The following is a 57,671-nucleotide window of genomic DNA, read 5'->3' as shown; positions in this document are numbered from 1 at the left end:
CGCTCATTGCATCAACAATAGGTGTAGCTTGTTCTACCATCATTTTACGAGCGTCTTCGTAAGTTCCTAATTTTGGATAACCTTCTTCATCATAAGGAACATTGAAAACTTTTTTAACAGTTAAAGCTTCAGCATAAGCTGTATCTAAATCTGAATTCTTTTTAAATAAATGTGGATATTCAGGCATAATTGAACTAGGCACTACAGAAACAGGTTTTTTCATATGATTTTCGTGCCAATCAGTAGTTCTATAATTACCAACTCTCATTAAATCAGGACCTGTTCTTTTTGAACCCCATAAAAATGGTCTATCATAAGCATATTCACCTGCTTTTGAATAAGCACCATATCTATCTGTTTCTGCTTTAAATGGACGAATTAATTGCGAATGGCAAGCATTACAACTTTCTTTAATATAAACATGACGACCTGCAAGTTCTAAAGCTGTATAAGGCTTTTTGCTCTCAATTGGTCTAGCGTTAGGACTAAATGCAGGTAGAATTTCTACAACACCAGCATAAGCAATAACAACAAATACAAATACCGCAAAAAAGAAAGGATTTTTTTCTAACCAACTAAACATTTTTTACCTCCTTACGCTTGCATTGGACTTGCTGATTTTGGTTCAACTTCAACGCTTCTGCTTGAAGTAACTGACTTATAAATATTATAAGCAAACATAAAAAATCCTATTAAATATAATAAACCACCAATAGCTCTTATTATAAAATAAGGATGTAGTGCTATAACAGTATCAATAAATGAATAAGTTAGAGTTCCATAATCATCATAAGCTCTCCACATCATACCTTGAGTAATTCCAGCAATCCACATTGAGCTAAAGAATAATACAATTCCTAAAGTTTGGATAGTAAATTGGTATTCCATAATTTTTTTACTATAAATCTCTTTTTTAAATACCCTTGGAGTCATATGATAAATTGCAGCCATAGTCATAAATCCTACCCAACCAAGTGTTCCATCATGCACGTGTCCTGGAATCCAGTCTGTAAAGTGTGCTAGAGCATTGATTGATTTAACTGATTGAATTGAGCCCTCAAGTGTGCTGAACATATAAAATGTTGAAGCAAAAATCATAAACTTAATTAATGGGCTTTCTTTTACTTGGTGCCATTCACCTTTCATTGTAAGTAAGATATTGATTGCACTACCCCAACTTGGTAATATTAATACAACAGAGAAAATTGAACCCATTGTTTGCATCCAATCAGGAACGGTTGAATAAATCAAATGGTGTCCGCCTGCCCATAAATATATAAACATTAAAGACCAGAATGAAAATAGTGATAATTTATAAGAAAATACTGGCTGACCACTTTCTTTTGGTAAGAAATAATATATTTCAGCAATAATTGCAACCGTGAAAACAAAAGCAACCGCATTATGTCCCCACCACCATTGAATTAAAGCATCATTACTTCCTGCATACATAGATACTGAATGAAGCCAAGAACCCATTCCTGTAACTAATTTTGTAGGAACTTCCATATTATTAAATAAATAAAGCATTGCTACACCTAAAAATGTCGCAATGTAATACCAAATAGAAATATAAAGACTTTTTTCACGGCGAATTCCAATAAGTCCAAAAATTCCCATACCCCATAAAACCCAAATAACAACAACTGCTATATCAAAAGGCCATTCAAGTTCTGCGTATTCTTTTGAAGTTGTAACACCAGCAAAAAGACTTACAACAGCTAATAATATAGTAATCATAAAGATTATAAAATGAGCTTTACCTATGAACATTAAGAATTTTGATTCTCTTAATGAAACTTTTAAAACTCTTTGACCTACATAATACCAAGTAGCCCAAATACCTGAAAGCATAAAGCCATAAACAACTCCGTTTGTATGAAGTGGTCTTAGGCGGCCAAATGTAGAATATTCACCTGCAATATTATTTAGCTCAGGAAATGCTAATTGAAACGCGATTAAAGTTCCAATTCCCATACCGATTATGCCAAACAAAATACATGCGAACATAAACCACTTAGCTACGGTATAATCATAGCCAAGATTTTGCGATGGATTTGCCATAACTGCTCCTTAAATAGAAATTAAAATAATCTGCTAATTATAATCTTAAAAAAAATAAACTAAGCTTAATTTGTAATAATTTTGAAATCTTTTTTATAAAATTCTAAAAAAATTCTATTATTTCTCTCGTGTAATTTATATTCATTTAAGCAATCTAGCTCATCTTTTACGAATGAGCCTTTGTATAAAATAAATTTCGTATTATCATTGGTTATATCATTACATAAAGTAACAATTAGTTCTGTTTTTGCAAAAGCTCTTGAAGTTATCAAATCGCATTTTAAGTCTTTTTCACATTCAACTTTTATAGGTTTAATAAACACATTATCTAAATTAAACTTAGCTTTAATTAGCGATAAAAATGCTGATTTTTTATAACTTGGCTCATACAAATAAAAATTACAATCTCTTTTTAAAAAAGCTAAAAATATAGCAGGAAAACCAGCACCTGAGCCAATATCTGCTATATTAATTCCTGATTTAAATTCTACGAAATTAAGTATTTCAATACTATCAAGTGCTGCTGCTTTTATATCTTTTAATCTTGTAATATTATGAACTTTATTGTATTTTTTTAATTCATCTTCATATGAATTTATAAAAGCTAAAAATTCATTATTCATTTAGCATATGCCCCATTTTGCAAGATTTAACTTTTAGATATTGTTTATTGTATTCATTGCTTTGCATTATTAATGGTATGCGTTTTACATCTTTACTAATAGCTTTTAATTTTAAAGGATTATTTGTAAGCAATCTTACGCTTTTAATTTTGTAATATTCAAGTATAAAATCAACTATTTTATAATCTCTTTCATCATCTTTAAAGCCTAGTTTTAAATTCGCTTCAAGTGTATCAAATCCATTATCTTGTAAATTATAAGCATTTACTTTATTAAATAGACCTATTCCACGACCTTCTTGACGAAGATAAATAACCATTCCGCCATTTGCTTCAATATATCTTAAAGATGCTTTTAATTGGTCTCTACAATCGCATTTAAGCGAACCTAAAGCATCACCTGTAAGGCATTCAGAATGTATGCGAACATTAATCTCATCACTAATTTCGCCTTTCATAATTACTAAATGCTCTTTTTCGTTTTCTTTAAAAGATTGGATAATAAAATTTCCAAATCTTGTAGGTAAATTTGCTTGTTTTGAAATTTCAACTAACATTGTTTAACTCTTTTTTGATTTAATTAGCCTTAATTATACAAAAAAAGGAGTTTAGTGTGCGTAAATTTAGACGACTTAGAAAAAGCCCTATAATTAGGGACTTAGTAAAGGAAAACCAACTTAGCTTAAACGATTTGATTTACCCTTTATTTGTAGTAGATAAAAAAAATGCAAAAATTGAGATTAAATCAATGCCAGGAGTTTATCAATTAGGATTTGATGAATTACTAGCAGAATGTGAAAATTGTTTAAAGCTTGGAATTAAGAGTATTTTATTATTTGGCGTATTAGATGAAAGTGCAAAAGATAGTTGTGGAAGTGATGCAATGAGTGATAATGGGCTTATAGCTCGTGCTATTAGAGCTATTAAAGAGCGTTTTGGCGATAGCTTATATTTAATTGCAGATTTGTGCTTTTGTGAATACACAGACCACGGACATTGCGGAGTATTAGATGAAGATGGATATTTAAATAACGAAATTACGCTTTTAAATTCTAGCAAACAAGCTTTAGTAATGGCTAGAGCTGGTGTGGATATGATTGCACCTAGTGGAATGATGGATGGAATAATAAAAACTTTAAGAACTACTTTAGATGAAAATGGCTTTGATACTTTACCTATTATGGCTTATTCAACCAAATTCGCAAGTGCATACTATGGACCTTTCCGTGATGTGGCTAATTCAGCTCCTAAAAAAGGCGATAGAAAAGCTTATCAAATGGATTATGCAAACGGAAAAGAAGCTTTGAATGAAAGCTTAGAAGATGAAAAACAAGGTGCTGATATATTGATGGTAAAACCTGCTTTAGCATATTTAGATGTAGTTAAAGAAATTAGCCAAAACTCACTACTTCCACTATGCGTTTATAATGTAAGCGGAGAGTATTCAATGCTTAAAAACGCTGGAATAGCTGGGCTTGTAGATTATCCAAAAATCTTAATGGAAACTATGATTAGTTTTAAAAGAGCGGGTGCAAAACTAATAATCACTTATCACGCTAAAGAATTAGCCGAAATGTTAAGGGGATAAAAATGGATTTTAGTGTATTAGCAAAATATCAAACAAGTGGCCCAAGATATACTTCATATCCAACAGCTATTGAATTTAGCGAAGATTATAAATATGATGATTTTATAAAAGATTTAGAAAGTAACGAAAATAAGCCTTTATCGCTTTATTTTCACTTGCCGTTTTGTCGTTCGGCTTGTTATTTTTGTGGCTGTAATGTAATTTATACAGCTAATGAAGATAAAAAAGAAAGGTATTTAGATTATATTTTAAGAGAGCTTGATATTTTAAAAACTCATCTTAAGACAAAAAAAGCTATTCAAATGCACTTTGGCGGTGGAACGCCTACATTTTTTAGTGCAGCTCAACTTGAAATCTTGCTTAAAAAAATTAATGAAATATTTGAGTTTTTACCTGATAGTGAGCTTTCTTGTGAGATTGACCCTAGATTTTTAAATGTTGAACAAATGAGCGTATTTGCAAAATACGGCATAAATAGAATTAGCTTTGGTGTGCAAGATTTTGACCCTAAAGTGCAAAAAGAAATTCATAGAATTCAACCTTACGAAATTACAGAAAATGCAGTAAAACTTGCAAGAGCAAATGGGGTAAAAAGTATAAATACTGATTTAATTTACGGACTTCCTTATCAGGATTTAAACTCATTTAGCAAAACACTTGAGACAATTTTAAAAATAAATCCTGATAGACTTGCTGTGTTTAATTACGCTCATGTGCCTTGGATTAAAAAGAATATGAGAAAATTTGATGAAAGCACTATTCCTGAAGCTAAAACTAAGTTAGAAATTCTAAAACATACTGCGAAATTTTTAGGCGAAAATGGTTATAAAATGATAGGAATGGATCATTTTGCAAAACCTAATGATGAATTATTTAAGGCTTTAGAAAATGGCACACTTCATAGGAATTTTCAAGGATATACTACAAAAGGTGGAGCTATTTTGGTTGGCGTTGGGCTTACTAGTATTGGAGAAGGGCTTAATTATTACGCACAAAACTATAAATATTTAAACCTTTATGAAGCAGCTATTGATAATGGCAAATTACCATTTCATAGGGGAATTAAACTTAATAATGATGATTTAATTAGAAAAGCTGTAATAATGAGTTTAATGGCTAATTTTAGTCTTAATATTAAAGAAATTGAAAAAGAATTTAAAATAGTATTTTGGGATTATTTTAACGACGCAAAAGAGTATTTAAAAACTTATGCTGAATTTTTACAAATTAGCGATGATGAAATAAAAGTAAATGAAACAGGCACATTATTAATCCGTAATATTTGTATGGGATTTGATGCTTATATGAAAAATAAAGGTGAAAAGACCTTTTCAAAAACATTATAAAGGTAAGTAAATGTATGAATTAGCAAAAAAAGTTATATTTAAGTTTGACCCTGAAGATATGCACCATTTAGTAATCAAAGCTCTTAAAACTCAAAGATTTTTAAAAGTAGTTGATTATAAAAAAACTTATAAGAATTTAGAAAATGAATTAATCAATATGAAATTTTCTAATCCTATTGGACTTGCAGCAGGATTTGATAAAAATGCTGAAGTGGTAGCTCCTTTAGCAAATCTTGGCTTTGGTTTCATTGAAGTCGGAGCAATCACTCCTAAGGCTCAGCCAGGTAATCCTCGCCCAAGAATTGAAAGATTAGTAGATGAGCTTAGCATTCGCAATGCAATGGGGTTTAATAATGATGGTGTAGAAGTTGCAAAAGCAAATTTAATGCGTGAGAATTTCTCAAAACTACCTCCGATTTTTATAAATATAGGTAAAAATAAAATTACACCTAATGAAGAAGCGATAAATGATTATGAGATTTTAGTTCGTGAGCTAAAGCCTTATGCAGACGCTTTTGTAATTAATATAAGTTCGCCTAATACTCCAAATCTAAGAGATTTACAAAATGCTAAATTTATTGAAGAAATTTTTACTAGGCTAAATGCTATTAATGATGTGCCAAAATTTATAAAATTTGCTCCTGATATGGATTTTGGCTTGGCTACTGAATTAAGTCTAACAGCTTTAAATGCTAATGCTTGTGGAGTGATTTTAAGCAATACTACGCAAGATTATTCGCTTAGCAAAAAGCCTGATTTAACCAAGGTTGGCGGCTTAAGTGGTAAAGTATTAGCCGAAAAGTCTTTAAATATGCTAAAAGCAATCGCACCAAGCGTGCATAAAAAAGGCATAATTATTAGTAGTGGCGGGATATTTGACGCAGCTCAAACTTATGAGCGTATAAAATGGGGTGCTAGTTTAGTTCAAGTGCTTTCATCTATGATTTTCGTTGGACCTAGAATTGCTAGAAATATAAATGATGAGCTTACAAAATTAATAGAAAACGACGGCTTAAGCTCGATTAATCAAGCCATCGGCGTAGAATTATAAGAATTTGAAATTCCTATTTCAAATTCTTATAATATTTTAATACTAATTAAGGAATTTTAACTACAAAAAATGATAAACAGAAAACTAAAAATGGATGGGATAAAATTAATAAATAAACTTTCTAATAATTCAATAAAAATTGTATTTTTTGACCCACAATATAGAGGTATTCTTGATAAAATGAATTATGGAAATGAAGGTAAAAAGCGTGGAAAAGAACGCTCGTTATTACCTCAAATGGATGAAAAAACTATAAATGATTTTATCAAAGAAATAGAAAGAGTTTTGGTTGATAGTGGTTATTTGTTTTTATGGGTTGATAAATTTCATTTAGCTGAAGGGTTACAAAGTTGGTTGAGTGATAGAATGTATATTGTTGATTTTATTACTTGGAATAAACAAAAGATAGGTATGGGATATAGAACAAGACGAAAAAGTGAATATTTAATAATTATTCAAAAACATCCAAAAAAAGCTAAAAGCACTTGGAGTTTGCATAATATTCCTGATGTTTGGGATGAAAAGCTAGTAGATAAAACGCACACACATCAAAAACCATTAGAATTACAAAAACAATTAATTCTAGCTACAACCAATGAAAATGATATAGTTTTAGACCCAGCAGCAGGAAGTTTTTCGGTGATGAAAGCTTGTTTAGAGTGTAATAGAAATTTTTTAGGTTGTGATTTAATTTATGGAGAAGAAAATGAGTAAGATTATTAACGCTAAAGGTAGAGTTGATGGTAATTCAGGTTATGCTAGAGTAATAGGAAATGAGGAATTAGGTAAATTATTATCAAGAGTGCAAAGCACTGTTATTTCTAATGGCAGTGAACTTGAAAGATTATTAATTTCTAGGAGTCAGTGTATTCAAAATATTGATGAATTTATAAAAAATGCTACAGAAAATAAAATTAGCAACGGAACTTATTTATGTTTGAAAAAAACTTTTAAAAAATCTACAAAATACAGCAAAGGTGTAGAAAAAATAGAGCCTGATATGATGATTTTTGTAGTACAAGAGCATAGGGTTTGCAAAATTATAGAATTAAAAGACGGAGATGTTTTTGATACTAAAAAATCCGCTAAAGAAAAAGAAAATCTAGAAAAATTTGCTATGATTTTTGGAGTTAAAATTCCTTTTGTTACAGAATATTATATTTGTAGCTTTAATCAAAACGATAAAGAAAAAATCAAACTAGGTTTTAAAGGTGTTTTTGACTTAGAAAACATAATGACAGGTAAAGAACTTTGCGATATTTTAAATATAAATTACGATGAAATAATAAATATTCGCAAAAAAGATGCTAAAGAAAATTTAGAATATTTTATAGATGAATTAGTCAAAATCAAAAAAATTCAGCAAATGTTAAAAGATAAAATTTAAAAAGTTATTGGTATAAAAGCAATATTAATTTTATACCAAATTCCTATTTCAAATTCTTGATTTTTCGCATTGCTAAAATATAGACTAAAATAAATGAAAATAAAAATAATCTATTCATATATTCATAAAAAATACCGCTTCTATCAAAGCAAATAATTTGAATATAAAAAGCTATAAAAGATATTAGAGTGATTATTTTTGTAATTGCTCTAATGTTTGATTTATAGTGATTTAATAAATAAAATATATCAATATAAATAATAGGCATTATTATTATGCTAAGTTCAGTTAATGCCATTATAAACACTATTCCAACGATAAAAATAGTTAAAACAATAGTAATGCCAAGATAAAAACTAAAAGGTATTATCAAATTAGTCTTACTAGCAATTGAGCTAAAATCTAAAGTTAAAAAATAAGCTAAAGAGCGTTTTGGAGTAATCTCATTAAAATGCCTTTCTTTTATCATTGATAAAATCAGTGCAAGTATGAAAAAAATAATAAAACCAATGGCTTTATAATTAATTGAAAGCATAAAATTATCTTCTAAATAAACCCTAAGCCAATGAAAGCATACTAAATAATAATCAATAAGATAAAACGCTATTATTACAATGATAGTTTTGATTATTTTATTTTTTGTGATTGAATTAAGCCTTTGTAAAGTGCTAAGAATTAGTATAAAATCAATAACAAGATAAAAATTAGCATATAAACCCTGAAAAACAATTTGAGAATAACTCATAAAATCATTTTTAATAAAAGTAAAATCTACATTATTAGCTAAAACTAAACGCACAAATCTTGAAAACTCTATCAAACAATAAAACAAGCCAAAAGCTAAAATCGGAAAAACAAAAATCATAAAGGCATACGAACGCCTACTCATAGTAGCTCTTAAATCAAAATTAGCTACATTAATCAAAGCTTCTTTTATGCAATTCATTTTGTATACCCCCCCCCATTAACAACTCGCAAATATCAACGCCTAAAACCTTGCTAATATTATAAATATGCTCTAGATTAAAATGTTTGCCGTTTTTGTTGTTTTCACAATTTGAATAAAAGGCTATTGATTTTATGCCTATACTTAGGGCTAAATCTAGTTGACTGATGTTTTTTTCGGTTCTAAATTTTTTAACATTACTTGATACTAATTTATAAAATTCTTCTATTTCTTCAGTGTTTTTCATACATTATCCTATAGGTAAAATCTAATAATTTAAACAATATAAAAATTTAAAATCTATATCCTATAGGATAAATTAATTTATTTATGATAAATTTGTTTTTAAATTTATTTAAGGAGAAAAAATGAAAAAATTATTTTTGTTTTCATTAGTTGCATTAGCTTTTAGCTCTTGTGCTGCTATTGATAATTTCACAACCTATACTGAAGGCACTAAGATTACCAAAGATGAGCTTGATAGCATTGTGGTTAATAAATCTAGCAAAAGTGATTTGGAAGCGAAATTCGGAGCACCTAGCAGAATTAGTTCTTCTAATGAATGTGAAATGTGGCATTATGATTTCGTTAAGATTAGTTCTTTTAGCCCAAATATAAATGATTCTAATGTTTTTTGTATCAACAAAAAAGGCATAGTAATTAAAAAACTAAAAGCTAAAACAAAAAGCAATAACCCATTATTAAGATAAGAAATTATGAAAGATTTTTTTAATAAAGCATTTAAAGGACTTAATCCTAGTTATTATTTTAGGTATTTATTTTTGGCATTGTAATATCTGTTTTATTTTTATGTTAATAACTAACTTAGTCGGTAATATAGTTGCTCCTATTGGATTAATATATTTATGTTATTACACAGCAAAAATCAAAACTAAAATTTGGCTTTAAAAGCCAAATTTTATATTTTATAGTATTGATAAATGGTATCCATACAAGTATTTTAATACAGATTTTTTACTAAAACGATTATTAAAAAATAACTTCTTACTACTAGTCCACAAATATATTTTCATTTTTAGAACATAATTAATAAGTAAGCATTAATAAATCTATGTTGTGTTGTAGCTATTGAATATTTATCTTTTATTATTAAAGGTTTTAATCATTTCATTATTATAAAAATCTAGCTAAATTTATTAGAAATATTTTTTATAACAATTATCAAATAGCCTTATTTTATTGACTGCACTTACGATTATTTTTTAACTACAATTTGAGCTTTTTAACGAATTTAAATCAAATTCTAAGATACTTTTCATAAATTACATTAAATCACCATTAAAAGCTCTTGTATGTTTTTAGCCAATCTTTTATACAAATTCTTTTAAACTTCAAAATCTCATCAATTCTTACTATTAATTTTTAAATTAAAAAGATGGCAAAAGAATTTATAAAAATTATCAAAATATAAAACTACAAATTTATATAAGATTTGACTTTTGACTAACGATTCTAAAATTACAAAATACATTTTCTTACTTTTTTGTAAAAAGTATTATTGCATTTACTTCACAAACAATAACCAAATAAAATTCACAATATATTAATCTGCTACAATATAAAAAAATATTTAAAGGTTGAAAATGAGTATAAAAAAATACAAAAACAAAACTATAGAACTATTTAACAATATTTTTCCATGTTTACAAAGAAATCATAAGCAGATACAAGATAAACCTATAACTTCTACAAACAAAGGACAAAATGATGAAGATTTTTTCCAAACTAACAGAATAACAACAAGATGGATATATAAAAATATTAAAAAATATGGACAAATATCTCTTGCTTTAGGGCAAATTTTATTACTAATACTAATTATAGGTTCTGCTTTTAATTATGGTGTAGTATATGTTTTTACATTACAATACCCAATAGAACTTACATTTGAGCAATTCTTAGCTTTTGGATTTTCTAATTTATCTTGGTTTTTATTTTTAATATTTATTTTATACATTTCAACAGAATTAGTGTGGCAAATTAAAAATGTAAAAGAAAAAAATAAAGCATCAAAACTTATTTTATATGTACTTCTTATACTTCCAGTATTATTAGTGTATTTATTAGGGTTTTTTATATTCTATTTTTACTATGAAAAACAATTTATATATTTATATATTTTTTTATTTGCAGTAATGATTTTTTTGCATATTGGCATACTATATAAAGGCAATAACAATAATATAAATTATATAAGAATTATCACATGTATTATGTCAATTTACATTTTTATGTTATCTAACATCAAAACTTTATCTCTTTCTGGCTTAGGAGATTACTACGCTACAATAATGGTTGATAAAAATAGCTTTATAAAAGATATGTTTGATGGTTTTTATGACAAAAATAACAAATATCACTATAAAGGCAATTATATTGAGCTAAAAGATGTAAAAGTATTATCAACTTTAGGAGATATTGCTTATGTAGAGTTATGCAGTGAAAATATGGAGATAGGTAAAACATTAGAAAAAGATTGTGAAAAAAGCATAAGGGTTGATTTTATCAAAAAAGACATTCACATAATAAGAAATGGTAAAAAGCAAAATGTTACTAATACAGAAAATGGTAGCAATAAAACAAACAACGAAAGCAAAGAACAAAATTTAGAAAAGCCACAAGATAGTAAAAAATAAGAAAACACTACAAAAAATAACTAGAATTTAAAATAGGAATTTCGTTTGTTTAGTGTTATTTTAAGCTAGAGTTTCATAACAAAAAACCTAGCTAAAAATACACGAAATCAATTTTTTAAACAAACGAAATTTACTTTTAAATTCCTATTTCAAATTCCCAAAATCTCATTTAGTTTTAAATCAAATCCCTACTCGTTAGCTAATTCAATAGCCAAAATCTCAGCTTGAGCTAAAACTCCATCAATCGCAAGTTGTTGCATATCAGGTGGATAGCCGTATTTATTGAGCACTCTTTTTACAGCTACTCTTAGCCTTGCTCTTACATTTTCTTTTATCATCCAGTCTATACTTGTATTGTTTTTAATGATTTGTAGTATCTCGCTAACAAGAGCTAAAAGCTTTTCATTTCCTAGGATTTTTTCATACTCATCATTACAAGCAAGTGCTGAGTAAAAGGCGTATTCATAGTCTTTTAGCCCTAATTTTTTAGTCTCATCATCCATGCTTGCTATACTTTTACTCATATTTATTAGTTCATCTAGTGCCTCGCTTGATGAAATTAGCTTATTGTTATATTTTTTGATAGTCTCGTTTAACATTTCGGCTAGTTTTTTAGTCTTTGTTAGGCTTAGTTTTTGCCTTGATTTTATCTCATCGTTTAGTATCTTTTTTAGCATTTCAAAGGCTAAGTTTTTACGCTTCATATTCTTTACTTCTAGCAAAAACTCATCAGAAAGTATAGATATATCAGGCTTTTTTATCCCACTAGCATCAAAGATATCCACCACACTAGATGATACGATAGCCTTATCTACCACTTGTTTTATCAAAGTTTGATTAAGAGAGTTCTCACTCTTATTTACCCTAGCAAACTTTAAAAACCTAGCCTTTATCGCATACATAAAAGCGATTTTATCCTTTATACTTAAGGCTTTTTTTATTAAACAAACTAAAATTTTACAGAATATTTTTCTACAATCAAAGAATTTATTTCTCTTGTTATATCTTTTCCATGAGATTGATTGATAATTTCATTAATTTTGCAAAAGTCAGCTTGCCCATCTTCTGATGATAAACATTCTTTCAACAAATAATTTGCTAAAGTTTCAGCTTCAACAAGAGTAATTGCATAATTATTTATATCATCAGCAACCCCACGATTAAATTTAGGAGCCACTATGATCGCATATCTAGATCCATGTTTTTTGATATGCTTATCAATCCTTACTGGATTTATCCCTTCTAAGCTATCTTTGCGCTTTTTCGCATCAACATTTATTTTAAAATTATCTAGTTCAATACTAACATTACATAAGATATCCGTATTGCCAGCACCACTTATTTTACTTACATTTTGAACCTCCCTAAACAGTTCAAAGCAATCGCCTAGAATATTCTCAAAGCTTTTTCCATCATTACTGCCATATTTTGCCTCTTTTGGCATCGTTTCTATTATATTTCTTATCTTTTCAACTCTATTTCTATGAATTTTAATATCATAAAAATACTCTAACATATCAAACTCATATAATTCTCTAACCCAGTCATCTCTATTCATGCAGTCTGATTCTAATTTTGGTTTTAAAAAAGGTGAATGTATAGATATTAAATACCTTGCATAATCAATCAAATCAGAATTTAATACAATATAGGAATTGTAGAATAATTTTCTAACAGTGTCTTTGCCTTGTATAAAATCAAAACTCAAACTTTTTTTATCAATATATGTTTTAAACACTCCAAAACTCGTAAAAATTTTAGAAAAATAATTACGAACCTCATGGGTTGCATTAGAAAACACATTATGGTAATCATATACGCTTTGAAACAACTTTAATTTCTCATCAAACGTTAAAGCCCTATACTTTTGAATATCTTTTATAAGTTGCTCGTATTTAACTTCATCAATTGTTTCTAAAAATACCAAAAACCATACAAACTCATCATAATAAATCTTACCATCCAATCTTTCATCCAACAAAAGCTTTACTATAAGCCTTCCTATGTAAATTTGAAAATTGCTAGAAATAGTACTATTAGGGTGTGGGTACTGCATGCTAAATAAATTAATAAAAGCAACAATTGACTCTTTTGTTCCCATTGACAAAAACTGGGTAGATACTGATGGTATAAATTCCTTATCCTTTTTATATCCAAACATATAAAAACATATTTGAGATGCTCTTACACCAAATGTACTTGGTGAACCTTTTACACTTCTACCCTTATAAACTCCACAAGCTTTTGATTTTTGTAAAATATCATCTGCTGTAGCACAAGGATTAGAGGTTAACAAGCCAACCATTGATAAAATAAGCTCTTTGTTATTAATATTTTTTTGCAATATCCACTTATTGTCTTTTCTTCTATCATACATTGCTAATTCCTTTTAAAATTTCAAACATTAACTTAGGAGGAACACTCTCTCCTATTATTTGCCTGATAAAAGTATCTGAATATTCCTCTGGATAATCCCAATCTGGATTTATAGATGATACTATAAAAAGCTCCCTTAGAGTTAAAACCCTAGCATCAGAGTATGTTCCATCTGCTTGTTTTCTGCCTGGATGAACATTGTTATGCGAGCCAATATTTCCACTATTCATTGTTCTAGCAGGTGCTGGTTCATCCCATTTCATCCTTTTATAAGTATTATGAAAACCTTTTACTTTATCTCCATTTTCTTTCCTTGGATAGTAAAAATCATTCTTAAACGCAGATTGACCAGATGGAGTATGTTTCATACATAATATTTCTCTAGGATTGTGCATCTTTGCACTATGATGTTTTAAGTTAGAAGTCTCACCAGATTCTAAACTTGGCAAATGTCCTATCGCCTCTTTTAGCGTTATTTCTCTTTGCTCTTTAGGTGCATTCCAAATCAAATGCTTTTTACACATTCTTATTACTGCTCTAGGTCTACTTTGCGGAATTCCAAAATCTTTAGCGTTAAAAATATCAACTTTAATATCATATTTATTGCTAAATAACTCATATACCATCTCTTTAGTTGGCTTAACAATATCATTATATTTAATCAAAACATCTAAATAACGTGGAACATTTTCTATCAAAATATAATCAATTTCTTTTTGCTCAATAATCTTAAATACTTCTATAATCAACTGATTTCTCAAATCAGCATTCAAATCCTTGTCTTGCTTATTCACCCCCAAAGTGCTAGCACCTTGACAAGGTGGAGTAGCTATTAAAAGCTTTGCATCATCTGGAATATTACTAATATATTCATCAAAAATTTTTTTATTGGTTATATCCCCAACTATCATTTTAGAATTTGGATGAACTTTTTTATAAAATTCTGCTCTTTTTGGTAATAATTCGTTAGATAATACTACTTGAATACCTAACTTTTCCAAATCTAGTTCACCTATACCTGCACTAGAAAACATTGAGATTGCTTTCAACTTTTTATTCCTTTTACAACTTGATACATTAATTTAGGAGGAACACTCTCTCCTATTATCTGCCTAATAAAAGTATCTGAATACTCTTCTGGATAATCCCAATCTGGATTTATAGATGATACTATAAAAAGCTCCCTTAGAGTTAAAACCCTAGCATCAGAGTATGTTCCATCTGCTTGTTTTCTACCTGGATGAACATTTTCTTGCGAAGATATCGCATCACTTCTAATAGTGATAGTGGGTGCTGGCTGCTCCCATTTCATTCTTTTATATGATGATTTAAACCCTTTAACTCTTTCTCCATTTTCTTTTTTTGGAAAATAAACTATATTTTCAAACGCAGATTTTCCAGTAGGAGTATACCTCATGCACTCTATATGACTTTCTTTATGTACTCTTGCTTTATGATGTTTTAAATTAGAAATCTCACCAGATTCTAAACTTGGCAAATGTCCTATCGCCTCTTTTAGCGTTATTTCTCTTTGCTCTTTAGGCTCATTCCAAGCTAGATGTTTTTTATACATTCTCACAATAGCTCTAGGTCTACTTTGTGGAATCCCAAAATATTTTGCATTAAAAACATTCACTTTAATATCATATTTATCTGAAAACATTGCTGATAAATAATCAGTCAACTCTAATAATTTACCATCATAAAAATATTTCATTTTTAAAAACTGTGGTACATTTTCTATTAATATATAATCAAAATCTTTAATTTTAATCACATCCACAACAGACAGAAATAAAAAATTTCTAGAATCATTTTGTCTTAAAAAATCAGTTTTATTTTTACCTATATTACTCATACCTTGACAAGGTGGAGTAGCTATTAAAAGCTTTGCATCATCTGGAATACTACCAACATATTCATCAAAAATTTTTTTATTGGTTATATCCCCAACTATCATTTTAGAATTTGGATGAACTTTTTTATAAAATTCTGCTCTTTTTGGCAATAATTCATTTGATAATACCACTTTAATGCCTAACTTTTCCAAATCTAGTTCACCTATACCTGCACTAGAAAACATTGAGATTGCTTTCAATTTCTAAAACCTTTTAATATATTTTACATATTATATTATATTGATAACTTAAAATAGTTTATTCTCCAGTCTAAGTTTTTATAACAAGCTGGTTATGATAATATAAGTCATATATAAGCCCTAAAACTATGTGTTTATACTCTGCTGCATCGATGTTTTTGCGTAGTTTATCGGCACTTTTCCACAACGCATCTTCTAGTTTAATTTCTACTTTCTTTGCCATTTTTATCCTTAAGTGGTTTTTCTTAGTGTAGCAAAAAAGCCTTATGTTTGCCTAGCTTCCGCTAGGCTTGAAGTGATTAAGAATTATAAAATATCTGCATATTTTTTGTTAAACCTTAAAGGCTTATGTTTGATTGTTTTATTCTTACTTTCTACTTGTAAAAGCAATTCATCTCCTGCACTATTTAAAACTTTAATATTTTTTACAATTACTTTATTATCTTCAATATAAGTTTTATCAATTTGTGAATCATCCAACTTAGATAATATTATTTTTGTTTTTACATAGTTGCTATCTAGCTCAACATCTGCATAATAATCACCTATACCTAAAATTTGCACTATTTTAACATTGGTACATGCAAAAATAAGTATAGATGTAAATATAAATATATACCTTATAAATACTTTAGAATTTTTCATTATATACGTAAACATATAAGTAGACACACATATCAAAAATAATACAAATGCATCATCTTTATCGAAAAATACAACCACTATCAGCAACATCGGTAATATAATCATTGTGGTTAATAGATAAAATTTAAATATATAGTCAATTTTTTGCTTAATTCTATATTCAAGCACGCTATAAATTGCTTCAAAATATAAATAGAATATTAATACACCAAAAAATACAATTACAAAGGAACATAATAAATAAGATACTATATCAAACCATTCTATTTTTGGAATATAATGTAAATTTATTAAATAATACGTCAAAAAAGGAATTAGCGCTATAAATACAGCAAATACACTCAATACCTTAAAGATATTATTAATAATCACATCACCTATTTTGTTAAAAAAATCCATGAATAATTTATTTAATATTTCCATTTAACCTCCTTAAATTATAAAATATAGAAGTTATTATAATATATTTATAATAAAAAAGCAAATTTTAACATTTTTATGATATAAATAGAAAAATAATTATAAATATTTCTTTTTAGGATAGTAAAATGAAGGTTGATGATAAAGATTTAATGCTAATTGATTTAATTTATGAAAAAATTTCATCTAAAGATGAGCTTGCAAAAGCCTTAAATGTAAGCACAAAAACCATTGAAAATAGAGCAAAAAATCTAAGCCTAATTTTAAGATACAGCAAAAGGCTTGAAGGTTATATTTTCACTGACTTGCTCCCAAAATACATAAGCCCAAAAGTTGTCTTTAAGCACATTTTTGCTGAGCTTGAAAATGCAAACCTTGAAAGCGAGTTTAAAGGGCTTTTTGATGAGTATTTTTACTCACAAGAAAAGCTAATTGATACTTCAAAACTATCAAATCTAAACCAAAAAATTATCATGCTAAATCACGCAATAAATCATAACATTTTGCTAAGTTGCAAGTATAAAAACGAGAGAAAAATCATTCAAGCAAACCAGTTAAAGGTATCTAATTCTAAACGCTATCTTTATATAACCTACGATAAGAAAAACGGCGAAAACGCTGGAGTTCACAGAACCTTTGCTCTTAATTCTATGAAAGATATAATGGCTTTGGAGTATGTAAAAAATGGCGGATTTAAAAACACAAAAAGTGGAAATGCTTTTGGCTATGCTGAAGGTAAAAAAAGCGTGATTTTATACCTTAAAAATGAAGCGGCTAGTTTTTTTAAACGAGAAAAGCCAAAAAGTCATAATTTTAGATTTTTAAGCGAAGATGATAATGGTATAGAAATTGAGTTTTTCTACTCACCAAGCTCGGTTGAACTTGAAAGCTTCATCGCTTCTTGGCTACCACTAATTAGCATAAAAAACAACGATGAACTATCCCAAAGAATCTACGAAAACATACAAAACAACCTGAACGAACTAAGGAATTTGAAATAGGAATTTCGTTTGTTTAGTATAAAACCTATCAAACAAATAAAATTTATTTTTGTACTCATTTTAAAATATTTAAAATAAACTATCTATATATTTAAACCACCAAAAAGTTTCAAATTTAAACAAGCTTCAACCTTATTTTGATAATATCAAATAATTAAACAATAGGAGAAAACATGATAAATAATAAAAAAATAAAAAATATTTTAGAGCACATTAACAGTGATTTACAAGAAAGAGAAGAAATAGCATCTATAATACTTCTTTGCATGATAGCAAACAAATCTGTGTTTTTATATGGACCTCCAGGCACTGGTAAAAGCTACATAGCAAGAAAGGTTGCAAGTGTTTTTGAGAGTGATAAATTTTTTGATTATTTGATGGGAAAATTTAGCACTCCAGAAGAAATCTTTGGCCCATTTAAGCTTAGTGAGTTAAAACAAGATAATCTTGAAAGAGACATTGAAGGATTTTTACCTAGTGTTGATTTTGCTTTTTTAGATGAGATTTGGAAGAGCTCTCCTGCTATCTTAAACTCGCTTTTAACAATACTAAATGAAAAAATCTTTAAAAATGGAAAAGAAACAATAAAAGTTCCACTAAAAGGACTAATATCAGCAAGTAACGAATTCCCGCAGGCAAATCAAGGGCTTGAAGCTTTATATGATAGGTTTATTGCTAGGCTTGAAGTAATGCCGATTGCAAACAAAGATAGCTTTAAAAAATTTATACAAAATGAAAGCAAAGAAGTAAAATTAAAAGAAAAAATTAAAAACACTGAAATAGAAGAGGTATTAGAAAAATCAAAAATCATCACAATAGATGAAAAAGTATTAGACATACTAGAATTATTTAGAGATAATATAAGTATTTATAATAATGAGAATAAAGATAGTGCAATATATATAAGTAGAAAATATAAAATGATTTTGAGCTTATAAGAGTTATGGCTGTATTGTGCGGAAGAGAATAGAAATATTTAATACTACTTGAGTATTGTGCGTGGGATAAACCAGAGCAAAAAGAAATAATAAAAGAAGCTTTAGTGAAAGCTATAAAAGACTTTTCTCCTAAAATTATGTTTGATTTTTCAAAAATAAATAAACTTAAAAAACTATATCTATATATATTAAAAAAGAAAGTTTATATAAAACAGATTTTCAAGAAATATACTACAAAGATCAAGATGGTTATTTAAAAAAATTATATGATTTTAGATATAAATATGATGATAAATCACATAAGATATATCATGGTTATAATGCAAGGTATAATGGCTACGACTATGCAAATAAATATCAATACGATAATGTAAATAATATGCAATATTTAATTTCTGTTATATATACTTACAAAAAAGGAGATTATAAAAAAATATCATCTTTCGTACAACAATCATTTATCAAAGAATTAAAAAACAACATAAACACCATAGAAAATCATATGCAAAAATGCGAAGAAGAAAAAGAAAAATTTATTCAAACAATGAATAATCCATTTTTTGGTAAAAATAAGTTTGATATGTATTTTAAAGCTTTAGAAGATACAAAAAGCAATCTTAAGGCTAAAAAAATAGAATGTGAAAGATATTTAAAAATATTAGAAGAAGATGTAAGGATTACAAACTAAATGCAATATATCGAGCTTACAAACAATGAGATAATAGACAAAGCATTAAAAGAACGCATAAATAATTTTAAACAAAACCTAAAAGAATACCTTGCAAATATACCACAAAATTTGCAAGATGAAAAAAATAAGCTTTTTTATAACGAAATACTGATAAACCAACAAAACTATCCAGAATATAGTGAAGTTTTGAATGATTGTTTGTGTTTTAACGATGATTTTGATGATGATTTTTATCATGAAAAATATAAAGCTAAAGAAATAGAGTTAAAAGATAAGAAAAACTATAAAAAAGCACTTAAAAGCTATCATAATTCTTTAATAAAAAGTATTTATAACGAGTGGAGTGATATATATAATAAAAAACTATCAAATTGGCAAGAACAAGAAAAGCTAAAGAAAGAAAATGATTTTATAAAAAAACTTAAAGATTGGTTGAAATTTATAAAAAGCTTAATCAATATATCATCAAATCTAGGTATGAATGATGATTTTAAAAACAATCTTTACTATTCACTAGCTAGCTCTATAAGAAATGGCGAAGAGCTAGATAAATACATAAGCCATAATTTTGGTAATGGATGTGGTTTGGAAGAAGCTTTAAATACTTTAAATGAATTTTTAGAATTTATAGAAAGTGAAAGCATAAAAAAACTATGTGATAAATTAGGCTCGCTAGAAGAATCTATAACAAAAACCAAAAAACATAAAGAAATGTTTCAAAAGTCATTTTCTCAAAACATACCTATACCAAGCAAAAATAAAGCAGAAATGACAGGCATAACTTTAGATAATAAAATAGAAAATATAGTTCCTAGCGAACTTGCTTTGCTTGGTGGTGAATTTGAGATTGTGTTTGATTTAAAATATGTAGAAAAAAGACTACTTTGCTTTGAGAGTGTGGAGTATGAGAAAATAGAAGGACTTGAAGATATAGAAATAGAGGTTGAAAAGCAAGAAAGCGATAAAGGTCCTATGATTTTATGTGTTGATTTTAGTGGTAGTATGAGTGGAGAATGCGAGCACATAGCAAAAGCAGTAACATTATATATGGCAAAGCAAGCAATGAACGAAAAAAGAGAATGCTATATAATAACTTTTTCAACCAATATAAAAACAATACACCTAAGCAAAAACGCAACAATTTTTGATGTAATTTCTATACTTCAAATGAATTGTAGTAGTGGAACAGACCCATTTATAGCTATCAAACACGCTATAAAAAAGATTAAGGAAGATAGTTTGAAAAAAGCTGATATTTTGATGATTAGTGATTTTGTATTTAATAAAAATGATAAAAATGAATTATTAAAATTACTAGAAAATGAACAATATAATAAAATCTATGCTCTATATTTAGGTTATTTTCAAAATTCAGTGGTTTGGGATAAAATATTTAATGAAGAATTTATCTATAACCTAAATACAAACGATATAGAAGAATTAGGAAGAGATTTGATTAGGCTTAATAATCATTATTGAAGTTGTCTAATATCTCTTCGTTTGTTTTTCGTCTATTTATGTCATTTGTATAGCAAAAACTTATATTTTTATCTTCACAAACAAGTTTATATAAACTAGGATTTAAAATTCTAGTTTTATTATCATTATAAATACTTCTTTGACCATTGTCGCTATTTCTTTTAATTGATAATGGATATATTAATATATAAAACAATCCTACTTGTTCTTGAGACAAATGATGAGCAAGATTTAACTATAGAGTTCTAAAATATTTAACTTATTTTTACCTCTACAAACTCCAATAAAAGCTTTTGAATTTTATACTTTAATAATAATTGAAAGTTTTGTTTATAAAAATAATTCAAAAAACAAAAATTGAAAATATAATTTCAATTTACTTAATAATAAATATAAATAAACATAATTTATTTTCTAGCACTAAGCTTTAACATTACAAAAAAACTCACAAGGTTTAAATAAATAGTTTTACTAAAGTTATTTATCATAAATATAAATTATTTTATATATTCAAAAATATGCAAAAACATTGTAAATTTTGCAAGAAATTAATGCAAAAAGATCTTTAAAACTATATAAAATACATAAAAAATACTAACCAAAAAAGTAAATATAAAGACTATGTAGTAAATATATAAAAACCTTATTATCTCTATACTTTGTTTGTTTACATTTAGTAAAAATATAGCAATTTACAAAATAAAAAGTAGCTCATAGTTACACAAAATTATTAAAATTAAATCAATTAAAAATACAAAAATATCTTTTGCTTTAACAAACTTTGCTTTTCTGTGATTGTTTAAATAATTACAATAAAAACCAATAAAAATGCTAAAATGTGTGATAATTTATCATCTTTAAAATCGTTAAAATTATTTATTGCTTATTTAGAAAAATAGCATGGATTAAACTTTTAAACGTATTTTAAGTGTTTATAAAATAAACAAGGTAAATTGAATTTGATAAAAATCTGCTGATATTTACACTATAAACAATAATTTCAAAAATATTATTTTTGAAGAATGTTAAAATTAATCAAAGTAATTATGAAAAATTTGCTAAATACCAAAAATACTTTAAAATTACAAATCATAATTACTATATTTGAATTAATATATTAAGATGTTTTAATTCAAACATCCAAAAGACTAGTTCTTATAAAATTATTAATATTAAATAAACTGCTATAAACAAAGAAAATATAAAATCTCTCTTACAAGATATTTTATTGATGCTTAGATATTTAATTATTTTTATCATTTTTGGTTTTTTGTATTTCAGTAAAAACAATAAGAGTAAGAATTTATTTTGTGTATTTTTTAAAATTTATCTTCGTATATTTTATGTATTTAAAATTAACTGATATGTAAACCTTAATTTTCAAATAACCTGAAACACTAATAATGCTATAATAAATTAAATCAAATTCAGGTAATATATGATAAATAACATTATTTAATATGCTACTCAAATAGCAATATATAAAGGTTAAATTATATTAATTAGGTGATAATGTTTATATATCTTAAGAACTTATCATAAAATCTTTTTACACTCTAAGCAAAATATATAAAAAATTTGAAGACAATTAATTATCTGGGTTTTCAGTTATCAAGAAAAAATTGGCAACTGCTACAGATGGCAAACAATACAAGATTAAATTTTACTCTCTTGAAATAATACTTACAATTGACTTTATAGTACCTAATAGAAAGATATAAAAATTATAAAATAGACATATATATAAAGGCTTTGTTATTAATAGAGATAAGGTTAAAAAAAAGAACCCATAGTAGTAGGAGTTTTATTATTTTGATGAGTTACTTAAATATATAATAGATATTAAAAGCAAAAAAAGAAAATATTTATAAAACAATAAAAGATTTGTTTGTTTTATACGTAGACTATAATGGCTACTTATATATTTTTTGCTAACATTTAAAACAAATTTTATATGCCATCACATAGAGCAATAGCAAAAATAATTTTTACAAAGCTAATGTAAACAAAAAATATGTAATTTAGATTATTAAGGATATAAGAAGGCGGAGTGACATTATGATAGCTAAGAAAATTATCTAAATAAAAATAAGCTTAATAGTCTTATAAATATAGTTTTAGAACTAACTAAGTTTAGAGCAGGCAAAACCTAAAACTAAAAATAGATTATAAAAAACAATGTTAATAAGCTTTTAGAGTTTCAAAAATGGGTGAGAGGTAAGGTTTTAAATAGCAATAGACAAGTTTCAAATAAATAAAAAACGATAACTTATGAACATTTGAAATATTTTATTAGAAAAAGAAAATAAAAAGAAATGCTAAAAGTTGATAGACAAGCATTAAAAGAACTTAGCAAAAAACTAAAAAAATAAATAAATTTTCGTTTACTTGAGCATATAAAATACATAAAAAATAATTTGATAAACGAAATTTTATAATAATCCATATTTATAGATACAGAGTACTAAAGATTTTCAATATATTCATCTATATCTTCATCACTTAAAAATGCTGATTGGATATAGTATTTTTCTCCACTTAACTTTGCTATCATATGACCATTTCCTAGTAACTTCTCAGCTCCCTTTTCATCTAAAATAATATTAGAATTTTTTTCCGTATCTACTCTAAGAGCAAATTTTGCTCCTAAATTAGCTCTTAATATAGGTGGTACTACGGTATTGTCTGGTCTCTGTGTGCTTATTATTAGATGGATACCAGCAGCTCTTGCTTTACCAGAAAGGCTTTGTATATTAGATGACATACAAGCGCTGAAATCTTTATCTAGCATCCAGTCTGCAAATTCATCAAAAACAACAACTATTCTAGGAAGAATTATATCTGTTTGCTTGTTGTATGAGTTTATATCTTTAGCTACACCTTTAAACATAGCATATCTTTGTTCCATTATTTCAACTAATTGATTTAAAGTATTTATCGCTTCTTCTTTTTGGGTTACTAAGCTATGCAGATGTGGTATATTTTCGTATTTTGCAAATTCTACCTGCTTTGGATCTATCAAAATAAGATTTAAATATTCTGGTTTATTTGTTCTTATTAGGTCTATAATAAGAGAATTTAAAAATACACTTTTTCCACTTTTTGTCATGCCTGCGACCAAAGCATGAGAATCACTACTATTCAAATTAAAATATATATTTTCATTGTTTGTTTCGCTTTTTCCAATTATAAGCTTGGTATTAAAATTTTGGTTTTCTAATTCCCTTTCTTTTACACAATCTTTATAAAACACTATATCTCTTATTTCTCTTTGAAATACCAAATCATATGCCCTAGGAACAACTTCAACCCTTAATAATCTTAAACCACACATAGACAAAAATACACTATCTAATTTTTCAAACATAGTAATATTCCAATCATAATCAGGTTTCAACGAAAACCTAATGCTATTAGGTGTTAATTTAACATCAATAATTCTAGTTGCTATATCATGATGTATTAGAACATTTTTGATATTTTGTTCAATCAAGCTTGTATCAATTTCAACAGCTTTGCTATATTGCACATCTACACACTCTTTAACTGCAAAATCTTTAATATCATCATTTTTAGCAACATTCATATTTTTAATATCTTCAGCCTTATCACATTTTTGCTGCTCACTCAATTGATAATTAATGTCTATCAATTTCGTTTGTTTGTCTATATTATTTAAGATATTTAATATTGCTTTCTTTCCTATGTGATACTGCACCACGCCATCGCAATCACGGCGTTCAATATTTTCATCTAAATCATAAACAAAAATGAAAGAAAATCCCCTAACTATGAAATTTAAATTCTTATAATTTTGTCTAATTTGCGTTCTTAATTGCTCGGAATTTATATCCACATTAGTATCTGTTTTAAACGCTCTTAAATGCTCTTCTATAATCAAATCAGTAAATCTTGCTATACAAAAATCTTTATCGTTATATTCATCTTCGCTAAAGATTTTTTCTACCTGTTTTTTTGTATGCAAAGTTTGTATTATTGATTTATCTTCAAGATCTCTTTTGCTTAAATTTGAGCAATATTTAATCTCATAAACATCAACGTATAAAGTAGACAAATCCCCATCCTTAAACACTGGGGTAATTGCTAACAAATCTGCTAAGCGCCCTTCTTTTCTAAACATTTGAGAGTAGCTATCAACTCCCCCTAAAAACCAATCGGAATAATTATCTAAATATATAATAGCACTGTTTGTGGAATTGTTTTTTATAATATAATTAGATAAGGCTAAGCCTAAGAGCTCGTTTGCAAAGCTTCCTTTGCCGGTAGCTTTTAACACTATATCACCTGCTATCTCATCAGCTAAATTTATTAGTTTTTCTTCTATATTTTCATCGTAAGCTATATTTTGCTCTATTATTTCTTGGATTTTTGCTTTAATTGTCTTTTTTAAAAGTATAAAATTTCCATGCGATGATATTGACAATACCTTGTTTAAATTACGTGCTTTTTTATATTTGATAACTCTAGCCCCACATGCATTTAAAACTCTTTTATCGGTTAGTGAATCCACGCTAATAACCCATTCGGTTTTTTGGTGAATCTTACTAATTGTTTCTTTTATATTTTGATCTTGAGTAAAACTTATTGTAGGTAGTTTATAATCATAATCACCCTTATTGTCAGACACCAAAGATAAAATCAAAGTATCTAAAATCCTTGATACTTGTGTCTTCACAGGGGTTGTTAAATACCTGCTGATGTTTTTTTCATTCTCGGTGATAAATCTTTTGTTGCTCCAAATAGTAGGGTGAAAATCAAATAAAGCTATATTGTTTATATTTGCTTCTGGCAAGTTTTTATACTCTATTTTAGCTCTTGAAGAAAAAAAGTCATACAAAAGCGCAATGTCTAAATTATAATTCAACCTATCTAAACTATCAAAGCTGTCATGAAAAGCCTGCAACCTTACGTTTGATAAAAATGAAATTTCTTTTTTTTGTATATCATCATTGCTAGTATTTTTTAGAATATCGCTATATATTTTTCTTATCTTTGAAGCATTATCCCCATTTAAAAAAAGTTCATAGTTTTGCCCATCTTCTACAACATCTAAAAGCTTTTTAAGTATTTCTAAAGGCAATATAGAGCTGTTTGTTTCATGCAACAATACCTTTAAGTTATCTACCCTATATAAATATAATTCTAAATATTCTTTAATACTCTTTTCTAGAGTAGAAATATATTCTGATGTGATTATATTTTTCTCATTTTCATTAGGGATATTTTCATACAAACTATGTTCGTCAAAATGCTCAGCTGGAACTAAGAGCTTGTTTTTATCTCCACTATCTCCACTTAAACTAAAAAAATCAAAATAATAAGGTGTTTTAGCCAAAATATCTAAATCGTTATAATAAGCATCTTGCATGGCTATGTTTTCTTTATCATATTTAAAACTATCTATTACCGATGCTATTTTTTTAATTTTTACACAATAAGAAAGAAGCCTTAGTGGATGATATGATGGTATAACTAAAAAATTATTATTATTTTGAATTTGCAAAGTAAATATAGATATAAATGATTTTATAACATCATTTTTATAATCATCATTTTTGTAATTAGTATAAATGTAATTTGCACAATTTATATAAGAGTCATTTAAATCTTGACAAATTTTAAGCATATCACCATCTTTGCTAAAAAAAGAATGCTCTAAAAAGCCTATAAATTTTTCTATAAAATCATTATAAATATCATTAAACTCATCGGGGTTGCTAAAATATTTTTTATATTTGTTAGTAAAATTAAAAGCGTATTTTTTATAATTCATCCCAAACGGCATATCACTTAACGTAAAGCGAAGATTATTTTTACCTAAAAAACGATTGGCTATATAAAATGGACTAAATATTTTCTTCTCTTTAAGTATATGCAAAATATTATCTACACTATCACAGTATTTACTAACGATACTTTTTGTTTCAAACTTCCATTTAATATATTTAGTTATCTTTCTATCGTCTTTGTAGGTGATAGTTATCTTAAAATCCAATTCTGTTTTTTTACCTCTTGTTGTTTTGTCTTTTTCTTGCGTGTTTAGATTGCTATCAAAATCATCGCTGTATAAAAACTCTTTAAGCTTTTCATCAAATTTTAATACATTTGAAAATTTTTCAATAATTAAAAATCTATATTTTAAATACCTCAACGCATCTTTGTTGTAATTACTAAAAATTGCCTTTTTTTGCTTTTTGTCTAAACTAATGCTTATTTGCTCTAAGCTACACTCTAACATATTTATAAGCTGAACCAGGCCAACCAAAAAATTATTTACCTTAATGGTTTTTGGGTATAACATTTTTTTCCATTTGTTATCTAGATTGAGATTTTCAGATATATATCCTTTATACTTATCATAAAATTCTTCTACCATCTCTAGATTTTTATTTGTTTTTTTAGTGCTAAGTGTTTTTAGTAAACTAACTTCTGCACTTTGTAGCGTGATGTCTTTTTGTTCTAAATAATCAATAGTTTGTTGATATAAACTAAGATTTGGTTGTATGATTAATTTATCAAACAATAATTCAATTTTATTATCTGCCCAATCAAGTGTTGCAAATTTTATTTTATCTTTATTTAAAGTATTTTTATCTGCATATATAAATTGCTTAATGAGCTCTTTTTTACCGCTATCTAGCATATCAAATTCTTCTTTTATAATACTTCTCTCATCATCTTCAAAGAATTTATTAGCTAAATCTTCATTGTTTAAGTTTTTATACTCTTTATTTATAGCATTAGACAAATCTTTGAGTGTTTTTATGCTTTTTGCTAAATTTTTATTAGTTTTAAAATAATCATGAAAGCATTTTCTATATCTAAACATCCCTAGTTTATCTAGCGACATACCAATAGCTTCCTGATTAGAGCAAGCTTCATTGTTAATTAAATTTATAATAGATAACAAAAAACTATCTATGTCGTAAATATTTATATGATTTATTTTTTTTAATATCTCATTACAAATATTTTTTAGCCTAGCTGCATCATCATCGCTCAACCCAAGCAAATCTACAATCGCACCTATATCATCCTTTAAATCTTCTTTTGTTATTTGCTTAATATCACCAAGTGTATCTATTCTGCTAGCAACTAGAAATAAAATCAAATTATAGTTGTGCAAATCCTCTATTTCTTCATTTCTAGCACTCGCCATATAAAAATCATCAACGCTTTTAATATTTGAAGCATTTGAGTTTAATTCTAATCTTTTATCACATAATACCAATATATCAGGATGATGTTTTTCCACCTGATTTAATATATGAACATATGTTGTTTTATGAAAATCTTCTAGCAAAACTTTTGCTATTTCATCACTTTGGCTTTTTTCATTTTCAATTTTTCTAAAAATTACTTCATTTATATATGACATAGCTGCTTTTCCTATCTTTGTGTATTTACAATATATAGTAATCCATCGGATTTCTCATCTAAATATCCTAGCTTTCTAAGCTTTTTTATAAATCTTTTTTTATTGTTTTTAAAATCACTCTTTAGACTTTCATCATAAATATATCTATCAGATATAAAAATGTTATATTTATCATAAATTACGCTTAAAAACTTATCTAATTCCATTTTAATATCTACATTTAAAAACACCAACAAAGCTATTAATTCTTCACTTAATAAATATCTAAAAGCATTGGTGCCATCTCTACTAACTAATCCAGCGTCTTTAAATAGCTTTCTTAAAACTCCTGAAAAGTTATTTTTATACTCTGTTTTTATTATGTCAATAAGATAGGTTTTTACGTTATTTAAATCATTGTAAAAAACATAGTCTTTATCAACTTCTTTAATAAAGCTTTCTAGCTCATGCAGATCACAACATGTAGAGGTTTGTATTATGTTGATTATGCAACTTAAAACACCTTCTTCGTTAATCTTATAAACATCTTTTGAATATCTCCTAGCTTTGCAGCTTTTTGTATTTAGTACTTCTGTTGGAATCTGTGTTTTGTCATTATTGTTGTTTAAAATTTTTGATTTATATACAATAAACATACCTAAATATAAAGCTATTAAATTTGAAATCATAGAGAAAAGATCTTCGGTAACTATATTGGATTTTAAAAGATGAATTAAATCTTTAGCTAAATTCTCAAATACAATTTCACACCCACTAATATTTATTGAGTTTTTGTTTAAAACTTGACTGCTATCCACATCTCTTAAAGGACCGTTATTCAGTAAGCTAATTAATTTTTCCCACCTTAAATCTGCGTTGTTTTTATATCTATATAATATCAATTCTTTTAGCTCATTTTTATAAGCATTGTTTTCAAGATTGCAAAAGCCTAAGTATAAAAGCTCTCCACCTCTTGCAAAAAAATTACGCCTATCATCTACATATAAACCAAAAACCATATTTAAAGAAAATGGGTGTAAAGACTTCATTTTTTTTGCATTAGGATTTATTAGTATTTGCTCTATACACTCAAGTAATGTATAAAATTCTTTATAGTCCTTAAAGTTTGATTTAAGATATGAAAAATCCTCTTCGCATGACTGAATAAGACTATCAAAGCTATTATGTATTTGATAGACATCTAAAAGTGTGTCTATTTTTTTATGATTTAATTTTTTTATAACTGACTCATTAAACATATTTTCTTGATTTGATCTACATATGTTTAAAAATTCTAAAAATATAAACTCCTTATCTTGAGTATCTAAAAATCTATGTCCAAAAAAATAATTAAAAAAACCAAAACCATCAATATTTCTAGCTTTGCTAAAATCATATATGTCTTTTAAAATACTTAATAAATCCCTATCCATAACTATTACCTGCTTTTTATATTAATATTAGTAACCTTATCTTCACCAGTAGAGTAATCTACTTTAAATACTGAAATTTTATTGTTTTTAAAGTGTGATTCTTGATTGATTTGACTTATTATTTTAGTTTTAAAGCCAATAACCCTTTCATAATACTCTCTAGAAAAACTAATAGGAAGCATTCCATTAGCAACTCTCATCAAAAACTCAAACATATGCAAATCTAGCATTAACTCTGCATTGTAGCTCGAAAATTTTAAAAATATTTTTGGTACATAATCACTTGAAACACTATCTTTTTTAAACTTGCTAATAATCTCTAAATCATCAACTGAGATTTTTATAAAAAGTTCATTTGAATGTTTATGATTTGTTTTTACAAAATTTTTTACTATAAAAATCTCCCCACCGCTAGCTTCTAGTAAAGCACCGGTAAACACCCTGTTAAGTCCCGAGGATAGCTCAGAAATTATATCACTATCTATATCTAGCTTATTTTCATCTTTTATTTTATCTAGTTTAAAAATAATATTGTTTTCATAACTTTCTTTATGATGATAAATACTCAAATCGTTAAAGTCTAAACCATTTTGTTTGATTTTCCTAAAAAAGAGAAATTTTTTAAAAAAATTAAGACTGCTAAATAATTCATTTTGAATTTGCTCTTTGTTATCGTTATTGCTGTTAAAAAAGCTATCTTTTATTTTATAAAAATTTTCAAAAGTGATGTATTTGTTATCCAAAAGCTTGGCATATAAATAATTGTTTTTTATATCTCCATACATTAAAAAATCATCTATTGTATTATTTGTCTCATATCCTATTTTAAATTCTTGCAAATAATTATAATGTTTGTATTTGGAATCTTCTACATTATTAAGATTTTCACCAAAAAGGTTATTGTAAATACAAGCATCTAGTTTGGGTTTATTTTTCATAGCATTAATAGCTTCTTCACAACTTTCAAAATACTGTAATTTTCTTTCATTTTTTTGATATTTCTTAACCCCTAAAATAGCGTTAGCAACAAGGTCAAATAACTTTCTAGTGGTAATAAAGTTATGATTATAATCGCATTGTTTAATCAAACTTACCACTTGTTCTTTTATTTTTTCTAGCTCTTTTATATTTTCATGTATAGGACAAAAAATACTATCATCGCTTAAACTCGGGCAATCAACTTCATATTTTTTAAACCTATTAAGAATAACTTCTATAATTTTTTCTATCTTAAAAGCAGAACCTAAAGAACTTAAGTGCCAAAAATAAAACAAATCATTTTGAGCATAGTTCTCAATCGCATTTAAAATTTCGTTTCTTAAACCTATCTCACCGCATTCTTCAAGACTATCAAGCAAAATCCCATCATTTGCTGCTATAAAATAATATTCATTTTGAGTTTTTGTTTTTAATTTGTTTAAAATCTCTTTTTTGCTTTCTTCTTGTGAAAAATCTTTTATAAATACTATTGTATAGTTTGTGGTTTTAATTTTAGCAGGATTCCCATTGTCGCTCCATCCATCTATACAGCCATTTAAAGTAGTATATATCTTTCTTAAAATATAAGTTTTACCATCACCTGCACTACCTGAAATAATAATATGCTTAGGGTTATTTGTAAAGATTTTTATAATCTCATCTATGTTTATTGTATCTATATTTATTTCATCAATACCATATTTTCGGTATTCTTTTATTATTGTATCATCAAAAGAATTTGCATTTGCTGATTTAGACAATAAATACCCAGATAGAAATTTAATCAAGCCACTCATATCAACTCCTATAAAGTGCAAAACGAACAAAACTTGTCATCTTCAAAATCCTCTAAATCCTTATCGTGTTTACTCAAAAATTCTCTACCTAGCAATAAATCTTTCTTATTTTTTGCTTGTTTTTTTCTTTCTTCATACGCTTTGAAAGTTTTTTTTATCCTATCAATATTTTCTGCTTTGCATAACTCGCTAAGTGGCATACCCTGTATCCAAGTGTATCCTTCTTTTTCAAATTCCATAGCCTTTTGAAATTCATCCGGATGCTTTTCATAAAGCCAAACCCATTCTATCTGTCTCATAAAAAAACAAAAATAACACCCCGATCTAGTTCTATAATACTCTATGTCATATTTTTCGTCTTTAACCGGAGTGTAATATTTAGGCAGTCCTAAGCCAGAATCATTTAATATTCTTTTAACATCCTCGAGAGTTATACCATCATCCTTAAAAGGCATAACGGTAATAATATTATCCTGATTAGGCACTAAGCCTAGTCTGTCTTCATCAGCTCTAATGCCAACGTAGTTAAAAATTTTACAACCTTCATATTGCTTTATTTTTTCTAAAAAAGTCTCAAGCTTCATTCGTTTTGTGCACCACCTTTGTTGAGGTGATGGTAAAAAATTATTATGTTCAAACAAAAGCTCTTTAAAAGATTTTTTAGGTAGCAATTTTTCTATCTTAATTCCCGTAACCGCTTGCAATTTTGATAAATAATCATAGGTATCCTGCAACTCTTCACCTGTATCAAAAAACAAATATTCAAACTTTCTATCTGGATATTTATCTTTTAAATAAATTGCCATAGCAGCACTATCTTTGCCCCCAGAAATTGATATAATATGAAGTTCTTTACTCATCTTGTATTTCCTTTTCTAAAATTTTCAAAAGCAATGTTATTTTGTCTTTTTTTTCTAGCTTATTTAAAAATTTTTCTTCTATATTTTTTATATGCTCTTTTATGTTCTCATCATTATCTTTAAATATTGTTGATACTTCTTTATCCTGGCTTAAAATTGTAATTCTTTTTACATTTTTACCTAAAGCTCTTAAATTTGTCTTATTTAATATATATTTAGCTTGCGAAGTGATATTTTGTTTTAATTCTTTAATATCTAAATCGCTACATTCTTTTATGTTTTTACTTATCAAGATAACACTTATAGAATCTACTAAATCCACTATATTTTCAGCATATATAAAAGCATTTAAAAATGCTCTTACTTTGTTACTACTTTCAATCTCTAAAATTTCGTTTGCTATGTCAACCATTTCGTTTTTATATGGATATGTTGGATGTGTTAAGTAAAAACTACTAAATATATGCTTTTCTATATCTAAAATCATATTTTTAAAAGATAGCGCTATTTCATTAAAAGCCTCTTTAAATGACTTAGCAAACGTATCACTATCAGTCAAAGAAAAAATCCTTGGTATTTCTACAAAATAAGTTTGTACAGGATCTTTCATTGAAAATAAAGCAGATCTTAGTTTTTTTGCGTTATCTGATATATTATTAGTTTTTTTTGCAAAATCTGGAAGCATATTTACTTTTGAAAAAACTATCTGGCTTAAAACTGTTAGTGCATTATTTGAAAATCTACTTTCATAGTAAGATACAGCTAACATATATGCTTTAAAAATTTCTTCTTGAGTTTTTGTTAAAGCAATACGATGTATTTCGTATTGAGCTATATTTTTCCATAAGTCTATTAGCAAATCATCGCTAATTTTAAAAGCGTATTCGTTATTTTTAAAAATACTAATGCTATTTTTATTTACAATAATAAACAAAGATATTATTAGTTTAGATTTTACATCGTTTAAGCCAAAAGGCTCTAATTTAAGATAATTTACTAATTTCTTAACATTTATTTTTTCTCTAACTTTTTGTTCTATAAATTCCCAAATATGTTTAAAATTTAAACCACTTGGTGCCACTAGCTTATAACCTAGATTATCTTTTATATGCATTAACGATGGCTTTATAATAGATAGATATAAAGTCATGTGTGCTGGGTATTTTTCTATTCCTAGGTTCTTTTTATCGGGGTAATTTAACATATGATAGAAAAGAAATTTTATAGGAGTAAGGGCGCCACCATTACTGATAGTGTAATTTATCGTATAGTTATTTATAATAGGTGTTAAGCTATAGTCGTTTTCAATTTTAAGTCTAATACATTCTTGTATGTTTTTAAAGCTATAAATATCACCCTTATAATACACTTGAGATTTGTTCAATAAATCGTAAAAGCTTTGTTTAAGTGAATACTTTAAAGAGTGTAATTTATTATCTATAATAATTCTTGTATCTTTACTTAGCTTTAAAATATTGTTTTGCTTTACAATCTTATATGCATATATTTCCTTGCCTAGTTCTGTTAGTTCTTTTATATTTTTTACATTTATTACCATGTGTGAACTATCATCTATTTTCAAACCGTTAAAAACTATGTATATCACATCATTTTCTATTATTCCATCTGCACTCTGAATAATTTTATATCTAAAAGGTTTGTTTAATCCGTGTGTGATTAAAAACTTTTTACTAATGAGCTTTTCGTTAGAAATAATTTGGTTGATATATTCAATAAAGTTAAAATTGGCACTACTATTCTTTATGTTTGATATCTCATAATTTAAATCTATGTTAGAATCTTCAATCAAAGAGTATGACCTACTTTGATTTTGAAACATAATTACATTTTTAAAAATCAAAGATTTAATAGCACTATCTATAACTTTTTTTTCATACTTACTTGACAAAGAATAAATAATCAAATCTTTTGTAGGCAAAATCAAGCTAGCAAGCTTAAAACCATGTATAAGAGCTATAGTTTTGATAATATCTTGCTCTACTTGATTTATAGAGCTATCTTTTATCCTATCTATAGAAAGCCCCCAAATCTCACTATCAGGTAACGATACATTGTATACACCTAATAAATAATTTACATAATCGTACAAATCACTTACGCAATATAAATAGTATTTATCAATGTCTTTGTTTATAAAATCTTGAAAACCATAAGGCTCTAAAGAAAATAAAAAAGAAAAAATAGTTCTTTGGTTTTGAAAAAATTTAAGAAATAATTCTATTATAAACACCACGGCTATTGGGTGTAATGGAAATAGTTTTTTTAGACTATCTTTGTTTTCTACAATACTTATATGATTAAAGATATTGCTTGCATCAATATCATCTATAAACTTATCAAATTCTTTCATAGCATCAATATTTGTTGTTTTGAGTTTTATTGTATGCTGAAAAATTTTTAAAATCTCTAAAGAATTATCACCAAAAAGGACATTATCAAATCTTCCTTGTATTTTATCCCATTCTGTGTGTGTTACTTTTAAGCCTACATTGTAATAATCTCTAAGACTTTTATGCAAACTAATCAACATCTTACAATCATCTTTAAAATTTACAAACTCAGCTATGGTTTGCAATTCAAACAAATCACTTTTATCTTGATTATACAACGAATTTTCTATGAACTTTCCACACTCATCTATCAAAAATACAATGTTTGTAAAACCTATATTTTTGATATCATTATATAAATTTTCTAACAAAACACTCATTTGCACATTATCACTACTGTTTATATATCGCTTTGAAAGCTTTAACTCTGTGGATTTAAGCACATAATCAATAATCATATTTTTAATACTAGATGTTTCACCTATTATTTTTATAAAATAAAATCTTTTTTTAAAAATATATTTACTCACCAATACTTTAAAGTCTTTATCTAAAATTTTAAGTGCTTCTTCATTACCATTTAAACAATGTTCTATAAAAACCATTAATGATGATTTACCACAACCAAAAGGACCTATTAGTGATATTGAGTTAGCATGTTTATCGTTACACAATAACTTCAAGGTGTTTGCTGTAAAGTTAGTAAATCTAAATTTATTATTAAAGCCGCTATAGTTAATATTTGTTGATTTGCTGTAGTTTTGATCTAATTTTAAAATTGTTTTATATTTAAACATTATAAATCCTATTGAGCATATCTTCTGTATTTAGATTTTTATTTAAGTATATATGCCTTATTCCTCCAGATTCTGAATATAACAACGCACCATTGCTAATATGTTCTATATTGTTTATTTTCATAAATAAGCCATTTTCGTTTAAACAAAGAGATTTTTGTATGCTTAGCTTAGAATACTGAATCTCATCTATAGAAATAGAGTCTTTAATATCTAACATTTGAATATAATCAACCAGTATATATAAAAAAACCTCATCGCTTATATTAGCAGTATTTCCTATGTTTAAATTCCAAGAAAAATCTTTTCTAGATAATATTTGCAAATCTTTAAACAAGCCTAAATCTCCATATCCATCATACATCCTAAGTAAAACATCTATATCAAATTTAATGCTATTTTCACTAATTGACATATCTAGTTTTTTAAGAAAAGCAACTACAAACTGACAAAGACTCTCTTTTGTAAAATTATACTGATAAAAATAATTAAAAAACAAACTATACAAAGTAGCTTTAGACTTATTCTTCACTAAATTCCAGTGAAGAAGCCATATAGTGTCTAGGTTTTCTAAAAAAACATCTTTTTCTAAAATAATCTTTCCTATATTGCTTAATGTGTTTTTTTCAAGCAAACCTAAAGCATTTAACCAAAAATGTAGCGACTTTACCATGTTGCCGCCTAAGCCCAAAACCTCTATAGAATAATCAAGCTTGCTATTTGTAAACAATTTGTCACATTTATTAAATTCTATCAATCCACGACTAATCCAGTCTATTTTACAATCAAATTTCTCGTGCCCAGAAAAAGAAACTTTGTCAAACATTTGCAACCTTTTATTTTAACTTTCATATATTTGCAAGCTTTGCTTATGATTTTTAATATAAGTTATAACAAATATTCTACTTTAACTTTACTTATATAATGGTAATTGACCATCAAACAATAATATAAAATATAACATTATTTATAAATAATTACAAAAATAGTTTTTAATAATACCTTATATTATTTATTTTTAAACCTATTCTATAAACGAGTAAAATTTATATTCAAAAAATCTTTTACCTGTTCTAAAAATATGTGGTGAGTGAAGTTTACTATATAACTTTAGTTAGTCTAGTTTATTTTTACCTTTACAAACCATAACAAAATTTCTATCATTGCAAATTTGATAGTACTTATGAAATTACTCAAACATTGCAAAATATCCATTGATTAACAATTAAACCATTTAAACTGCCTTATTGACAAATTTTAAAGCTTGAATGCATTTTTATATTTAAGAATTTATTTTATGTATTTTTTAAACTTATCCATAAATTTCGTATGTTTTGGCTAAATCCAAACAAACGAAATTCCTATAAAAATCATTATTCTTTTTTATCGACCATTAACTCTTCCTGTTCTCTTAATAGTTCAAGCAATGGATTTGTAAAACTAAAACTTGGTATATAGATTTTACTCAATTTAGACGCTATATCAAATTGATTTTGCACAATCTTATTAGGCAAACTTATCATTTCTGATAGCTTAGTTTGGTAGTCTGCTAATTTGCCTATATTTTTAAAAGCATTTTCATATCGCGAAGTAAGTTCTTTCATATATCTAGCGTAAATATCAATAGAATTTATTTTCAAAGACATATATTTTTCTTTCTCTACTTTTTCAATTTCTTTTTCTAGTCTTTTTATAACTGCTTTTATAGTTTTTTCATATTCTTTATAGTCTTTTAAACAAATTGCGTGATTATGGGCGATTTTATTTCTTATTTTTTGTATAGTTAATAAATCTTCTTTTAGCTTATCTACTTTTAAATTCTCATACCAATGTTCTATGTGTGGTTTTCTTGCAATTTTTTGTAATTTTTCCATTGCTTTTTCTTTATTATTGTTATCTAATTCTTTTTTCGCTTCTTCCATAAGCTCTTCAAGATTATTAGGATATGTAAGTTGAAAAAATCCATTGATATAATCTTGATATGTTAGCAAAGATAAAAAAGCTTCATTTAAATCTTGATTGGTTTTATCTTGACGTTTATCTCTTGCTATATTTTCATCTACAATTTTATACCAATTGTCCCCACAAGCCCCTATCATCAACAAATAAATCAATTTTCTAAACATAATTTCATGTTTTGATATTAATTTATACAGCTTTTCTGAAAAATACAAAGAACTATCGCTATAAACTACGGTGATATGATATTCTTTTCTGTGTTCGCCATCTTTAATATCTTTATAAAATCTATCTAATAAAGTAGCTTTATCAAGACTTTTTCCATTTATTTTAAACTTAAATAAAATGGCATGTTTCATAGCTAATTTATCTTCTATAACAATTCCTTTATAGCATTTCTTACCATTTTCTAATCTATTTAATCTCTCTTCTATTATATTTGTAATATTTCTTGTATCTTTAACTAAAACCGATTTATTGCCTTCTCTTAGCTTTTCTTTTACGCTAAATAATAATTCCAATCTCATGAACACTCCTTTATTTAAAATCATATCTTTTTGATATTAAAAATAACAATTACTAAAAGATTAAAAATAAATTTCGTATGTTTAGGGCTTTAATTTTATGGCAAAAATACACGAAATAAATTCTACAAATCCCCAAATGTCACTTGTTTGGCTTTAGAATTTATTTTCGTATTTGAAATTTGAATTCGGAATTTCGTTTGTTTGGCAAGTTTAAGCAAACAAACGAAATTTGGTTTTAGCTTGGGATTATGGAGTTTTTACGCATTGTTTTTTGCAAGGCAAATATACAAAACGCAAGAACCAAATAATAAGCTATATTAAGCCTTGAAACCCCACCATCTATCGCTACGGCTCGTTTTAACTCTAGGCTTTCATCTAATAACTTTGATGGTTTTAGCTCGTCTTTGTAGTCTTTTAAAATCTTTTTGGCTTTATAAACGCTTTGTTCGTTTTTATCTTGATTTGATTGCTCGTAGATAAAATTAACGCTTAAATCCGTTTTATCAAAAATGCTGATTTGCTCTAGCTTAGTGTTTTTACTCAAAATGGTTTTACTAGGTTCAAATTCTTTTAAATCCTTGTCATTTGGAAGTATTATTCTAGCTAGCTCTAACGCCTTTTTATCATCTAAATCATCTATAGCTTTATATAGATAATGATTTCTCGCATCTTCTGAAAACGCCCCTAAAAATGGGGTTATTATGCTAGGGCTATAATATATCCCAACAATACCTATTAAAGCAAAAAATACCAACAACCCATTTTTTCTATACACCAACACAGCAAAACAAACATAAGCAATAAATAATAAACTTGGACACACAATTATTAAAAAATATTTAAACTTAACTAGCTGTTTATTCGCAACAATATCAGCAACAGATAAAAAGTAACCGTGTTTAAAAAGCAAATAAGATATGCAAAACAAACCAAACACCATTAAAATATATCTTGCTGTTTTATTTATTATAAGGTTAAACATAAATACATAAAACATAACAACATAGATCACATCATCTTCACGAATTATAATATTTATTACAATTAAAATAATTATAAAATACATTATATACTTACAAATTATAGATAATTTAGATTTTCTAGGTTCTAAAAAATAATAAAATATAAAAAACAATGCAAAAATCATAGCAATTAAAACAGAGAAGAAAAAGAAAACTTTTAGGTATTCTGTTTGCTGATTAATAAAATCAATAATTTCTTTTCTTTCAAAAAAAATATAATCAATCAAAACATATCCACCAACCATACTTAAAGTAAAAATAATTATTTGAAATAAATCAGAATGATGGTCGCTTACAATCCTATTTAGTTTCAATAAAATCCAGTCTAGTTGTTCTCTCATGCTAAGTTTTCCAAACTTATTATTTTTATCTTCATCTAATACTTTATCTTGATATTTATATTCCAATTCTTTCAAATATAGTTCAATATTTTTGTATCTAGAAGCATCTATTGTATTGTGCTTATTTATTAAAATATCTTTAAATATCCTATATGTTTCTCTTAAATTTACAATAACTTCTAATTTATCTTTATTATCAATATTTTGTTTTTTTAGCTTTAAATAATTTGCAATACTTTTTTCCATATCTTCTATGCTAGAATGTATAATTTGCATAAATGTTATATCCACAATCGTGTTTTGTTGCATATAAGCTAAGCTCAAAATGGGGGTATTTTGAAAAATAGTGCTATTAAAATTAACCACATTGCCTATTTCTGCTTTATCCAAATCTACAAATTTTTTAAATGTTGAATTAGCAAAATCAAGATTTTGCTTAAATTTAGAAGATGTGAAAAATATATTTTCAAGTATTTCGCAATTATTAATATACAAATTACCATTAAATTCTGCCCCTACGAATGTAATATCTTTATTGATTTTTACATTATCTAATTTAAAATCTTTGTTAAATTTTACATTTTTAAAAGATAACTCTCTATTTATTTCTTTACTATTGCTTCTTACCATAAAACTATCATTGAAGGTAGAATTATTGAAACTAATCTTATCTTGATGAAATAATTCATCATCATATTCAAATTCTTTGTTAAATGTGCATGTATCAAAATTTATACTAGATTTGATTTCTATCCCACAAAAAGCGATATTTTCAAATTTAGACCCTACAAATAATATATCTTGTTCAAAAGTATTTTTACCATATTCAAAATTAAACTCTATATCTTTAAAAATAGCATTTTCAAATTTTACCTGTTTATATTTATTGTCAAAAACATTATTGCTAAAGCTTATTTTCTTGTTAAAAGTTGGTTTTTTGAATAATAATTCATAGTTTTGAGATTTCCTTATTTTTATCTCTGGTATATAATTAAACATACAATTATTAAAAACAACAAATTCATTATTAGAATTTTTAAATTTATCACTAACTCTTGAATTTGATATAAAAAATTGTGTATCAAATACACAAGTATCAAAAGATAATTGATCATTAAATTCACAATTATCAAAACACAATTTTTTAAATTTAATGTCGTGAATTTTCTGAACATCATTTGAATTAAGCGCACAATTTTTAAAGCTGATTTTTAAAAGCTCACTTGATTTAAAAAATAATTTAAACAAATCTTCACAATCAAATTTACTAAGATTAAAAACAATATTTTCAAATACTATTTCATTAAATGAAAAATTCAAGTGCTTGCAACAAATACTATCAATAGTTGTTTTTTCTTCATTTCCTTGAAATGAAATTTTATCTATAACATTTAAATCACTATATGTAATTTTACATAGTAAGCTGTTTTCAACCACAAATAAATTTTTTATATTTTGTTCAATCTTTTTTTCATCGTATATTTTTGCCTTCACAATTCTTTTTGCAGGACTATTTTTTCTTAAGTTAAATGCAACCTTATTAAATTCAACAATTATTTTACCTCTTTCTTTATCCATTGTTTTCCTTTAATCATACATATTTAAAATCTTTACCCGAATATTACCACTTAAAAGTTCGGTTAAAAGGTGAAATTGGGGGAAATTTCAGCTATTATTAGCTCGTTTATACACTCCAAACGCTCATCACACGCAATTACCCCCCCCCCTAACTTATTCTGTTCTTATAAACTTAGGAATTTTACTTTTAAAAAATTAGTTTTAGATAAATTATATCTCATGCTACCTTGTGCTAACTTCATTAATTTTTCCATAAAAATAGAACTCCTAAAATAAAAACTCGCATACTTAGTATTTATCATTTCATTAGGTCTAAAGCCAAAGCTATTTAAATATAAATTTCACATTCTTATAAAATAACAAATAAAGTCCATATTTCGTATATGATTTTAGAAAAATAGTAAAAAATACATCTTCTTTATTTTTTTTCAGCATCGTTTATTTTAACACTATCAAAAATATTTTTATATGTAATGCAGTTTAAGTTATCATCTTCAAATTTTTTTCTTTTTTATCTAAAAGCCTATTGTAAGTTAGACCCAAATCATTAATCATTACTTTTTGCTAAAGGCTGATAAAGTTAGCAAACCTTATTTTGCCACTTAGTAGCTCGTTCATTAGGTGGAATTTTTCTTTTTCTAATTCTGATTTTAAATTCTTTAAATTTTATATACTCATCATAGCAATTTAAAATCTCGGCAGTTTTTCAGTATAATTTATCGGTATTTTATCGGTTAGTAGCTGTAATCATCCAAGAATTTCTTTAGTGTATTTTCAATCAAACATAATTTATAAGCCAAAAACTAACTTTCTTGCCCTGTTCTTAGGTAAGTTAAATTATTAAATATGTTTTTAACTTAAATAAGCTAAATTAAAACATATTTAATTTAAAAATATTAATATACTCATTTAAACATTCCAAAGCAAAGGAGTCACAAATGAATAGTGTTATCACTATTGAAGAGCTAAAAGCACAAAATCCAAAATTTGATTTGGCGCTAGGCGTAAGACTCATAAATAGTGGAGATATTATAGGTGGGGGATATCAGGTAATATTCGCAAGTGAACTAGAAATATCAACAAGTTCAAACATTAGCTATGAAGATGCCGAACAATCCCTTAAGAAAATGGTTAGTCTTATGGGTTTTAATGCTATCATCAATATAGTAAGATCTCAACATACTAAGAGTATGAATGCTACCGAGACAGCACAAACTCATACAAGTTATAATCGCAACATAATAACTAATAATTTATCTTCATCAATATCTACAACAAATACAAGTTCAACAATTACGGTCAATAATGTATTTAAACTAAAAGGTACTGTGGCATTAATAGGTAGAGAAAATCAAGCAAACGGAGTAGAAATTGATTATGAAAGATTAAAGCAAAATTGTATAAATTTCTACGAATGTATAGAATTTTTAAGATATGTTTACAAATCTAATCAAGAGCTAAAAACAATACACCAAGAAAGTAAAAATTATCCAATCAATTTAACAATTATTCTTATTATCTCATTGATATTTGCGTGTAATTCAAGTCTAATTACAGGAACTATAATTTTCGTCGTATATTTCATAATATCATGGCGTTATTATGAAAGCACGATTACTAAAGAAAATAATACATATAAAGATTTAGCATCAATGGAACCTAATCTAAAAACTTTGGTGAATAAATACGGCGAAGTTATTTTTGATATTTATCAATTATCACCATATATTACTTTAAAACATGTAGGAGAATAAAATGGATTTAATAACATCACTAGAAAATACAGAAAAGAATTTAAATAAAGCTGGAAAATATTGTGTAGCTTTTGATTTGATGGCTAATACAAGAAAAAATGTATCAGAAAATGAGTTAAAAAATAATATCAGCAAAAACATGGCATTTATACTATTTAAAGCAACCCCTGCTGCATTTTTTATGTTTATACTATTTAAAATATTTAATTAAGTCTAAAGCCCTAAAATTAGGGCTTTACTTAAAGTTTTTACAATCATTTCTTTAATATTTTTGAAGCTTTACATATTTTTAATTTTATTTTATTAGTTTGTATTATTGTTAGCTTGATTTTTTACTAGGAATTTGTTTCGTGTATTTTTATAGAATTTGAAATAGGATTTTCATTTATTTGTTTCATCTTATGTCCTTTAAATCGTATTTTTTCTAAATGTCTTTTGCATTGAATAAATACACAAAATCATAATTATAAAAAAGATAAAGTATATCGTATCAAGCTGTAAATCTATCCAAATGGCTTTGATTATATTATTAAATACCATGACTATTATCTAAATATTTCAAAGCTATTGATACCAATGAAAAGCACCTTTTATAAAAATACTCGCAATGTAATTTGTTTTTAATCGGAGTTATCATTTTTTCATGATGTCTTATTTGAAAATTATTTCCTATTTTTGACAATATTTCAAATTCATCTGTAAATATTGTTATAAATTCTTCTTCGTTAAAGCTTATTTGATTTATCAACTTATTTGCACTTTTACTTTTTTCCGAGCGTTTATCATCATAATCTGCATAATATGTTTTTAATCTTTCAAAAACAGCCCAAATTTGCTGAGTTGCCAACCAAATTTCACCTTTTTCATATAATTCATTTGATTTATCAACTAAAACCTTTAAGCCATTTTCTTTTATTTCAATTTCACTTAGCTTTAAAGGCGGTTCAATATTTGCCACTATTAAATTATTTTCAAATTTATAAGGTATATCAAATCTCTTAAACTGCATATTAATGTGTTCTGTAAAGCTGTCGTTCTTTTTCAGATTATGAAAAATTTCAATAACATCAAACAACTTAAGCTTTTCGCAATTTAAAATAAAATCTTCTAAATTTTTTGCTATTTTTATAATACCATTAGAGTAATATTCTAATTTATGAAATAATAAAATTTCTTCTTCTAACAACGAAATATAATCGTAATAAGAGTTATAACCAAACTCATCTTGTTTGTAAAAATTGCTATTATAACTATTCAATATTTGAAAAACTTGTTCTCTAAATTTTTTACCTAATGTTTCTTCAATTTTTTTATATCTAAACGAATAAGGTTTGAAAATTTGATCATTTTCTATATATATTTTCCAATCGTAAACATTTCTACCGGACATTACTTCGCTTATATAAAATTCATATCCATCTTTTTTAAGCAAGTCATTAATTTTTCTAAAATTATTTTCCAATCACTTTCTTCTTTTCTTATCTCAGGATGAAAAAACTTACACAGAAAACCAAGATATTCACTATCGTTGCATAAGCCTAAAGTGTCATCTTTTAAATAAAAAAATCTTTCATAATTATTGTTTGTAATATAATTTTTAATAAATTCTTCTTTAAGATTTGGGTAATTAACCTTACTTGGCATATTTTCTAAATCAAAATTTTGTAATAAAAAATCAATTTCATCTTCTTCAAAATCATAATGATATATCCCATAATCACGATAACCATCTTTAAAAAGTTTAAAAATTTCTCTTTTTGTAATTTTTGTAATTTTTTTCATTTTTATCCTTATTTTGAAATATTTTACATATTATCCTATCTTTTATTTGATAAAACCTAATGTAAATAATATTATAGTTAGAATATAATTTTTATTAAACTTAGCCAATTTAAAACACTAAAATACAAAAAAATATTTCGTGTATTTTAAAAGAATTTAAAATAAGAATTTCATTTGAAAATAAATATTTATAATCTAGTAAATTTAGCTTACTTGGATTTTATTTATACTCTAAAACATATTATTCGTATCAAACAATATATTTACATTATTTATTGCTAAGCACAATTTTTTTAATTTATATATTCGCCGATTTTTATTAGTAGTGTATAAATTTCCTTGATAAATACCAAAACAACCATATATAAAATAGCTACTTTTATTGATTTTACTAAAATTACAATTCACAAAATAACACCTAAAACTATTTTGTCATTTTCATACTATTCTTCAATATTTAAATACTCTATTAAATCCTTATAATTATTTAAATAATATTCAGCACTTGCTCTTGGCTCACTTGAACTTATAAAAACTTTTTTAATAGTTTTATTTTTAAGCATTTTTTCATTCTCACTAACAAAAACAGCGCAATCACCTAAAAATTTCCTTAACAAATCTTGACCTATTTGGCTTTTGTGATTTTTGCACTGAATTAATACACATTCATTTTCTTTATAACAAACCAAATCTATCCCGCCATCGTTTTTACCATTTATAAAGCCGTGTGGAAAGACCTTGTAACCTTGCTCTTCGTAATACTTTTTAATTTTTAATTCATATAATCTGCCCTTTTTTTCATTTTCGCTTTCTGCTTTGTAGATTATAGATTTTGTTATTTTGTGATAATTTGGCATTTTACTGCTTAAAATTTCACTAAATTTATACTTATTAACAACTTTCAAAATCGCTTCATCAAGCTCTTTTTCATAAGCTTTTAAAATATCTTCATAATTAGAATTTAATTCTTCTTGTTTTTTAAATTCTATGCTATTTTTGATAGCAAAATATCTTTTTTTAGCATTATTATCACTCATTTTTGCTCCTTAATTTTCACAACTATTAAAAAATATTTGAAATTTAGAATAAATATTATTATAAATTAATATAATCACAAATCTTAAGGGGGAAATTATGAAAAAACTTATATTAATATTATTTTACCTTTCTACAATATTTGCAAATAGCGTCCCGCAAACTCCAGCCAACAAAATACAAGATAAGCATTTAATCATAAAAGCTCACGATAATAAAACTTTTTGTCTAGCTCCAAGACAAGTGCATGATAGGGTCATAATCGGTATGCTAGATTGCAAACAAGCAGTAGATACGAGATATGATTTATACAAAAGACTTGCTTTTAAATATAAAGACAATTGGCTATGTGCAAGTCTTAGCGATAGGTTTAAAAGTGGACAAACCAAACAAGATTTCTTTGAATTAAAACCTTGTGTTTTAAACGATAAATCTCAATGGTTTAGCATAACAGATACCTTTAGCTTGCCAGCTTATATTGATGTAGAAGTAAAAGAAAGCGAATATAATTTACTAGCTACAAAAAACAAAAACGCCAATAAAATAACCATAGATAATAGCGAAATGAAGCAGTGGCTACAAGCAGTTCCACCGCCTATTAATTACGCTCTTAAAACTTCTATATATTTTCGTTCAAAATCAAATAATAAATTAGAACTATTTTATATTACAAAAAATGGGGCTTCAAAAACACCATTTAATTTTTATTACGATATTACAAGTGGTAAAATAGCTCTTTTTAACCCTAGCAGTGGGACTTTTGAGTGCCTTGAAACTAATCTTAGCAATCAAGACGCTAGTTTTTTAAAGTTTTCTAAATGTAATTTTTACGGATTTGAAAATAGATTTTATTGGAATTTAAATTTATTTGAAAATTCTTATATATTAGATATTAATAAAAATATTTTAGATGTTTCAAGGGGCAGTGAATTAGGAAAATTATTTATAAGTGATATAAATTATTATAAAACCCATTTATCTCCTAGCGTTTTATTAGATGGTAAATTATCATTTGACTTTAGCGTTTATGAATTAAGGAATTTTAACGCAAGAAATTTAGGACTTTTCTCTAGCCATTGTGGTGCAGAAAGAAGAACAAAACGAGAAGTTATATCAAATAGCTTAGCTAATTTTGACCCTTTACAAGCAAATTGGAAAGCACGATTATTAAGCATTGCAAGGACTACTGATAGCAGCACTGATGCTAGTGGGATTTGTGGAATTTGTATGCTACATACTTATGAAATAGTTTCTTTACTAACTCAAGTATATCCACATAGTCCTATATTAAATTATAGTTCTACTGGATATTTATTTGATTATATGGACAATGTATCTCCATTTACTACATTTGCTAGAAGAAACCCTGCTATGTATAATTTAATGGGTGAAACACTTGAGTTATGGGGACAACAATTGGCTTTAGGTGAAGGACTATATTCAAGGGGTATTAGGGCGATTTGGGCTTTAACTAGCAGTATTTTGCCAAGACAAGAATGGAGCCTTAGCACTATCACAACTCAAGATAATTTAAGAGCTCAATTAAGGGGTATTTTAAATTCTTCTGCTGGTTCTTTATATATTGCATTAATGAGTTTAGATAACGGCAGAGCACACGCAGTTCCTATCATCATTACAAACAACGGAGCAGTAGTAATCCCAACAAATGCTCAAAATATAAGCGAAGAAGATTTTACAAGCTTTATAGCACCTACACACGATGAGCGTACTTTATTAAGAAACCTATCTGCTAATAATAGATACAACATACAAGCCATTAGCTTAATTGGTTTAGCTGGTAATAGAGATAATATATTTGAAGAATATTTAAATCAATTTGATTGCACTGGTGGTGGTGATTTTAGACGAGGAAATGGACATATACTAAATCCTAATCACGCTGATACTTGTGATAATGATAGATGTGATTTGATGGAGATTGAGCATAATTTTTAAGAATTTAAATCGCTAATTTTTGGCGATTTAAATCAAAATATTTTAGCTCTTTTAATATAAATTAATTGCTAAGAATTTAATCCTTAAATAACAACTCTAAAACCTTTGCAATAATTGCTAAAAAAATTAAGAATATAAAAACTACAAGTAAAAGTCTAAAAACACCTAAGCCAAAAAATAAAAGTAAAGCTAAGATAAATAAAAGTCCTAAAATCCACATATAAACTCCTTTTTAATTTCGTATATCTTAGCAAAAGTAAAGTCCTGATTATGTCTATATAAAAAGATTTTAATAAATTTAAAATACAAATTTTGATTTACAACTTTATAGTTATTCTTTAAAATACAGCGAAATTTTTGGAATTTAAAATAGGAATTTCAAATAAAATTCCTAAATCAATTTCTTGAATTAGGAATTATTATATTTAACATAATATTCACAAATTCTAGCAACAGCTACAAGTATTAAAAAGCTTATCAAAATCAGCAACAAATAATTACAAATAAAAATTAATTTTAACAAAATAATAATAGCTAAAAAATCGATAAGCTTTAATCTACATATTCTTAATATAGGAAGTTTAGAGCAAGTAAAAATTTCGTTTTTAAACCTTACATTATCTAAGTTAAATTTCATTTCTTTTTTTAATCTTTTGCAGCCATAAAACATATAATCCATATCAACTACATTGCTTGTATCAAAATCTAGCGAATGATTAAATCTTAAACATTCATAAAACATATAACTCATATTGGTTACATTGCTTGTATTCCAAGTATTAATCCCCTTGTAATTCTTTCGTTTGCTATAGCAAAACAAATAGCTCATATCATTAATTTCACTTGTATCGATTTGGTTTAGACTAATGCTATCGGTATAAACTAAGGCTTTTAATTCTGCTTTGTTTTTTGGCTTTAGCTTAGCATTTTCTTGCTTTATCCATTTGTTTTTCAATATTAATTTGCTAATGCCTTTTAGATAATAAAAATTTTTTATGATTGTGTCCTTATCAAATGCTACTAAATTACCGACATTCATATTATCACAACCAAAAAGCATATTATTCATATATGTGTTTTTGCCTATTTTAAATCTTAGGAATTTATTAAATTTCTTGCAATTTTCAAACATACTTCCCATATCAGTTACATTGCTAGTATCAAAAACAACAGCTTGATTGAAACTTTTGCAATTTTCAAACATACCATTCATATACACTACATTAGAAGTATTAAATTTTAAAGTTTGATTAAAATTTTTGCATCTACTAAACATTCGACTCATATTTGTTACATTACTAGTATTAAAATCTAAAGCCTTATTAAATTTATAACAATCGCTAAACATAGAAGACATATCAACTACATTAGAAGTATTAAATTTTAGGTTTTGATTGAATTTTTCACAAAAACTAAACATTCGACTCATATTTGTTACATTACTAGTATTAAAATCTAAGGCTTGGTTGAAATCTCTACAACTTAAAAACATACCACTCATATTAGTTACATTACTTGTATCCCACTCATTTATCCCGCTAAAGTCTTTTCTATCGCTACCTGCAAAAAGCTCTCTCATATCAGTAATCAAACTCGTGTCAATATCACCTAGATAAATACTCTCATCTCTTACTAGCTTTTTTAATTCTTCTTTTGTAGTTGGCTTATACTTTATATGTTTAGTATTAAATATTAAATCTTTAATTTTTATCATAACTATAAGTATTGTAAATACTACAAAAAGAAAACATATAAAAATAAATAAAGCTAAAATTAAAATAAATAAAATCAATAACGCCATACCTAAACTCCTTTTTAATTTCGTATATCTTAGCAAAAGTAAAGTCCTGATTATGTCTATATAAAAAGATTTTAATAAATTTAAAATATAAATTTTGATTTATAACTTTATAATTATTCTTTAAAATGCAGCGAAATTTTTGGAATTTAAAAAAGGAATTTCATTTGAAACTCCCATTTGAAATTCTTAGATTTATTCGTTTTCTTCACAAAATTTCTTATAAAACTCCGGCAAGTGTTCTAAACTCTTACAACCTGCAAACATATTGTTCATATTAGCTACCTTACTTGTATCCCAAGTATTTATTCCGCTAAAATCTGTCCTTTTACTATCAAATATAGTAAATAAATAACTCATATCTGTGATTAAACTTGTATCAATCTTATCTAGTTTAATATCATCAGTATAAACTAATGCCCTTAACTCAGCTTTGTTTTTTGGTTTAAATTTGCCATTTTTCATATCTATCCACTTATTTTTAGCAATAAACTTTGGAAGTTTTGCTAAATAATAAAAGTTTTCAATAATCTCATCTTTACTGAAACTTTTTAGATTTTTAGGATGCAAATTGATACAATCTTTAAACATATTATTCATATGCTTTACATTTGTCATATCAAACTCAATTGCTTGATTAAAGTTTATGCAACCTTCAAACATATTATTCATATTAGTTACTTTACTTGTATTCCACTCTAACTTTTTGTTAAAAAACATACAATTATAAAACACACTATCCATATTAACTACATTGCTTGTATCCCACTTTTCTATACCACTAAAATCATCCCTAAAAATACCTAGAAAAAGATAGCTCATATCTGTAATAAGACTTGTATCAATGTCTCCTAAATAAACACTATCATCATATAATATCTTTTCTAGTTGTTTTTTGTTTTTTGGCTTGTATTGCTTTTGATTATTTGAGTTTTTTCTTTTTATATTTTTGAAAAATAAGCGTGTAGAGTTAAAGCGATTATAAATTCCCATTACTATCTTAAAAAATCCTAAAGCTTGTTTTGGATACAAAACTGCAATACATTCTAAATCACCTACACAAAGCCTTTTTATAGCTAGAATAAGCTTTCTAAATGATGAGTGATTTACGCAAAGTAGCTCGTGTATATACTCATCATCAAACATAAAATCAATATAAATAGCACTACTCATATTAAAATTTACTTTTTGTTTGAAGTTTTTACAACCATAAAACATTTGCTCAAAATTAATTACTTTTTTTGTATCAAAATTTAGCGGTTGGTTAAAGTTTTCGCAATATACAAACATACTTTTCATACTAGTTACATTTTTGGTGTTAAATTTTAAATGTTGATTAAAGTTTTTACATCCATAAAACATTTGCTCAAAATTAATTACTTTTTTAGTGTTAAAGCTTACAGATTTATTAAAGCTTTCGCACTTAAAAAACATAGAACTCATATCTTTTACTTTTAAGGTATTAAAATCTAAGCTTTGATTAAAATTTTCGCAACCACTAAACATATTATTCATATTAGTTACATTAGAAGTATCAAATGTTAAAGCTTGATTGAAGTTCCTGCAATCATTAAACATACCACTCATATCAGTTACATTGCTGGTATCCCACTCATTTATACCGCTGAAATCTTTTCTATCACTCCAATAAAAAAGCTCACTCATATCAGTAATCAAGCTCGTATCAATATCGCCTAGATGAATACTCTCATCTCTTACTAGTTCTTGTAATTCTTCTTTTGTAGTTGGTTTGTATTTTTTCATCTCTAATCCTTAAATATTAATTCAATAATCTTGCCAATAATTGCAAGTATAATAAGCCCTATAAAAATCAAAAGCAAAAGCCTAAAAACTCCTAAGCCAAAATAAAAGCAAAGCTAAGATAAACAAAAGTCCTAAAAGCCACATATAAACTCCTTTTTAAGTTTTGCTTATCTTAGCAAAAGTAAAGTCCTGATTGTGTCTATATAAAAAGAATTTAAAATATGAATTAGGATTTTTTAATCCTTAAAATACATCAGATTTTTTTGGAATTTGAAAAAAGGAATTTCAAATGAAATTCCTAATTCAAATTCTTAGAATTACCCTTCGTTTTCTTTACAAATTTCTTATAAAACTCCGGCAAATGCTCTAAGCTATCACAAGATTCAAACATATTGTTCATATTTGCTACCTTGCTAGTGTCAAAATCAAACTTTTGGTTAAAATTACTACAACCAAAAAACATACAGCCCATATTTATTACATTTTTAGTATCAAATTTAAGTGTTTTATCAAAACTACTACATTCATAAAACATACTGCTCATATTTGTTACATTACTAGTATTAAAGCTAAGGTATTGATTGAAATTCTCACATCCATTAAACATCATACTCATATTTGTTACATTTTTAGTATCAAACCATAAAGGTATATTTAATTTTTTACATAATGCAAACATAGAACTCATATCAGTTACATTGCTTGTATCCCAAGTATTTATCCCAGAAAAATCCCTTCTAAGACTACCTACAAATAATCCACTCATATCAGTAATCAAACTAGTATCTATCTCATCAAGCCTAAGCACATCGGAATAAACCAATCGTTTTAGCTCTTCTTTGTTTTTAGGTTTAAAATTAGCATTTATATCTTTGTTTTTAAGGTGATTTAAAACAAGCTTCATAGCAGGTTCACAATCATAAAAATCTTCATATAATTCATTCAAGCTAAAATCTTTAAAAAAACTTGAATTCATTTCATAACAACCTTTAAATATGCTTTCTAATTCATAAACATTACTTATATCAAAATCAAAAACTTGATTTAGTTTTTCGCAACCCTCAAACATAGAATTCATACTCTCAACATTTTCAGTATTAAAGTTCAAAGGTTGATTAAAATTTACACAACCTTCAAACATAGAACTCATATTAGTTACATTTGAAGTATCAAATACTAGGGCTTGGTTGAAATTATTACAACCATAAAACATAAAGCACATATCATCTACATTGCTAGTATCCCACTCATTTATACCACTAAAATCAGCTCTTAAACTATTATAAAAAAGCTCACTCATATCGGTTATAAGGCTCGTATCAATATCGCCTAGATAAATACTCTCATCTCTTACTAGCTCAAGTAATTCTTCTTTTGTAGTTGGTTTGTATTTTTTCATAAAATCTCCTTTAAATTAAAGCCTAAGCGGCTCATCGCTTAACATAAAATCATCAAATTCTTTCTGAGTTTTAAACAAATCATTCACTCCATAAGCATCTGCAAGTTTTATCAAAGCTTCATCAGCTTTTGCGTAATCATTATTAGCCATAGCACTGCTAATCTCAGCAAAACTTAGCTCACTAATATCTTTTAGATTGCTTATGTATTCATTTGTAAAGCTTTCTAAATGAAGTCTATTTTCTATCATTTTTGGCATTATTTCTTGATATAAAGCTTCTATTTCTTCTCTTCTTGCTTTAGCCATTTTTGCACTTGCGCAAATTGCTAAAAAGCCATTAATAGCTAAATCCAAACTTTGAGAAAATACGACAACTCCAACCGAACAAACCAAAATAGAAATCCCAGTAGCTAAAACATTACCTACATAAACGCTAAGTTCCCTTTCAAGTGCAAAACCAAATGCAACCATGATAGCCGAAAACAAGCTCTTTAAAATTGTTCTAATAAGTTGTGAGAAGCTTTTAATCTCACCTTTTATAAATTGCCAAATAGCATTAAATATTGATTTGGCACTATTTCTAAGGCTTGTCCACATAGCCCTTAGATTACCACCAATATTTTTTAAACACTGAGCAGCAAGTCCTACAATAGTATCAATTAATCCAAAACTAGCACCCCTACCAAAACTCTCACTTCCTTTTACAAAAACTTGTTTTAAAAGCCTTTGTAGTCTTATTAAAAAATCTTCGTGGTTATTGTGCAAATACTCATCTCTTAATTCCCATACAACTCCACTTGCAAAAGTGCTTAAAACAACTGTCCCTGCATCGCTTAAACCTGTTTGAGCTATATTTATACCTGCTTGTTTTGCTTGTTCTATATATACATTTTTTAAAGCGATTTTTCCATCAGTGTTGATTTTTTGTCCGTTTTCTTGAATTTCGCCTTTTATGTAGCCTGATTTAGCTCTATCACTACCCTTTTCAAGTTGTTTAAATTTCGTTTCTTTTTCATCTAATTGCTTTTGAATTATTGCTTTTTTATCGTCTGGTGCATTATCTAGATTTTGTCTTATTTGCTTAATTTCATTCTCTGCTCTTTCATAAGTATCGCTATCTACCCTAACTTTAACTCCAGCTTCAAAATACTTATCATAAGTTTTAGAAAAAATACTATCACTAACAGCCTTTAATTGCTCTTCTTTAACTACATTGCCATTTTTATCAACCCCTACTACATCTACTAAAGTATGATTTGTCTTAGCATAAACATCTAGTTTTGGATTAGTTGCTATTCTTTTGATTTCTTCATCGCTAAAATTAGAAGTAACCATTGATTTTTTTAAATCATTATTTGTATTAAAATCTTTATTTTCATATACTTGTTTTATCTCTTTAAGCTCATCTGTTGTATAAGCTCTAGTATCATTTTTATTATAAGCATTTTTAATATTTTGCTTACCTACTTCATAAGCTTCAAACATCTGTCCAAAACCATTTGGATTGCTTCCATGTTGTTTTACTGCTTTTTGCATACTTGTAGTAAGCTTTGAACTTTCCATATAAGCACCATAAGAATCAACATTAAAAATATTTAGTCCAAATCTAGCAAGACTTTGAGTGCCTAACTCTTCTATTAGCTCATCAAAAAATAAATTTTGCGTCATTTTAACTCCTTTAAAAAAGGTGGCAAAAGCCACCTAAAAATTTATTTATTCATAATGCTTGCTGCGAACTCTTGAGAACTTAAAATAGCAGCTTTAAACTCACTTGCAATCTTGCCATCTTTACTCAACACATTCACTTTACAAATTCCACTCATTACTTTTACAATATTTACAATGTATTTCATAAACGATTTTTCGCCATTTGAATATGTAGAATAATCATGATTGCCTTCAACCATTGCTCTAAACTTAGCTAAGTCTTTTACAAGTAAAACATCAAGTTTTTCTATTTCTCTAATAGCTTCATTAACGATAGTTGATATTGAATTAGTTGCTATTCTTGCTGTATCCATTTCTTCTTTTGCTACATTTGCTTTTGTAAGATTGCTTCTAGCATCATCTAGTGCTTTTTCACCTGCTTTTGAGTATAAAAATCCACCTAGTGCTAAAACAGGAGCTGCAACGATGCCGCCAAGCACAGCCATTCCACCTGCCATACCAAATCCACCTGCAGCTAAACTTCCACCACCAAGCCAAGCTAGAGTTGCATTAGTTGCTGCTGCACCACCTAGGGTTGAAATTGCTGTTCCAGTTGATGCACTTGCAAGAAGTCCAACACTTCCATAAGCTCCGATACCAGCTAATGCACCAGCTCCAAGTGATGCTATACCACCACCTGCAAGCTCTGCAAAACTAATAACACTTTCTTTAGTAAATGCAATAAATTCTTTAATGTCAAAACTCAAATCATCTTGTGAGAAATCACTCTCTTCAATGTTTTTAATCTGTGAATATATATCAATAAATTCACTAAAAGAATGCTCGTGAATATGTATTTTTGCTAAACCTAAATTTTCTAAAGCTTTATTTGCTTGGTCTCTTGATTTTTCTAATTTACTTTTAGCATCATCAAAAATACCTTGCGCTTTAGAATTTATATTCTCAGCTTCTTTTTTATCGCAATGTCCATCATAAGCTTTTTTTGCTCCAAAAGCACCTGCTGCTACTGCTATACCACCTAAAATAAAAGGAATTGGCATTTTAAATCTCCTTAATTAAATTAATTTTATATTTTTTATCTACTTTAAATTTATCTTGTAAAGCATTGCAGACTTTTATATTCTCGTTGTAATATTTAGCCTTACTCATATACTTTTTAAGAAACCTTTCGTAATATTCATCAACCCTACAAACCATAGGACGATTTTCATAAATCCTGCATGTATTATCATCTGCTAGGTGCATACAAACACCATTTAAATTAAATTCTTCTAGTTCTTTTACTCCGTTAATACTTTTGCAGCATAAGCCACATGCAGTGCATGGAAAATTATCTAACATTGCTAAGTTCCTTTGAATGTAAATGAGAAGTTTTGAATAAAATTAATGAAGTTAAGTGATTTTAGTTTTTGTAAAATCCCCCCCCATAAGAGAAAATATAGCTTTCATTTATTCTCCTTTCTTGTAATTTTTCGCATTATAGCATATGAGTTGTCAAAATTCTGTCCATATAAAAAATATTTAAAATATTATTAATAAAAATATTGATTTTAAAAGCTTAAACTAAAAACAAAATATAATACTAATTACTGCAAATAAAAAAATATTTTATCTTACTTTAACTATTTGTATTACATATTATTGTATTGACTATAATAAATTTCTAGGTTATAAAAATAAAAAGATGAATGTATTAAAATAAAATTATATAAATTAAAAAAGGGATTAATAAATATGAAAAATAAATTTCATATGAGCTTAGAATACAACATATGTTTAGCAAAAAGAAATATCGTAGATAATATCTATAAAAGTGCGAGACTTGAGGGCATTAATGTAACTTTTCCACAAGTAGAAGCCATTTATAACGGTGTAAATATAAGTAGCTTAAAGGTGGATGATATTGTAGCTATTAACAACCTTAAATATGCTTGGTATGTTCTTTTTGATACTATAAGTTATCCTGAAGTTGATTTTGCTTATATTTGTAAAATGAACAAGACTATAGGTGCAAATTTAATCTATCAATCAGGCTATATAAGAAAATTTGATGTAGCTATAGGTGGAACAACTTATAAACCTAAAATGCCACATAAAGAAGAAATTATAGAAGAATTAAACGAAATACAAAAAATCGCAAATGCTACACAAAGAGCAATAACATTAATGTTATATCTAATGAGAAGACAAATATTTAGCGATGGCAACAAACGAACGGCAATTCTATGTGCTAACAAGGTCTTGATTAGCAATGGAGCTGGTTTGGTAAATATTCCAGTCGGATTAATTAACGAGTTTAAAGAAAAATTAATTAAATATTATGAAACAAATGAAATGAAAGATATTGTGGATTTTACTTATAAAAATTGTATTGATGGATTTAATAGCGTAGAGCCTAGTATTGAAGAAAAGCTTGAGAGTGAAAAAAATGATGAAATGTTTAATCAATACATAGCAAAATCTTATAAAAATAAATTGTTTTAAAGAATATGAGCTTTATTTTAAAAGCTAATATTTATACTTTTAATCTATTTGATTAAAAACAAAATTACCTAATAATTAAATATATTGCTATTACAATAAGGGTAATTAATAGCTTTATGTTTTTATTGTTTTCTTTAAATTTAGCTAAATAATTTAAAATTCTTAATTAAGTGAGCTATAAAACAAATACTTGATTTAGCAGAGTAAAAAACACTTGCAAAAACACCCCCCCCCACACTAAAAACTCATATCCTAATTATGTTTTATATGCGTAATAAATACTTTTATATAATCAATAAATCTAATTAATTTAATTACTTACTAAGCTTAGGTATTAAATACTCTAAAGTATTTAATTCAGTTTAATTTTTATTACTTTAAATCACTAATTAAACTTAGCATAAAAACATTTTAGTATTAATTACTTATCTTCTAAAAACAATCTAAGCCCTAATTACTGCAAAAGAATTTAAATCCAAATTTTAAATTTTTAAAAACTTAGACACTTCGTTTTTTAAAAACTCCATTTTACATAAACTTCGTTTTAAATAAACTTTATTTGATATAAACTTTGCTATACATAAACCTAGTTTTAAAAACTTCTTTTACAGACATTTCGTTTTTTAAAAACTTTGTTTTTTAAAAACTTCGTTTTAAATAAACTCTATTTAAATAAACCTAATTTTATAAACACCTCATTT

Annotated in this window: 44 protein-coding genes and 2 pseudogenes (1 of these 46 running past the window's edge); 15 read left to right on the top strand and 31 right to left on the bottom strand. The window is 26.5% G+C overall.

The features are described from left to right. The 4 genes from ccoO to ribA form a co-directional block, all read right to left on the bottom strand. Positions 1–583, bottom strand: partial view of a cytochrome-c oxidase, cbb3-type subunit II gene (gene ccoO, locus AVBRAN12654_RS03325; RefSeq protein WP_214117642.1) — the 5' portion only. Its footprint begins 110 nt before the window's first position; 583 of the gene's 693 nt are visible here — the first part of the coding sequence; its start codon is at positions 581–583; its stop codon lies beyond the left edge, outside the window. An 11-nt stretch (positions 584–594) separates the two neighbouring features. Next, complete coding sequence (gene ccoN, locus AVBRAN12654_RS03320; RefSeq protein ID WP_214150150.1) at positions 595–2,064, bottom strand: cytochrome-c oxidase, cbb3-type subunit I; 1,470 nt, start codon at positions 2,062–2,064, stop codon at positions 595–597. A 65-nt stretch (positions 2,065–2,129) separates the two neighbouring features. Next, positions 2,130–2,687, bottom strand: a complete 558-nt coding sequence (gene rsmG, locus AVBRAN12654_RS03315; protein WP_214117644.1) for a 16S rRNA (guanine(527)-N(7))-methyltransferase RsmG — start codon at positions 2,685–2,687, stop codon at positions 2,130–2,132. After that, positions 2,680–3,243 carry a GTP cyclohydrolase II gene (gene ribA / locus AVBRAN12654_RS03310; RefSeq protein ID WP_239803297.1) on the bottom strand — a complete coding sequence of 188 codons (564 nt, stop codon included), beginning with the start codon at positions 3,241–3,243 and terminating at the stop codon, positions 2,680–2,682. The genes rsmG and ribA overlap by 8 nt, the downstream gene beginning before the upstream one ends. Positions 3,244–3,299: 56 nt before the next feature. On the opposite strand from ribA, the gene hemB reads away from it, so the two are divergent. The 5 genes from hemB to AVBRAN12654_RS03285 all read left to right on the top strand — a co-directional run bounded on the left by hemB (position 3,300) and on the right by AVBRAN12654_RS03285 (position 8,058). Continuing rightward, positions 3,300–4,274: a porphobilinogen synthase gene (gene hemB / locus AVBRAN12654_RS03305; protein ID WP_239803296.1), complete on the top strand. Its 975-nt coding sequence runs from the start codon at positions 3,300–3,302 to the stop codon at positions 4,272–4,274. 2 nt (positions 4,275–4,276) lie between these two features. Next, entirely contained in the window at positions 4,277–5,620 is a 1,344-nt protein-coding gene (hemN, locus tag AVBRAN12654_RS03300; protein ID WP_336613939.1) for an oxygen-independent coproporphyrinogen III oxidase, read from the top strand. 10 nt (positions 5,621–5,630) lie between these two features. Further along, complete coding sequence (locus tag AVBRAN12654_RS03295; protein WP_336613938.1) at positions 5,631–6,671, top strand: quinone-dependent dihydroorotate dehydrogenase; 1,041 nt, start codon at positions 5,631–5,633, stop codon at positions 6,669–6,671. A 69-nt stretch (positions 6,672–6,740) separates the two neighbouring features. Next, positions 6,741–7,385 carry a DNA-methyltransferase gene (locus tag AVBRAN12654_RS03290; RefSeq protein WP_336613937.1) on the top strand — a complete coding sequence of 215 codons (645 nt, stop codon included), beginning with the start codon at positions 6,741–6,743 and terminating at the stop codon, positions 7,383–7,385. Next, positions 7,378–8,058: a restriction endonuclease gene (locus AVBRAN12654_RS03285; protein WP_336613936.1), complete on the top strand. Its 681-nt coding sequence runs from the start codon at positions 7,378–7,380 to the stop codon at positions 8,056–8,058. Before AVBRAN12654_RS03290 ends, AVBRAN12654_RS03285 begins: the two co-directional genes overlap by 8 nt. A gap of 43 nt (positions 8,059–8,101) precedes the next feature. On the opposite strand, the gene AVBRAN12654_RS03280 is transcribed toward AVBRAN12654_RS03285, so the two are convergent. Continuing rightward, entirely contained in the window at positions 8,102–9,004 is a 903-nt protein-coding gene (locus AVBRAN12654_RS03280) for a hypothetical protein (protein WP_336613935.1), read from the bottom strand. Continuing rightward, positions 8,976–9,251, bottom strand: a complete 276-nt coding sequence (locus AVBRAN12654_RS03275; protein WP_214117650.1) for a helix-turn-helix domain-containing protein — start codon at positions 9,249–9,251, stop codon at positions 8,976–8,978. Before AVBRAN12654_RS03275 ends, AVBRAN12654_RS03280 begins: the two co-directional genes overlap by 29 nt. 121 nt (positions 9,252–9,372) lie before the next feature. On the opposite strand from AVBRAN12654_RS03275, the gene AVBRAN12654_RS03270 reads away from it, so the two are divergent. Beyond that, positions 9,373–9,714 (top strand): hypothetical protein, encoded by a 342-nt coding sequence (locus tag AVBRAN12654_RS03270; protein ID WP_336613934.1) that lies wholly within the window; start codon positions 9,373–9,375, stop codon positions 9,712–9,714. An 894-nt stretch (positions 9,715–10,608) separates the two neighbouring features. Further along, positions 10,609–11,661, top strand: a complete 1,053-nt coding sequence (locus AVBRAN12654_RS03265) for a hypothetical protein (protein ID WP_336613933.1) — start codon at positions 10,609–10,611, stop codon at positions 11,659–11,661. 188 nt (positions 11,662–11,849) lie between these two features. Here AVBRAN12654_RS03265 and AVBRAN12654_RS03260 read toward each other — a convergent pair. From AVBRAN12654_RS03260 to AVBRAN12654_RS03235, 6 genes and pseudogenes are all read right to left on the bottom strand, one after another. Next, positions 11,850–12,599 (bottom strand): annotated as a pseudogene (locus AVBRAN12654_RS03260) (DUF3387 domain-containing protein); the annotation flags it as partial. 11 nt (positions 12,600–12,610) lie between these two features. Further along, positions 12,611–14,038, bottom strand: coding sequence for a hypothetical protein (locus AVBRAN12654_RS03255; protein ID WP_336613932.1), 1,428 nt, complete (start codon positions 14,036–14,038; stop codon positions 12,611–12,613). Continuing rightward, the gene (locus tag AVBRAN12654_RS03250) at positions 14,031–15,086 is read right to left on the bottom strand and encodes a DNA cytosine methyltransferase (protein WP_336613931.1); all 1,056 of its coding nucleotides are present in this window, start codon (positions 15,084–15,086) and stop codon (positions 14,031–14,033) included. Before AVBRAN12654_RS03250 ends, AVBRAN12654_RS03255 begins: the two co-directional genes overlap by 8 nt. Next, the gene (locus tag AVBRAN12654_RS03245) at positions 15,083–16,120 is read right to left on the bottom strand and encodes a DNA cytosine methyltransferase (protein ID WP_336613930.1); all 1,038 of its coding nucleotides are present in this window, start codon (positions 16,118–16,120) and stop codon (positions 15,083–15,085) included. Before AVBRAN12654_RS03245 ends, AVBRAN12654_RS03250 begins: the two co-directional genes overlap by 4 nt. Positions 16,121–16,211: 91 nt before the next feature. Then, positions 16,212–16,358 (bottom strand): annotated as a pseudogene (locus tag AVBRAN12654_RS03240) (type I restriction-modification system subunit M N-terminal domain-containing protein); the annotation flags it as partial. A gap of 83 nt (positions 16,359–16,441) precedes the next feature. Continuing rightward, entirely contained in the window at positions 16,442–17,203 is a 762-nt protein-coding gene (locus AVBRAN12654_RS03235; RefSeq protein WP_336613929.1) for a hypothetical protein, read from the bottom strand. Between the two features lie 125 nt (positions 17,204–17,328). Here AVBRAN12654_RS03235 and AVBRAN12654_RS03230 point away from each other — a divergent pair, with 125 nt between their 5' ends. The 4 genes from AVBRAN12654_RS03230 (at position 17,329) to AVBRAN12654_RS03215 (ending at position 21,309) form a co-directional block, all read left to right on the top strand. Further along, a complete protein-coding gene (locus AVBRAN12654_RS03230; RefSeq protein ID WP_336613928.1) occupies positions 17,329–18,201 on the top strand; it encodes a hypothetical protein in 873 nt (290 codons plus the stop codon). 173 nt (positions 18,202–18,374) lie between these two features. Next, the gene (locus AVBRAN12654_RS03225) at positions 18,375–19,139 is read left to right on the top strand and encodes an AAA family ATPase (protein ID WP_336613927.1); all 765 of its coding nucleotides are present in this window, start codon (positions 18,375–18,377) and stop codon (positions 19,137–19,139) included. Positions 19,140–19,518: 379 nt separating this feature from the next. After that, the gene (locus tag AVBRAN12654_RS03220; protein ID WP_336613926.1) at positions 19,519–19,827 is read left to right on the top strand and encodes a hypothetical protein; all 309 of its coding nucleotides are present in this window, start codon (positions 19,519–19,521) and stop codon (positions 19,825–19,827) included. Then, entirely contained in the window at positions 19,828–21,309 is a 1,482-nt protein-coding gene (locus AVBRAN12654_RS03215) for a VWA domain-containing protein (protein WP_336613925.1), read from the top strand. Here AVBRAN12654_RS03215 and AVBRAN12654_RS03210 read toward each other — a convergent pair. The 9 genes from AVBRAN12654_RS03210 to AVBRAN12654_RS03170 form a co-directional block, all read right to left on the bottom strand. Continuing rightward, a complete protein-coding gene (locus tag AVBRAN12654_RS03210) occupies positions 21,293–21,505 on the bottom strand; it encodes a DUF6037 family protein (RefSeq protein WP_214120559.1) in 213 nt (70 codons plus the stop codon). The two genes, AVBRAN12654_RS03215 and AVBRAN12654_RS03210, sit on opposite strands and share 17 nt — an antisense overlap. A gap of 2,268 nt (positions 21,506–23,773) precedes the next feature. Continuing rightward, positions 23,774–28,708 (bottom strand): FtsK/SpoIIIE domain-containing protein, encoded by a 4,935-nt coding sequence (locus tag AVBRAN12654_RS03205; protein WP_336613924.1) that lies wholly within the window; start codon positions 28,706–28,708, stop codon positions 23,774–23,776. Positions 28,709–28,719: 11 nt separating this feature from the next. Continuing rightward, positions 28,720–30,120 (bottom strand): hypothetical protein, encoded by a 1,401-nt coding sequence (locus tag AVBRAN12654_RS03200; protein WP_336613923.1) that lies wholly within the window; start codon positions 30,118–30,120, stop codon positions 28,720–28,722. Between the two features lie 5 nt (positions 30,121–30,125). Next, positions 30,126–31,895: a hypothetical protein gene (locus AVBRAN12654_RS03195; RefSeq protein ID WP_336613922.1), complete on the bottom strand. Its 1,770-nt coding sequence runs from the start codon at positions 31,893–31,895 to the stop codon at positions 30,126–30,128. Positions 31,896–31,903: 8 nt separating this feature from the next. Next, a complete protein-coding gene (locus tag AVBRAN12654_RS03190) occupies positions 31,904–32,755 on the bottom strand; it encodes a phosphoadenosine phosphosulfate reductase family protein (RefSeq protein WP_214120211.1) in 852 nt (283 codons plus the stop codon). Next, entirely contained in the window at positions 32,748–35,903 is a 3,156-nt protein-coding gene (locus tag AVBRAN12654_RS03185; protein ID WP_214120210.1) for a hypothetical protein, read from the bottom strand. Before AVBRAN12654_RS03185 ends, AVBRAN12654_RS03190 begins: the two co-directional genes overlap by 8 nt. Beyond that, positions 35,896–36,729, bottom strand: coding sequence for a DUF4007 family protein (locus AVBRAN12654_RS03180; RefSeq protein WP_336607502.1), 834 nt, complete (start codon positions 36,727–36,729; stop codon positions 35,896–35,898). Before AVBRAN12654_RS03180 ends, AVBRAN12654_RS03185 begins: the two co-directional genes overlap by 8 nt. A 547-nt stretch (positions 36,730–37,276) precedes the next feature. After that, positions 37,277–38,389: a hypothetical protein gene (locus tag AVBRAN12654_RS03175; RefSeq protein ID WP_336613921.1), complete on the bottom strand. Its 1,113-nt coding sequence runs from the start codon at positions 38,387–38,389 to the stop codon at positions 37,277–37,279. Between the two features lie 235 nt (positions 38,390–38,624). Then, positions 38,625–41,330, bottom strand: a complete 2,706-nt coding sequence (locus AVBRAN12654_RS03170) for a hypothetical protein (RefSeq protein ID WP_336613920.1) — start codon at positions 41,328–41,330, stop codon at positions 38,625–38,627. Between the two features lie 938 nt (positions 41,331–42,268). On the opposite strand from AVBRAN12654_RS03170, the gene AVBRAN12654_RS03165 reads away from it, so the two are divergent. Both AVBRAN12654_RS03165 and AVBRAN12654_RS03160 read left to right on the top strand, forming a co-directional pair. Beyond that, positions 42,269–43,084, top strand: a complete 816-nt coding sequence (locus AVBRAN12654_RS03165; protein ID WP_336613919.1) for a hypothetical protein — start codon at positions 42,269–42,271, stop codon at positions 43,082–43,084. A 1-nt stretch (position 43,085) separates the two neighbouring features. Then, positions 43,086–43,295, top strand: coding sequence for a hypothetical protein (locus AVBRAN12654_RS03160; protein ID WP_336613918.1), 210 nt, complete (start codon positions 43,086–43,088; stop codon positions 43,293–43,295). 318 nt (positions 43,296–43,613) lie between these two features. Here the strand turns inward: AVBRAN12654_RS03160 and AVBRAN12654_RS03155 are convergent, their stop codons facing one another. From AVBRAN12654_RS03155 to AVBRAN12654_RS03145, 3 genes are all read right to left on the bottom strand, one after another. Beyond that, complete coding sequence (locus tag AVBRAN12654_RS03155; RefSeq protein WP_336613917.1) at positions 43,614–44,546, bottom strand: AbiJ-NTD4 domain-containing protein; 933 nt, start codon at positions 44,544–44,546, stop codon at positions 43,614–43,616. Continuing rightward, a complete protein-coding gene (locus tag AVBRAN12654_RS03150; protein WP_336613916.1) occupies positions 44,483–44,866 on the bottom strand; it encodes a hypothetical protein in 384 nt (127 codons plus the stop codon). The genes AVBRAN12654_RS03155 and AVBRAN12654_RS03150 overlap by 64 nt, the downstream gene beginning before the upstream one ends. 443 nt (positions 44,867–45,309) lie before the next feature. After that, positions 45,310–45,903, bottom strand: a complete 594-nt coding sequence (locus tag AVBRAN12654_RS03145; RefSeq protein ID WP_336609750.1) for a restriction endonuclease — start codon at positions 45,901–45,903, stop codon at positions 45,310–45,312. Between the two features lie 97 nt (positions 45,904–46,000). On the opposite strand from AVBRAN12654_RS03145, the gene AVBRAN12654_RS03140 reads away from it, so the two are divergent. Continuing rightward, positions 46,001–47,857 (top strand): DUF1561 family protein, encoded by a 1,857-nt coding sequence (locus AVBRAN12654_RS03140; protein WP_336613915.1) that lies wholly within the window; start codon positions 46,001–46,003, stop codon positions 47,855–47,857. A 76-nt stretch (positions 47,858–47,933) separates the two neighbouring features. Here the strand turns inward: AVBRAN12654_RS03140 and AVBRAN12654_RS03135 are convergent, their stop codons facing one another. From AVBRAN12654_RS03135 to AVBRAN12654_RS03105, 7 genes are all read right to left on the bottom strand, one after another. After that, positions 47,934–48,077 (bottom strand): hypothetical protein, encoded by a 144-nt coding sequence (locus tag AVBRAN12654_RS03135; protein ID WP_336613914.1) that lies wholly within the window; start codon positions 48,075–48,077, stop codon positions 47,934–47,936. A gap of 189 nt (positions 48,078–48,266) precedes the next feature. Further along, a complete protein-coding gene (locus AVBRAN12654_RS03130) occupies positions 48,267–49,658 on the bottom strand; it encodes a BspA family leucine-rich repeat surface protein (RefSeq protein ID WP_336613913.1) in 1,392 nt (463 codons plus the stop codon). Between the two features lie 192 nt (positions 49,659–49,850). Then, on the bottom strand, positions 49,851–51,419 hold the full coding sequence (locus AVBRAN12654_RS03125) for a BspA family leucine-rich repeat surface protein (RefSeq protein WP_336613912.1): 1,569 nt from the start codon (positions 51,417–51,419) through the stop codon (positions 49,851–49,853). A gap of 298 nt (positions 51,420–51,717) precedes the next feature. After that, positions 51,718–52,818 (bottom strand): BspA family leucine-rich repeat surface protein, encoded by a 1,101-nt coding sequence (locus tag AVBRAN12654_RS03120; RefSeq protein WP_336613911.1) that lies wholly within the window; start codon positions 52,816–52,818, stop codon positions 51,718–51,720. 15 nt (positions 52,819–52,833) lie between these two features. Continuing rightward, positions 52,834–54,486: a hypothetical protein gene (locus tag AVBRAN12654_RS03115; RefSeq protein WP_336613910.1), complete on the bottom strand. Its 1,653-nt coding sequence runs from the start codon at positions 54,484–54,486 to the stop codon at positions 52,834–52,836. A gap of 41 nt (positions 54,487–54,527) precedes the next feature. Beyond that, positions 54,528–55,526, bottom strand: a complete 999-nt coding sequence (locus tag AVBRAN12654_RS03110; RefSeq protein ID WP_239803267.1) for a hypothetical protein — start codon at positions 55,524–55,526, stop codon at positions 54,528–54,530. A gap of 1 nt (position 55,527) precedes the next feature. Then, positions 55,528–55,827, bottom strand: coding sequence for a YkgJ family cysteine cluster protein (locus AVBRAN12654_RS03105; RefSeq protein WP_239803266.1), 300 nt, complete (start codon positions 55,825–55,827; stop codon positions 55,528–55,530). A gap of 393 nt (positions 55,828–56,220) precedes the next feature. On the opposite strand from AVBRAN12654_RS03105, the gene AVBRAN12654_RS03100 reads away from it, so the two are divergent. Beyond that, entirely contained in the window at positions 56,221–56,970 is a 750-nt protein-coding gene (locus AVBRAN12654_RS03100) for a Fic family protein (protein WP_336613909.1), read from the top strand. Positions 56,971–57,671 lie beyond the last annotated feature (701 nt).

Origin of the sequence: Campylobacter sp. RM12654 (genome assembly GCF_020137585.1) — a bacterium.
In the GTDB taxonomy this organism is placed as follows: domain Bacteria; phylum Campylobacterota; class Campylobacteria; order Campylobacterales; family Campylobacteraceae; genus Campylobacter_E.
Note: the sequence above shows the minus strand (reverse complement) of the source record. Positions and strands in the feature narration are given on the sequence as shown.

Coding starts and splice junctions, on each gene's coding strand:
- ccoN (WP_214150150.1), bottom strand. CDS start 2,064: ATGGCAAATCCATCGCAAAATCTTGGCTATGATTATACCGTAGCTAAG.
- rsmG (WP_214117644.1), bottom strand. CDS start 2,687: ATGAATAATGAATTTTTAGCTTTTATAAATTCATATGAAGATGAATTA.
- ribA (WP_239803297.1), bottom strand. CDS start 3,243: ATGTTAGTTGAAATTTCAAAACAAGCAAATTTACCTACAAGATTTGGA.
- hemN (WP_336613939.1), top strand. CDS start 4,277: ATGGATTTTAGTGTATTAGCAAAATATCAAACAAGTGGCCCAAGATAT.
- AVBRAN12654_RS03295 (WP_336613938.1), top strand. CDS start 5,631: ATGTATGAATTAGCAAAAAAAGTTATATTTAAGTTTGACCCTGAAGAT.
- AVBRAN12654_RS03290 (WP_336613937.1), top strand. CDS start 6,741: ATGATAAACAGAAAACTAAAAATGGATGGGATAAAATTAATAAATAAA.
- AVBRAN12654_RS03285 (WP_336613936.1), top strand. CDS start 7,378: ATGAGTAAGATTATTAACGCTAAAGGTAGAGTTGATGGTAATTCAGGT.
- AVBRAN12654_RS03280 (WP_336613935.1), bottom strand. CDS start 9,004: ATGAATTGCATAAAAGAAGCTTTGATTAATGTAGCTAATTTTGATTTA.
- AVBRAN12654_RS03275 (WP_214117650.1), bottom strand. CDS start 9,251: ATGAAAAACACTGAAGAAATAGAAGAATTTTATAAATTAGTATCAAGT.
- AVBRAN12654_RS03270 (WP_336613934.1), top strand. CDS start 9,373: ATGAAAAAATTATTTTTGTTTTCATTAGTTGCATTAGCTTTTAGCTCT.
- AVBRAN12654_RS03265 (WP_336613933.1), top strand. CDS start 10,609: ATGAGTATAAAAAAATACAAAAACAAAACTATAGAACTATTTAACAAT.
- AVBRAN12654_RS03255 (WP_336613932.1), bottom strand. CDS start 14,038: ATGTATGATAGAAGAAAAGACAATAAGTGGATATTGCAAAAAAATATT.
- AVBRAN12654_RS03245 (WP_336613930.1), bottom strand. CDS start 16,120: ATGTTTTCTAGTGCAGGTATAGGTGAACTAGATTTGGAAAAGTTAGGC.
- AVBRAN12654_RS03235 (WP_336613929.1), bottom strand. CDS start 17,203: ATGGAAATATTAAATAAATTATTCATGGATTTTTTTAACAAAATAGGT.
- AVBRAN12654_RS03230 (WP_336613928.1), top strand. CDS start 17,329: ATGAAGGTTGATGATAAAGATTTAATGCTAATTGATTTAATTTATGAA.
- AVBRAN12654_RS03225 (WP_336613927.1), top strand. CDS start 18,375: ATGATAAATAATAAAAAAATAAAAAATATTTTAGAGCACATTAACAGT.
- AVBRAN12654_RS03220 (WP_336613926.1), top strand. CDS start 19,519: ATGCAATATTTAATTTCTGTTATATATACTTACAAAAAAGGAGATTAT.
- AVBRAN12654_RS03215 (WP_336613925.1), top strand. CDS start 19,828: ATGCAATATATCGAGCTTACAAACAATGAGATAATAGACAAAGCATTA.
- AVBRAN12654_RS03205 (WP_336613924.1), bottom strand. CDS start 28,708: ATGTCATATATAAATGAAGTAATTTTTAGAAAAATTGAAAATGAAAAA.
- AVBRAN12654_RS03200 (WP_336613923.1), bottom strand. CDS start 30,120: ATGGATAGGGATTTATTAAGTATTTTAAAAGACATATATGATTTTAGC.
- AVBRAN12654_RS03195 (WP_336613922.1), bottom strand. CDS start 31,895: ATGAGTGGCTTGATTAAATTTCTATCTGGGTATTTATTGTCTAAATCA.
- AVBRAN12654_RS03190 (WP_214120211.1), bottom strand. CDS start 32,755: ATGAGTAAAGAACTTCATATTATATCAATTTCTGGGGGCAAAGATAGT.
- AVBRAN12654_RS03185 (WP_214120210.1), bottom strand. CDS start 35,903: ATGTTTAAATATAAAACAATTTTAAAATTAGATCAAAACTACAGCAAA.
- AVBRAN12654_RS03180 (WP_336607502.1), bottom strand. CDS start 36,729: ATGTTTGACAAAGTTTCTTTTTCTGGGCACGAGAAATTTGATTGTAAA.
- AVBRAN12654_RS03175 (WP_336613921.1), bottom strand. CDS start 38,389: ATGAGATTGGAATTATTATTTAGCGTAAAAGAAAAGCTAAGAGAAGGC.
- AVBRAN12654_RS03170 (WP_336613920.1), bottom strand. CDS start 41,330: ATGGATAAAGAAAGAGGTAAAATAATTGTTGAATTTAATAAGGTTGCA.
- AVBRAN12654_RS03165 (WP_336613919.1), top strand. CDS start 42,269: ATGAATAGTGTTATCACTATTGAAGAGCTAAAAGCACAAAATCCAAAA.
- AVBRAN12654_RS03160 (WP_336613918.1), top strand. CDS start 43,086: ATGGATTTAATAACATCACTAGAAAATACAGAAAAGAATTTAAATAAA.
- AVBRAN12654_RS03150 (WP_336613916.1), bottom strand. CDS start 44,866: ATGAAAAAAATTACAAAAATTACAAAAAGAGAAATTTTTAAACTTTTT.
- AVBRAN12654_RS03145 (WP_336609750.1), bottom strand. CDS start 45,903: ATGAGTGATAATAATGCTAAAAAAAGATATTTTGCTATCAAAAATAGC.
- AVBRAN12654_RS03140 (WP_336613915.1), top strand. CDS start 46,001: ATGAAAAAACTTATATTAATATTATTTTACCTTTCTACAATATTTGCA.
- AVBRAN12654_RS03135 (WP_336613914.1), bottom strand. CDS start 48,077: ATGTGGATTTTAGGACTTTTATTTATCTTAGCTTTACTTTTATTTTTT.
- AVBRAN12654_RS03130 (WP_336613913.1), bottom strand. CDS start 49,658: ATGGCGTTATTGATTTTATTTATTTTAATTTTAGCTTTATTTATTTTT.
- AVBRAN12654_RS03125 (WP_336613912.1), bottom strand. CDS start 51,419: ATGAAAAAATACAAACCAACTACAAAAGAAGAATTACAAGAACTAGTA.
- AVBRAN12654_RS03120 (WP_336613911.1), bottom strand. CDS start 52,818: ATGAAAAAATACAAACCAACTACAAAAGAAGAATTACTTGAGCTAGTA.
- AVBRAN12654_RS03115 (WP_336613910.1), bottom strand. CDS start 54,486: ATGACGCAAAATTTATTTTTTGATGAGCTAATAGAAGAGTTAGGCACT.
- AVBRAN12654_RS03110 (WP_239803267.1), bottom strand. CDS start 55,526: ATGCCAATTCCTTTTATTTTAGGTGGTATAGCAGTAGCAGCAGGTGCT.
- AVBRAN12654_RS03105 (WP_239803266.1), bottom strand. CDS start 55,827: ATGTTAGATAATTTTCCATGCACTGCATGTGGCTTATGCTGCAAAAGT.
- AVBRAN12654_RS03100 (WP_336613909.1), top strand. CDS start 56,221: ATGAAAAATAAATTTCATATGAGCTTAGAATACAACATATGTTTAGCA.